Source organism: Thalassotalea sp. Y01, from assembly GCF_012932945.1.
Lineage (GTDB): Bacteria > Pseudomonadota > Gammaproteobacteria > Enterobacterales > Alteromonadaceae > Thalassotalea_A.
Genome location: NZ_JABBXG010000008.1, coordinates 1 through 57,671 on the forward strand (window position 1 = coordinate 1; position 57,671 = coordinate 57,671).

Genomic DNA, 57,671 nt, shown 5'->3' on the forward strand with positions numbered 1-57,671 from the left:
TAACTAAAACTCACGGTGGTGAAGTACGTGATTTCGCTCAAATCGATAACGCTCCAGAAGAGCGTGAGCGTGGTATCACAATCAACACTTCTCACATTGAGTACGATACAGAGACTCGTCACTACGCACACGTAGACTGTCCTGGTCACGCCGATTACGTTAAAAACATGATCACAGGTGCGGCACAAATGGACGGCGCGATTCTAGTAGTTGCAGCGACAGATGGTCCAATGCCACAAACACGTGAGCACATCCTTCTTTCACGTCAGGTTGGTGTACCTTTCATCATCGTATTCATGAACAAATGTGACATGGTTGATGACGAAGAGCTACTTGAGCTAGTAGAGATGGAAGTTCGTGAACTTCTTTCAGAATATGACTTCCCAGGTGATGACCTACCAGTTATCCAAGGTTCAGCACTAGGTGCATTGAACGGCGAAGCTAATTGGGAAGCGAAAATACTAGAACTTGCAGAAGCACTAGATACTTACATTCCAGAGCCAGAGCGTGCGATTGACGGTGACTTCATTCTTCCAATCGAAGATGTATTCTCAATCCAAGGTCGTGGTACAGTTGTTACTGGTCGTGTTGAGCGCGGTATCATCAAAGTTGGTGAAGACGTAGAAATCGTTGGTATTAAAGAAACGACGACGACAACTTGTACTGGTGTAGAGATGTTCCGTAAGCTTCTAGACGAAGGTCGTGCTGGTGAGAACTGTGGTGTTCTTCTACGTGGTACTAAGCGTGATGAAGTTCAACGTGGTCAAGTACTTGCTAAGCCAGGTTCAATCACTCCTCACACTAAGTTCGAATCAGAAGTATACGTACTAACCAAAGATGAAGGTGGTCGTCACACGCCATTCTTTAAAGGTTACCGTCCACAGTTTTACTTCCGTACGACAGACATCACTGGTGCAGTAGAGCTTCCAGAAGGTGTAGAAATGGTAATGCCAGGCGACAACTTGAAGTTTGTTGTTGAGCTTATCAACCCAATCGCGATGGACGAAGGTTTACGCTTCGCTATCCGTGAAGGTGGCCGTACAGTAGGTGCTGGTGTTGTATCTAAAATCATCGACTAACAATTAATTGCTCCTGCATTAATTGTGTTTCCACCATCCGTGGTGGTCATCGATTGATTTGGTTACAAACCAAACCTTAAAAAAGAGCGCTTAGGCGCTCTTTTTTGTTTTTACGTGTTTAATACATATTTGACGTTAACTAATTGAAAAGGTTAATGTCTGGTGTGAGCGATAACCAGCCTATTCACAAAAAGGAATTTTATGAAGCTATCTTATCTAATCCTACTATTCTCAAGTTTTTCAATCATAGGTTGTTCTTCAGCACCAACGATACATTTAAATAAGTTATATTTAGATGAAAAATCAGCTAAATCTATCCAATCTAAATTGGAAAAAGAAGGTTTTAATGTTGAAGTTAATCGACATGAATACCCAGCAGATATTAATTCTACAAGTATTGTTTATTCGCCTTTTGTAAATGATAGTGAAATAGTAGATAAAGTCCAAAATGCACTAAGTGAACTTGATATTGAAGTAAACAATGTAAACTCTTTAGTATCTTCTAACCATTGGTACACTAAAAATACACTTGGTTTATTTGTTGTTCCTAAAGGGATTACTGCAAATAGCGGTACAAATACTATTGATTTAGCAAAAGTGTATAGATCATCTGAATGTGAAACCGATATAGAGATAAATTTAAAACCAAATGGCACATTTAGTTATGTAGAAGACGGAAACGAAAAACTTAAAGGTGTTTGGTCGATTACTGGTTATCCTTATATTCTCTTAGAAAAGAAATTCCCATTTTTAAATTACTATTTTGAAGTAAAAAAAAGTGAAACTAGTGACCAAATAGGAAAGATAAACATCACATTATTAAAGCCTGTTAGCGATAACAAATTAATTGAAAAGTGTAGTGTTATATATGGGGTGCGAGTTTAAGGTCAAAGGACGCAAATGGCACTAAGTTGAGTTATCTCATTGAAAAGGATAAGGTCTGTTAAGAGCGAATTGCTGCCTGATCAAGGTTTAGAAAAAAAGCGCCGTCACCTTAGGAAAACAATCATCCTGAATCCATCGGCATTTGTACTTCCTTGTACGTCATCCCACCATGTTTTTAGGTGGGATCTCCTTCAGCATTCAGTGATTAAGAAAATTGATTTACAGTATTTCCCGATATAAATCTTTCCATTCAGGGTTTACTTTCTTAATAAGTCTTTCTTTCCATGAACGTTGCCATTTCTTCAATCTTTTTTCTCGATAAATAGCACTGTCCATATCATCATACAGTTCAAAATAAACCAATTTACTTAAATTGTATCGTTTGCTAAAACCCTCAGTAAGCTTCTGTTTGTGTTGAAATACTCGTTTAAGTAGATTGCTCGTAACACCTACATAGATAACAGTATTTGAATCATTTGAAATAATGTATATGGCAGGTTGTTTCATGTTTGAAGTCCTTTTCAAATATATGAACAACTATAGTCGATAAATAAACGGTGAAGTAAAACAGACACTTCGAAACTGGTAGAGATCCCACCCAAAAACATGGTGGGATGACGGTATACTTTTTCTGACAATGTGCGTGCTTCTTTGGTGCTCTTTTTCTAATTATGTGAATGACTATTACTGGCACAAAACGGCCCCTCAAAGCCACCTCGAAACGAAGGGAGATCCCATCCAAAGGCATGATAGGATGACGGTGAATTCTTTCTATATATGAACGACTCCAAATGGCACAAAGGAGCCAGTTAAAGTGAATTTGAAACGGCTTGAGAACCGATTGCAAAGCATGATGATACAAGAGTGCTTGTATCAGCACGAGATAATGAGTGAGATATAGTGAAAAACCTATCCCTTATATTTTTTTGATTTTAGTTTTGCTTAATGCGTGTGCACATCAAGACTCTAATGTTCTAGTTTATCGCTCCCTAAATAACACCGGTATCACGGTGCAGCAGCTTGATGATAAGAGTCTTAGTTACCAAGAAGTAGCGTGTGACAAAATATTGAATGACCAAGCCCTGTCTTTAAGTTTTAAGGAAAGCTTTAATTGGCAAGATCACATTAACTCTGGGTGGGCTGAAAAGGCTCAGATTGAAAATCGGTATTATATTAAATCGTCTTGTCGTTCAGGTTTTGATATCGATAATGCTAAATTGAACGAGGCTTGGCTTGATGAGTGCGCCAAAGCTGCAGCGCATATGGCGATTCAGTCTGTCATTGTAGATGCAAAAATGAATGATCAGAAGCTTACCGTTGATACTCATGTTAAGTATTGCACTCTTGAGGTTTCTGATAATCGAAAAACAATACTGGAACTATTTATGGTGTCACCGGAGGACAAACATAGCGACATATAAACGCCTTACTTTACATCTTTTTGAGCTAACTCTAAGATAGCTAATGCCTATTTACTTTCAAGGAACGAAATGTCTAAACCTCTACTGTCGATATTTGCGACACTTATCATTGTCGTATTGGCCACTGTTTTGTATCTGGCCAATCAAAACCCAGAGTCGCAACAATTGTCGCAAGATATTGAACAATCAACAACTGAAACGCCAAGCATCACGCCGGCACTATCAAATGAGTTGCCACAATCGGCAAAACCATTACTTATTGATGAGATTCAAAGCGATAAATACTGCCCCGATTATAAGAACTTTGACCGAGTCGTTAGTCGTAATAAAAGTCGGTTTTTAGAGTTGCATGCGACGCGTTTGTTTCTTGAAGGTGAACAAGTCGATGCGTTATTTTCCGTGCTGTTTAATCGTTATGATAGTGATGTAGCCTATCGCTGGCTTAATCGCGTGATGAATATCGACATGACGCTAGAAGATAACATTGATGTGCTCTCTAAAATTGCTACTCTGCAATACACCTTATCGACAGAACCACAGAACAATAGCAGTGTATATTTCAAACAATCCTATTCTAATGTTTCCCCAGAGCAAGAAGATTTTGCTGAGCAATATATCGCTGACATTGAAAGGCGAGCGCAATTAAACCCGCAAATGGAAGCGATGGATTGGTTTGGCGCATTCTTTTTAAGTGTGGTGTTAAATAATGATGAGTTTGGTGCACTTGCCTTAGATAAATTTAATGGCAGCAGTTATGAATATCGTAAAATGGTTGTCTATGCCTCGTTTCATAAAATTCGAGAATTTCTTGGCATACTTAATCAACAGCAGCTGCAAACAATGCTTGATGCAATTGGTGAGTTCTTGCCTTTTGAAAGTGACGACGCTGTTTTTGTTCATAGCTTGAACCAAACCTATGCGAAAATCGCTAAGATATACAAGCTATCAACGAGCAGAGAGCTAGCGGTGGTTACGGCCCCAGAATTTTCGATGGATACCACTGTTGAACAACTCTTTGTTGAGTTGGAACAAGAAAATCCGGATCTTGCAAAGCAACCCAGTGTAGAAGAGCTGTGTGTCTTAGCTGATCAACCGGTGAGCGATGTCGCAATTAAAAAGGTCAATGCATCGCAAATTGGTGAAGGATTGTGGCAACAAGCTTACCAACAAGAATGTCGCGTCTTTGCTGATGAAACCAATATGTTGTTTGCCGCATCTTATTTAGACATTAGTATTACCGATATCAGTCGTCGAGAGACATTATTATCTGCGTCAGAAATTGCCAGTTATAAAGCGAAAATAGAGTCGGCGCCAGATGATATTAAGCCTTATGCCTATTTGGCGTTGTATGAGTTAGCAAACCATTCGGTGAAGAAGGAATTTGTACTACAAATGGAGCAAGAAAAGTTATTTGCTAAAGACCCAAATTTTTCGATGTTCTTAGCGGTAGCGTCTCACAAAGCTGATGAGCAACGGCAAATACTTGAACGTCACGCGCAAGACCTTGCACCTTATGGAGCCGATGGCAGAACTCTGATCTATAACTTAATTAAAAGTAATTGGACAAATCAAAACGAACTTATTATCGATTTGATTAATCAAGGACTGCCATTAAAAAGAGACAGTCAAAGCCCTGATCCATTATTGGCTTATTTACAAAAAATAAAGGCTAGGATACAGACATCAGAAGATTCAGATTACCAAGCTGAGGAATCAAGCCTGCAGCTGCTCGACATGTTGGTTGATCGGTCACAAGTCGATGATGCGCATATTAATTTAATGGCGTCGTTGAAATACAAAAATAAGCAGGCCTTTGACTATTTGTATGAGCGCCATCCTGATTTGTACCCCCATGAGCCAGAATTCATGGTCGACTTTGAATGCGAAGACAGTATTTTAAACATGCATTAATGCTCTTAAGGCTATTATATAGTGATAAAAGGCAGTTAATTATGCTTTACAAAAAAATCACGCTTTCGCTGTACAGAACGCCAATTAAATCTTGAGTAATTGCGACAAGGCAGTATAATAGCCCTTCACTTCTCATGTAATTCTTAATTTTCCCTTCGAAACGACAGAAATCACATGATTAGTGTATCGGTATCACGGTGATACTTTGATATATAGGGGTGTAGTTCCAATTGGTAGAACGGCGGTCTCCAAAACCGACGGTTGGGAGTTCGAGTCTCTCCACCCCTGCCAAATTTTCCAACCTCGCTATTAAGCGGGGTGCGTTTGTCTTGATATTGACAGGAACAGGTCAGAAGTTATGAATGCAAGTACAGAAACCCCACAAGGTGGTTCTCTTGATACAGTAAAGTGGATTGTCGTATTTCTACTTTTAGGTGGTGCCGTTTACGGTAACTATTACTTTGGTGAAGAATCAGCGCTTTTCCGTGCGCTTGGTGTTGTTGGTGCCGTTATCGTCGCCGGCGTTATTGCTTTGCAAACAGATAAAGGTCGAAACTTTTTCACGTTTGCTAAAGAGTCTCGCACCGAAGTACGCAAAGTTGTATGGCCTACGAAACAAGAATCTATGCAAACTACTGGTATCGTAATTGTTGCGACATTGGTTATGTCTTTGATTCTTTGGGGTCTAGATAGTCTATTATATGAAATTGTAAGCTTCATTACTTCGCTACAGGTGTAATCAATGTCTGAAGAAATTAAATTAAGATGGTACGTTGTTCAGGCCTTTTCTGGCTATGAAGCTCGCGTACAAAAAACGCTTTTAGAGCACATCAAAATTCACAGCATGGAAGACAAGTTTGGTCAGGTTTTAGTACCTACCGAAGAAGTAGTTGAAATGCGCGCTGGTCAAAAGCGTAAAAGTGCTCGTAAATTCTTCCCAGGTTATGTTCTAGTAGAAATGGCTATGGATGAAGAAGCATGGCACTTAGTGAAAAGCGTGCCACGTGTATTAGGTTTCATTGGCGGTACATCGGATCGCCCTGCACCTATCACGCAAACTGAAGCGGATCGTATTTTACAACGTCTTGATGAATCTACAGATGCTCCGCGTCCTAAAACATTGTTCGAACCAGGTGAAGTGGTTCGCGTTGTTGACGGTCCATTTGCTGACTTTAACGGTGTTGTTGAAGAGCTGGATTATGAAAAGAGCCGCATTAAGGTATCTGTTTCAATCTTCGGTCGTTCAACGCCAGTAGAATTAGAATTCGTTCAAGTCGAAAAAACCTAATTCATATATATTTTAAAAGCCGCGCTAGTCGCGGCTTTTTTGTGTCCATTTACCGCTAATAGCAATTGCACCTGTCCGCTAGTTTTAATACTATCGAGGGATAGATGTAAGCCAAAATGTCGTTATTTATTGCTGATGATTTCCCGTATTACAGATAATCGCAATCTCTCACTCGTACTAGCCGCCATGGTGTTTATCGCCATTTGGGCAACCCTGTTGCTGATGCAATCTGACACACTGGCATTAATCGGTGAATATTTTGGTTTCTTCTTTTTAGGCATCGGTGGTGCCATCGCAGCAAACTCTACCGGAGCTGGTGGCGGTGTGGTGTTTGTTCCTTCCTTTGATGCCCTAGGCATGCAAATCAATGAAGTCATCGGTACCAGTTTCGCTATCCAATGTTTTGGCATGACCATGGGCAGCTTGTCATGGCTGGTGTTCTTTCATGGTAAAAGCGAGCAAAAAATAGAACGGGTTAACCTGTTATATCAAGCATTGTCAGCCAGTTTACCGTTTTCGATCATCGGTATTTATTTGGTGCAGTACTTGCCTATTCAGCCTGTTGCCTCAATACACCTCATCTTCAGTGTATTTTCCTTGGTGTTTGGCGTTATTGTCTTATATCACTGTGTCTATCTTGGTAAACGCTCGACCCATCGTGGCGTTAAAACATTGACCAAAGGCGAAATTGCGTTAATTGCTATGAGTAGTTTGGTCGGTGGTATCATCACCGCCTGGATTTCTGTGGGCGTTGGCGAAATTTTAGCGGTTATTTTATTGCTGCGCGGTTTTTCGGTAATGTTCTCTGTCGCCGCTGGCGTTATTGTTTCTGCATTATCGGTTATCAGTGGCATTGCCTATTTTATAAACCTACAACTGATTAATACCGAGGTGCTGATATTCGCCGCACCCGGTGCTATTGTCGGTGCGTTTGTTGCGCGCTATTTAGCCTTATGGCTAGGTGCGCAAAAGTTAAAAATGTTTTTAGGTAGCTGGATCTTACTGGTCGGAATTCTGGGTATCCTTTAAAGCAATTTTTTCATCTTAAAATCCTTGCTTTGGGTTGAAATGACGATTCTTTGATATCGCTTTGCAGCTTTATATTGATTAGCAAATTAACGCATTTCAGGGTGTTAGCCTTTAAATGCCCCTTTTTCAAACAATCTAACGGTTAAGTGCTTGCTAAATGACCGCTGATTAATATATAATCCGCTGCCGATTTTATTTGGGGAACCTATAAAGTCGTTTTTATTTAACCGGGGAGCTGAATTGTTTCAGCGTTATCTACCCAAACTAAAGGTGTTAAACAATGGCTAAGAAAGTCCAAGCTTTAATCAAGCTACAGGTTGCTGCTGGTGCAGCTAACCCGTCACCACCAGTTGGTCCTGCACTAGGTCAACACGGTGTAAACATCATGGAATTCTGTAAAGCGTTCAACGCAAAAACAGATTCTCTTGATAAAGGCGCTCCAGTTCCAGTAGTAATTACTGTATACAACGATCGCTCATTCACGTTTGAAACGAAAACTCCACCTGCTTCTTACTTGCTTAAGAAAGCTGCTGGTATCAAGAGTGGTTCAGGACGTCCTAACACTGAGAAAGTCGGTACAGTTACAACTGCACAACTTGAAGAGATCGTTAAGATGAAAGAACCAGACCTAACTGGCGGTTCATTAGAAGCATCAGTGCGTACCATTGCGGGTTCTGCTCGTTCAATGGGTTTAGTGGTAGAGGACTAATCAATGGCTAAATTATCAAAACGCGCTCGTCTTGCACGTGAAAAAGTAGACGTATTAAAAGAGTATGAAATCAACGAAGCCGTTGCTCTTCTTAAAGAGTTAGCTACTGCTAAATTCCGTGAGAGTGTTGACGTTGCTATCAAACTTGGTATCGATGCTCGTAAATCAGATCAAAACGTTCGTGGCGCAACTGTACTTCCACATGGTACAGGTCGTGACGTACGCGTTGCAGTATTCACTCAAGGTGCAAACGTTGAGAAAGCTCAAGAAGCTGGTGCTGACATCATTGGTATGGAAGACTTAGCTGAACAAGTTAAGGCTGGCGAAATGAACTTTGACGTTGTTATCGCTACTCCAGACGCAATGCGTGTTGTAGGTCAACTAGGTCAAGTATTAGGTCCACGTGGTCTAATGCCTAACCCGAAAGTTGGTACCGTGACTCCAGACGTAGCGACTGCTGTTAAAAACGCAAAAGCTGGTCAAATCCGTTACCGTAACGACAAGAATGGTATCATCCATTCTACAATCGGTAAGGTTGACTTTGAAAGCGATCAAATCGAAGCGAACCTTGTTGCATTGCTAGCTGCACTTAAGAAAGTGAAGCCAGCACAAGCGAAAGGCGCTTACATTAAGAAAATCAGTTTATCGACTACTATGGGTGCCGGTATTGCCGTTGCTCAAGGTTCTTTAACTGAAGCTTAATTGACCGTTTACAAGGGGTGGAAATTAGCATATAATTTCGCCCCTAAAAATTTGGTAGGTGCTTGTCACTATGATTCTAACCTTAGGGTAAATTGTAGATTTTCAAGCTCCCGTCCAAGACCGTAGGTGTTGTTAAACCCTTAAGCACTTTATGAGTGTGGCGCTAACCACTTAATTCCCTACGTAGATGGTGTTACCCAGATATTTTTCCTAAGAATTCTGGATCTCGCCGTAAAGGCTTAAGCTAATGATTAGCTTAAGAGATTTAAATACCGGTTAGCCGGTAAACCAGGAGTTAAAGCCGATGGCTATCAATCTTGATGATAAAAAAGCAATTGTTGCTGAAGTTCAAGAAGCAGCTGCTGGCGCTCAATCAGTTGTAATCGCAGATTCACGCGGTGTTACAGTTGATGCAATTACAGTTTTACGTAAGCAAGCTCGTGAAAACGGTGTATGGATGAAAGTCGTTCGTAACACGTTAGCACGTCGTGCTTTAGAAGGTACTGATTTTGAATCTGTTAAAGATTCTTTAGTTGGTCCATCTTTGATTGCATTCTCTAACGAACACCCAGGTGCAGCAGCTCGTTTGTTCTCAGATTTCGCTAAAGAAAACGAAAACTTAGAACTTAAAGCAGCAGCATTTGAAGGTAACGCGGTAGAAGTTTCGGTATTAGCGAAACTACCAACTTACGACGAAGCAATTGCACGTTTAATGAGCGCAATGAAAGAAGCATCTGCAGGCAAACTTGCCCGCACACTTGCTGCAGTTCGCGATCAGAAAGAGCAAGAAGCAGCTTAATAGCGCTGTTAACTTGTATTTATATAGTTATACCTAACAGCCCTAATTTGAATGTGCTGTTAATTAAAAATAGGAAAGATAATCATGTCTATCTCTAAAGAAGATATCTTAAATGCTATTGCTGAAATGTCAGTAATGGATGTTGTTGAATTAGTTGAAGCTATGGAAGAGAAGTTCGGCGTATCTGCTGCTGCTGCTGTTGCTGTAGCTGGTGGCGACGCTGGTGCGGCTGCTGCTGAGCAAACTGAATTTGACGTAGTTCTTGAAAGCTTCGGTGACAAGAAAGTTGCTGTAATCAAAGCTGTACGTGGCGCAACTGGCCTAGGTCTTAAAGAAGCTAAAGAGCTAGTTGAAGCTGCTCCTAAAGCTCTTAAAGAAGGCATTGATAAAGCAGAAGCTGAAGCTCTTAAAGCTGACCTTGAAGCTGCAGGCGCAACTGTTGCTATCAAGTAATCTGTATCTATACAGATTAGCTGCCTAATAATATAGGCAATGGCTGGTGACAAATGTCACCGGCCTTTTTGCGCTAAAAGAGATTGTGTTTTAAATATTAACTTGTTAGTGTTGTAAGTTACTGTCTTTTTTAGCGTAAACACTAGTTCTAATATATAAATAATTGTCAACTTGCGGAAATTTTCGCCGGTTGAGGTTTTTTTTTATATAAAGAACTGAGTGTAAGTTTTAAGCAAATAAGCTAAGAGATATTTGCTTAAAATTTAAAAAGATTTACTCCTGACCGTGCCACCTGGCAGTCAGGTTGGCCATAACGAGCAAGATGAGGAACCCATGGTTTACTCTTATTCTGAGAAGAAGCGTATTCGAAAGGATTTTGGTAAGAGCGTTCAGGTAATGGATTATCCATTCCTGTTGTCTATCCAACTCGAATCTTTCCGCAAGTTTATTGATATCGATGAAACGGGTACAGTTGGTTTAGAAGCTGCATTCCGTAGTGTATTCCCAATCAAAAGTTATTCTGGTAATTCAGAATTACAATACGTTAGCTACCGTTTAGGCGAGCCTTTATTTGACGTTAAAGAATGTCAAATCCGTGGCGTAACCTATTCTGCGGCTCTACGCGTTAAATTACGTATGGTAATTTACGATAAAGAAGCTGCCCCTGGTACAGTTAAAGATATTAAAGAACAAGAAGTTTACATGGGCGAAATCCCATTGATGACAGAGAACGGTACGTTCGTTATCAATGGTACTGAACGTGTAATCGTATCTCAGTTACACCGTTCACCTGGTGTATTCTTTGATCATGACAAAGGTAAAACTCACTCATCGGGTAAAGTGCTTTATAATGCACGTGTAATCCCTTACCGTGGTTCTTGGTTAGATTTCGAATTCGATCCGAAAGATAACCTATTCGTACGTATTGACCGTCGTCGTAAATTACCGGCGTCAATCATCTTACGTGCATTAGAATATTCAACAGAAGAAATTCTGGCAATGTTCTACGAAACCACGCGTTTTGATATCAAGAAAAGCAAGATGGTTATGGAATTGATTCCAGAGCGTCTTCGTGGTGAAACCGCGACATTCGATATCAAGATGCCAAGTGGTGATGTATTAGTGGAGCAAGGTCGTCGTATCACTGCTCGCCACATTCGTGCATTAGCTAAAGAAAAAGTAAGTACTCTTGAAGTACCTGCGGATTACATCGTTGGCCGTGTATTATCGAAAGACTATGTAAACAAGAGCACCGGTGAAGTTATCGCACAAGCGAATGACGAGCTAACTCTTGAATCAGTAGCTGAGCTAGTTGAAGCGGGTCATAAGTCGCTAGACACTCTTTACATGAATGAATTCGATTGTGGTTCATACATGTCAGACACCATTCGCATCGACTCAACAAGTAACCGTTTAGAAGCGCTTGTTGAAATTTATCGAATGATGCGCCCAGGTGAGCCACCAACGAAAGAAGCTGCAGAAGCGTTATTTGACAACTTATTCTTCTCTGAAGAGCGTTATGATTTATCAAACGTTGGTCGTATGAAGTTTAACCGTCGTGTTGGTCGCAGCGAATCTACTGGCGAAGGTGTTTTATCTAACGACGATATTACCTCGGTAATGAAAACCTTAATCGCTATTCGCGATGGTAAAGGTGAAGTCGATGATATCGATCACTTAGGTAACCGTCGTATTCGTTCTGTAGGTGAAATGGCAGAGAACCAGTTCCGCGTAGGTCTTGTACGTGTTGAACGTGCGGTTCGTGAGCGTTTGTCTCTTGGTGATCTTGATGCAGTAATGCCACAAGATTTAATTAACGCTAAGCCGATATCTGCTGCCGTTAAAGAGTTCTTTGGTTCATCGCAATTGTCTCAATTCATGGATCAAAACAACCCGCTTTCAGAAGTAACTCATAAGCGTCGTATCTCAGCGTTAGGCCCAGGTGGTTTGACACGTGAACGTGCTGGTTTTGAGGTTCGAGATGTTCACCCGACCCACTATGGTCGTGTATGTCCAATCGAAACGCCTGAAGGTCCAAACATCGGTTTGATCAACTCATTGTCTTCTTATGCTCGTACTAACGATTACGGTTTCCTAGAAACACCATATCGTAAAGTTATCGATGGCTTAGTTACAGATGAAATCGATTACTTGTCTGCAATTGAAGAAGGTAACTTCGTTATTGCACAGGCAAACGCGGAAGTAGACGAAGAAGGCACACTTGTTGACGGGCTTGTACCATGTCGTCACAAGAACGAATTTACGTTAATGTCTTCGGATCAAGTCCAATATATGGATGTATCTCCACAGCAAATCATTTCTGTGGCGGCATCACTTATTCCATTCCTTGAACACGATGATGCGAACCGTGCATTGATGGGTGCGAACATGCAACGTCAAGCCGTTCCTACATTGAAAGCTGACAAGCCACTTGTTGGTACAGGTATGGAAAAAACCATCGCAGTTGACTCTGGTGTAACAGCCGTAGCCAAGCGTGGTGGTGTAGTAGATTACGTTGATGCGTCTCGTATTGTTGTACGTGTTAACGAAAGCGAAATGGTTCCAGGTGAAGCTGGTATCGATATCTACAACTTGACCAAATACACACGTTCAAACCAAAACACCTGTATCAACCAACGTCCAACGTGTAACGTTGGCGAGCCGGTACAACGTGGTGACGTGTTAGCTGATGGTCCTTCTACCGATTTAGGTGAGTTGGCTCTAGGTCAAAATATGCGTATCGCATTCATGCCTTGGAATGGTTACAACTTCGAGGATTCGATGTTGATTTCTGAGCGTGTGACGAAAGAAGATCGCTTCACAACGATCCACATTCAGGAACTAAGCTGTATCGCTCGTGATACTAAGCTAGGTTCAGAAGAAATTACTTCTGATATTCCGAATGTTGGTGAGTCAGCACTAAGCAAGCTAGATGAGTCTGGTGTTGTTTACATTGGTGCTGAAGTGAAAGGTGGCGACATCTTAGTAGGTAAGGTTACACCTAAAGGTGAAACTCAACTTACACCAGAAGAAAAACTTCTACGCGCTATCTTCGGTGAGAAAGCTGCTGACGTTAAAGACAGCTCGCTACGTGTACCTAACTCTGTTCAAGGTACTATCATCGATGTTCAAGTATTCACCCGTGATGGTGTTGAAAAAGATAAGCGTGCATTAGAAATTGAAGAAATGCAGTTACAAGAGGTTAAGAAAGACCTTGGTGACGAATTCTCAATTCTAGAAGATGGTATCTACGCTCGTGCGAAGAAATTGCTTATGTCTGCTGGCATGAATGAGAGCGACCTTAACGGTATGTCTCGTGATCAGTGGTTAACGCAAAGCTTGTCTGACGAAGGTCAACAAACTGAGCTTGAGCAAATTGCTGAGCAATATGATGCAATCAAAGCAGACTTCGATAAGAAATATGAAACCAAGCGTCGCAAGATCACTCAAGGTGATGATTTGGCACCTGGCGTTCTTAAGATTGTTAAAGTTTACCTTGCTGTTAAACGTCACTTACAACCTGGTGACAAAATGGCAGGTCGTCACGGTAACAAAGGTGTTATCTCTAACGTAGTTCCGGTAGAAGATATGCCATACGATGAAAACGGTGAGCCGGTTGATATCGTACTTAACCCATTGGGTGTACCGTCACGTATGAACATCGGTCAGATTCTTGAAACTCACTTAGGTATGGCTGCACGCGGTATCGGTGAGAAGATTGACCGCATGATCAAAGAACAACAAGAGCTAGCTAAGCTGCGTACATTCTTGAAAGATGTATATGCGGTTGGTGAATCTCGCCAAGTTGTGGACATTGACAACTTCTCTGATGACGAAGTAATGCGTCTTGCTGATAACCTTCGTGCTGGTTTGCCTATCGCAACCCCTGCATTCGATGGTGCAGCTGAGAAAGAAATCAAAGAACTATTCCGTCTAGCGGACATGCCAGAAAGCGGTCAATTCACGCTTTATGATGGTCGTACCGGTCGTGCGTTTGAGCGTCCTGTAACTGTAGGTTACATGTACATGCTGAAACTTAACCACTTGGTTGATGACAAAATGCATGCGCGTTCAACAGGTTCTTACTCTCTTGTTACACAGCAACCTCTGGGTGGTAAAGCTCAGTTCGGTGGCCAGCGTTTCGGTGAGATGGAGGTATGGGCACTTGAAGCTTATGGTGCTGCTTATACTCTACAAGAAATGCTTACTGTTAAGTCTGATGACGTTAACGGTCGTACCAAGATGTATAAAAACCTTGTTGATGGTGACCATCGCATGGAACCTGGTATGCCTGAATCGTTTAACGTATTGTTGAAAGAGATTCGTTCACTTGGTATCAACATTGAGTTGGATCAAGAGTAAGGCTTAGGTTCTAAGCAAAAGAATGTAACGGGAGGGCGCAAGCCCTCCCAGATGTTAACTCCGACAGGAGACAGAGTGTGAAAGATTTACTTAAGTTTCTTAAGCAACAAAATCAAACTGAAGAATTCGATGGTATTCGCATCGGCCTAGCTTCACCTGACATGATTCGTTCATGGTCATTCGGTGAAGTGAAGAAGCCTGAAACCATCAACTACCGTACGTTCAAACCTGAACGTGACGGTCTTTTCTGTGCGCGAATTTTCGGCCCTGTAAAAGATTATGAGTGTTTGTGTGGTAAGTACAAACGCTTGAAGCACCGTGGTGTTATTTGTGAGAAGTGTGGCGTAGAAGTTACCTTAACTAAAGTTCGTCGTGATCGTATGGGTCACATTGAACTAGCTAGCCCAGTAGCTCACATTTGGTTCCTTAAATCTCTTCCATCTCGTATCGGTCTACTTTTAGACATGACCTTACGTGATATTGAGCGTGTATTGTATTTTGAATCATACGTGGTAACTGAAGCCGGTATGACGACTCTTGAAGTTGGTCAAATTTTGACTGAAGAAGAGTACCTAGATGCACTAGAAGAGCACGGTGATGAATTTGAAGCGAAGATGGGTGCAGAAGCAATCCTTGCGCTTCTTAAAGAAATTGACCTTAACGCTGAAATCGAGCAAATGCGTGAAGAGCTTCCAGAAATTGGTAGTGAAACTAAGCGTAAGAAGATCACTAAGCGTCTTAAGCTTATGGAAGCCTTCGCTCAATCTGGTAACAAGCCAGAGTGGATGATTATGTCGGTTCTACCGATTCTTCCACCAGATTTGCGTCCTCTAGTACCACTAGATGGTGGCCGTTTTGCAACGTCTGATTTGAATGACCTTTACCGTCGTGTAATCAACCGTAACAACCGTTTGAAGCGTCTTCTAGACCTAGTTGCACCAGATATTATCGTACGTAACGAAAAACGTATGCTACAAGAGTCTGTTGATGCACTTCTAGATAACGGTCGTCGTGGTCGTGCAATCACGGGTTCTAACAAGCGTCCTCTGAAATCTCTTGCTGACATGATCAAAGGTAAGCAAGGTCGTTTCCGTCAAAACCTTCTAGGTAAGCGTGTTGACTATTCAGGTCGTTCTGTAATTACCGTTGGTCCAACGCTTCGTTTGCACCAGTGTGGTCTTCCGAAGAAGATGGCTCTTGAGCTATTCAAACCATTTATATACGGCAAGCTAGAAGCACGTGGTTTAGCGACTACGATTAAAGCGGCTAAGAAGCTAGTAGAACGTGAAGTTGGTGAAGTTTGGGATGTACTTGATGAAGTAATCCGTGAACACCCGGTTATGCTTAACCGTGCACCAACACTTCACAGACTTGGTATCCAAGCATTTGAACCAGTACTTATCGAAGGTAAAGCGATTCAGCTTCACCCATTAGTTTGTGCGGCGTATAACGCTGACTTCGATGGTGACCAAATGGCTGTACACGTACCTCTAACGATTGAAGCTCAGTTAGAAGCACGTGCGCTAATGATGTCTACCAACAACGTACTATCTCCTGCGAACGGTGACCCAATCATCGTACCATCTCAGGATGTTGTTTTAGGTTTATATTACCTAACGCGTGACTGTGTTAACGGTAAAGGTGAAGGCATGGTATTCGGCTCTCCTGAAGAAGCTGAAAAAGCCTACCGCACTGAAATGGCCGAATTACACTCTCGTGTTAAAGTGCGTATCACTCAGTTGATTGATGGTGAAGAAGTTACTTCACTTATCGATACAACAGTTGGTCGTTCATTACTTTGGATGGTATGTCCGAAAGGTCTTCCATTTGAAATCATCAACAAAACTTTAGGTAAGAAGCAAATCTCTAACCTAATTAACCATGCGTACCGTAACTTAGGTCTTAAAGATACTGTTATCTTTGCCGACCACATTATGTACACAGGTTTCCACTACGCGATGATCGCTGGTGCGTCTGTTGGTATTGACGATATGGTTATTCCTGATGAGAAATACACCATCATCGATGCAGCTGAAGAAGAAGTTAAAGAGATTCAACAACAGTTCGAATCTGGTCTTGTAACAGCTGGTGAGAAATACAACAAAGTAATCGATATCTGGTCATCTGCTAACGAAAAAGTTTCGAAAGCGATGATGGACAACTTATCGAAAGAGCAAATCTTAAACCGTGACGGCGAAATGGAAGAGCAAGACTCTTTCAACTCAATCTTTATGATGGCCGACTCTGGTGCTCGTGGTAGTGCCGCTCAGATTCGTCAGTTGGCGGGTATGCGTGGTCTAATGGCAAAACCAGATGGTTCAATCATCGAAACACCAATCACGGCGAACTTCCGTGAAGGTCTGAACGTACTTCAGTACTTCATCTCGACTCACGGTGCTCGTAAAGGTTTGGCCGATACGGCATTGAAAACAGCTAACTCGGGTTACTTAACTCGTCGTCTAGTTGACGTTGCACAAGATTTGGTTGTAACTGAAGCTGATTGTGGCACTGAAGATGGTCTATTGATGACACCACTTATCGAAGGTGGTGATGTTGTTGAACCATTACGCGAACGTGTTCTAGGTCGTGTTGTTGCTCAAGACGTGTTGATTCCAGGTACTGAAGATGTATTGTTCGCACGTAACTCATTATTAGATGAAGCAGATTGTGACACATTAGAAGAACATTCTGTTGATCAAGTATGGGTTCGTTCAATCATTACTTGTGAAACTGACTTTGGTATTTGTAAGCATTGTTACGGTCGTGATTTAGCACGTGGTCATATGATCAACGAAGGTGAAGCAATTGGTGTTGTGGCAGCACAATCAATCGGTGAGCCGGGTACACAGTTAACGATGCGTACGTTCCATATCGGTGGTGCGGCATCACGAGCTTCAGCTGAAAACTCAGTTCAAGTTAAAAACACTGGTACTTTGAAGTTACAAAACGCTAAGTTCGTAACAAACTCAGAAGACAAGCTAGTTATTACTTCACGTTCATCAGAACTTACTGTTATTGATGAGCTAGGTCGTGAGAAAGAGCGTTATAAAGTTCCTTACGGTGCAATTCTTGGCAAGAAAGATGGCGAAGCTATCAACGGTGGCGAGACTATTGCAAACTGGGATCCGCATACGCATCCAATCATCACTGAGGTTGCTGGTAAGATCAAATTTGTTGACCTTATCGACCAGGTAACTGTGACGCGTCAAACTGATGAACTAACAGGTTTATCATCTATCGTTATCACTGACCCTGCACAACGTAGCTCAGCAGGTAAAGAAATGCGTCCAATGGTTAAGCTAGTTGATGCCAAAGGTAAAGACGTAATGATCGCTGGTACTGAAATTCCAGCACAATACTTCTTACCAGGTAACGCTATCGTAAACCTTGAAGATGGTGCTGAAGTAGGTATCGGTGATGCGCTAGCACGTATCCCTCAAGAGTCTTCGAAAACTCGTGATATTACCGGTGGTCTACCACGTGTTGCTGACTTGTTTGAAGCACGTAAGCCGAAAGAGCCTGCGATTCTTGCTGAGAAGACAGGTATCATTGGTTTCGGTAAAGAAACCAAAGGTAAGCGTCGTCTACAAATCACTCAACCAAGTGGTGAAGTATACGAAGAGATGATTCCTAAGTGGCGTCAACTTAACGTGTTTGAGGGTGAATCTGTACTACAGGGTGAAGTTATCGCCGATGGTCCAGAGTCTCCACACGATATCTTGCGTCTACGTGGTATCTCTGATGTTGCTAACTATATCGTTAACGAAGTGCAAGACGTTTACCGTCTGCAAGGTGTTAAGATTAATGATAAGCACATCGAAGTTATCGTACGTCAGATGATCCGTAAGTGTGAAATCCTTGATGGTGGTGACAGTGAATTCTTAGCAGGTGAGCAAGTTGAAGTTGCTCGCGTTAACATTGCTAACCGTGAACTGGAAGCAGCAGGCAAGAAGCCAGCTGAATTCAACATCATGCTAATGGGTATTACCAAGGCATCGCTAGCAACTGAGTCATTTATCTCAGCGGCATCGTTCCAGGAAACTACTCGTGTTCTTACTGAAGCAGCTGTTGCTGGTAAGAAAGATGACTTACGTGGTCTGAAAGAAAACGTTATCGTTGGTCGTTTGATTCCTGCTGGTACTGGTTATGCGTATCACAAGAACCGTGCAGTGCAAGCTGTTGAAGGTGAAGAAGAATCAACTGTTTCTGCTGAAGATGCAGAGCAGGCATTAACCGACGCACTGAACGCAGAAATGCTAAGCAGTTTTGGTGAACTTTCACAAGAAAGTAACAAGCCATCTGACAATGACTAATTGTTAGCCAACGTTTAAAGCACTTTAAAAGGGGATCGCAATGATCCCCTTTTTTGTACACTTATCGATCAAAAAAGATCAATGATCTTTGACTCTTTGCTTGACAGTTACCCCCATCACTAATAAAATTCCGCGACCTACTGTTATGGTAGGGATTTTTCACGTTTATGAGGGTGTGAATAAAGGCGGTCCAAATACCCCTTAATCACATCAGTTTTAACTAATCAGGAGCTATAATGGCAACTATTAACCAATTAGTACGTAAGCCACGTGTTAAGCAGGTACAAAAAAGTAACGTTCCAGCGTTGCAAGCTTGTCCTCAACGTCGCGGTGTATGTACTCGTGTGTACACAACTACACCTAAAAAACCTAACTCAGCACTACGTAAAGTAGCTCGTGTTCGTCTAACTAACGGCTTCGAAGTTACATCTTACATCGGTGGTGAAGGTCACAACTTGCAAGAGCATAGCGTTATTCTAATCCGTGGTGGTCGTGTTAAAGACTTACCAGGTGTTCGCTATCACACCGTTCGTGGCGCACTAGATTGTTCTGGTGTTAACGATCGTAGACAAGGCCGTTCTAAGTACGGTGCTAAGCGCCCTAAATCTTAACGGTTCTCCGTCAAGTAAGGCCAAACTAACATTTAATATTTAATTGTTTTGGGATAACCCTGAAGCTAAATCGGAGAATTTAAAATGCCAAGAAGACGTGTTGTAGGTCAGCGTAAAATATTACCTGATCCGAAGTTTAAAAACGAACTTTTAGCAAAATTCATCAACATCCTTATGGTTGATGGCAAAAAATCTGTAGCAGAAAAAATTGTATACGGTGCACTAGACATTCTATCGGAAAAGAACCCTGAGAAAGATCACTTAGAATCTTTTGAAGTTGCTCTTGAGAACATCCGTCCACACGTAGAGGTTAAATCTCGTCGTGTTGGTGGTTCAACTTACCAAGTTCCAGTAGAAGTACGTCCAGTACGTCGTAATGCTCTAGCCATGCGCTGGTTAGTTGACGCTGCTCGTAAACGTGGTGAAAAATCAATGGCTCAACGCCTAGCTAACGAAATGTTAGATGCTTCTGAAAACAAAGGTTCAGCTGTGAAGAAACGTGAAGACGTTCACAGAATGGCTGAAGCTAACAAAGCATTCGCTCATTACCGTTGGTAATAATGACAAGCGCAGCGGCATTTGCCGCTGCGCTTTTCTTACTTAAAACAAGAAAACACATTAGCTAATAATTAAAATAACTAAGCTTATTTTCAAAAGTAAATCGCTGATACTTTTGAAAGTTAGTTTCAGGAACATCCGTAATTTAGAGGAATCCAGTAGTGGCTCGTAAGACCCCTATAGATCGTTACCGTAACATTGGTATAGCTGCACACGTAGATGCAGGTAAGACGACTACAACAGAACGTGTTTTGTTCTACACCGGTTTATCTCATAAAATTGGTGAAGTTCATGACGGCGCTGCGACGATGGACTGGATGGAACAAGAACAAGAGCGTGGTATTACCATTACCTCGGCTGCGACAACCTGTTTCTGGAAAGGCATGCAGGGTCAGTTTGATGACCACCGTATTAATATTATTGATACTCCAGGCCACGTAGATTTCACCATTGAAGTAGAACGTTCATTGCGCGTATTAGACGGCGCGGTGCTTGTGCTTTGTGGTTCATCTGGCGTTCAACCGCAAACCGAAACGGTTTGGCGTCAAATGGAAAAATATAAAGTCCCGCGTATGGTTTTCGTCAATAAGATGGACCGTATGGGCGCTGACTACTTAAATGTTGTCAAGCAATGTAAAGATCGTTTAGGTGCCAACGCGGTACCAATTCAGCTAGCTATCGGCGCTGAAGAAGAATTCACTGGTGTTGTAGACCTAGTTAAAATGAAAGCGATCAACTGGAACGAAGCGGACCAAGGCACCACCTTCGAATACGAAGATATCCCAGTGGATATGGTTGACCTCGCACAAGAATGGCATGAAAACTTAGTTGAAGCCGCCGCAGAAGCCAGTGAAGAGCTGATGGACAAATACCTTGAAGAAGGTGAACTGTCTGAGCAAGAAATTAAAACTGCATTACGTACCCTTACTCTGAAAAACGAGATTGTACTAACTACATGCGGTAGTGCATTTAAGAACAAAGGTGTTCAAGCTGTGTTGGATGCTGTTGTTGAATACTTGCCGTCGCCAACAGAAGTTGAAGCGATTAAAGGTATTAAAGACGATAAAAATGAGAGCGAAGACACTCGTGAAGCAGACGATAGCGCGCCATTTGCCGCGTTAGCGTTTAAAATCGCGACTGACCCATTTGTGGGTACACTAACTTTCGTTCGTGTCTATTCTGGTGTGTTAAGCACTGGTGATATGGTCTACAACCCGGTTAAAGGTAAAAAAGAACGCATTGGCCGTATTGTGCAAATGCATTCAAATAACCGAGAAGAAATTAAAGAAGTTCGCGCAGGTGACATTGCAGCCCTAATCGGCATGAAAGATGTGACCACAGGTGACACGTTGTGTAATCAGCAAAACGTTATCACCCTAGAGCGTATGGAATTCCCAGAGCCAGTTATCTCTGTTGCTGTTGAGCCGAGAACCAAGGTTGATCAGGAAAGAATGGGTATGGCGCTTGGTAAGCTTGCGGCTGAAGACCCGTCTTTTAGAGTCGAGACCGACGAAGAGACAGGACAAACGATCATTTCTGGTATGGGTGAATTGCACCTAGATATCATCGTTGATCGTATGAAGCGTGAATTTAAAGTTGATGCAAACGTTGGTAAGCCACAAGTTTCTTATCGTGAAACTATCCGCAAAGCTGTAGAAGTTGAAGGTAAGTTTGTGCGTCAATCTGGCGGTCGTGGTCAATTTGGTCATGTATGGCTTAAAATGGAGCCGCTTGAAGAAGGCGCAGGCTTCCAGTTTGAATCAGAAATCGTTGGTGGTGCAGTACCACGCGAATATTGGGCAGCCGTAGAAAAAGGCTGTAGCGAACAGATGGATAACGGTGTTCTCGCCGGTTTCCCAATGCTAGACATTAAAGTTACATTATTTGATGGTTCATTCCATGATGTTGACTCGAATGAAATGGCATTCAAAATCGCCGCATCTATGGGCTTTAAGCAAGGCGCTTTGGATGCAAGTCCAGTTTTGCTTGAACCTGTGATGAAGGTTGAAGTAACCACCCCTGAATTAAACATGGGTGATGTTGTTGGTGACCTCAACCGTCGCCGTGGCATGATTGAAGGTATGGATGAAGGTCCTGCCGGCATGAAATTGGTTAATGCCGTTGTACCACTTGGTGAAATGTTTGGTTATGCAACCGACCTTCGCAGTGCAACGCAGGGCCGCGCATCATATTCGATGGAGTTTAAGCAGTATGCTGAAGCACCAAAAAATGTAACTGATGCAATTATTGAAGGTGGTCAGTATTAATACTGCCCCTGAAATTTAAAAATAACAAATTCAATTACTCGTCTGTAATAACAGGCAACTTTAACTTTAAGGTACATTTAAGATGGCTAAAGAAAAATTTGAACGTTCGAAGCCGCACGTTAACGTTGGTACTATCGGCCACGTTGACCACGGCAAGACAACTCTAACAGCTGCAATCTCTGCAGTTTTAACTAAAACTCACGGTGGTGAAGTACGTGATTTCGCTCAAATCGATAACGCTCCAGAAGAGCGTGAGCGTGGTATCACAATCAACACTTCTCACATTGAGTACGATACAGAGACTCGTCACTACGCACACGTAGACTGTCCTGGTCACGCCGATTACGTTAAAAACATGATCACAGGTGCGGCACAAATGGACGGCGCGATTCTAGTAGTTGCAGCGACAGATGGTCCAATGCCACAAACACGTGAGCACATCCTTCTTTCACGTCAGGTTGGTGTACCTTTCATCATCGTATTCATGAACAAATGTGACATGGTTGATGACGAAGAGCTACTTGAGCTAGTAGAGATGGAAGTTCGTGAACTTCTTTCAGAATATGACTTCCCAGGTGATGACCTACCAGTTATCCAAGGTTCAGCACTAGGTGCATTGAACGGCGAAGCTAATTGGGAAGCGAAAATACTAGAACTTGCAGAAGCACTAGATACTTACATTCCAGAGCCAGAGCGTGCGATTGACGGTGACTTCATTCTTCCAATCGAAGATGTATTCTCAATCCAAGGTCGTGGTACAGTTGTTACTGGTCGTGTTGAGCGCGGTATCATCAAAGTTGGTGAAGACGTAGAAATCGTTGGTATTAAAGAAACGACGACGACAACTTGTACTGGTGTAGAGATGTTCCGTAAGCTTCTAGACGAAGGTCGTGCTGGTGAGAACTGTGGTGTTCTTCTACGTGGTACTAAGCGTGATGAAGTTCAACGTGGTCAAGTACTTGCTAAGCCAGGTTCAATCACTCCTCACACTAAGTTCGAATCAGAAGTATACGTACTAACCAAAGATGAAGGTGGTCGTCACACGCCATTCTTTAAAGGTTACCGTCCACAGTTTTACTTCCGTACGACAGACATCACTGGTGCAGTAGAGCTTCCAGAAGGTGTAGAAATGGTAATGCCAGGCGACAACTTGAAGTTTGTTGTTGAGCTTATCAACCCAATCGCGATGGACGAAGGTTTACGCTTCGCTATCCGTGAAGGTGGCCGTACAGTAGGTGCTGGTGTTGTATCTAAAATCATCGACTAACAATTAATTGCTCCTGCATTAATTGTGTTTCCACCATCCGTGGTGGTCATTGATTGATTTGGTTACAAACCAAACCTTAAAAAAGAGCGCTTAGGCGCTCTTTTTTGTTTTAAGATATGGGCAACTTCACGGTATTCCGTGATGACCGAGCGCGTTAAGAGAACAGTCTGCTTGGACTATTTTTAGCGAGTGAGGACGAGGGCCTCTGGCCCGACGATAGAGCCTTACAATACAGCCCCAAAAGAGCGCATAGGCGCTCTTTTTGTTTTTACGCGTTTAATACATATTTGATGTTAACTAATTGAAAAGGTTAATGTCTGGTGTGAGCGAGTTGCGGTCTCTTGTAACCCTTGTTAATAGGCACCGTCTTCCCCGCATGTTGTAGGCGCTGGTCAATATATCATTATGATTGAGATCTTGATTGGCTTGTTGTGTTTACTATCCACGAAAGAGATGACAAAACGATGCAAATAACCGCAGACAGAGTGTTACTTGCCTTTGTTAATTATTGCAAGTATTAGAACGACTTCATGGATGAAGTGTTCTGTTTGTCGCCATGTGGTTTGTTAGCGGCGATAAATTGCAGTGTCTGCTCATAGCCATAGATAAATTTAACTATTACCCAAATCTGTTCTATCGAGCCTGTTCATTACATTAGCCGTAAAATTTTTCAATAATGTCCGAAGTCATTCCCCTAATTGAAAAAATCAGCTATTTTTATAGTAAGCAAAAGATAGGGGAAAACAATGGATTACGATAAAATTACCGCCGATATAATTGAGATGATCATACTTTATGGTCCAAAACTGGTTGGTGCCATATTGGTATGGATTGTCGGTTCTTGGGTGATAAAGGGCATCATGTTGGCGCTCAACAAAGCGCTAGAGAAGGGCGATGTTGATCAATCGCTGAAGCCGTTTATTAGAGGCTTGTGTCAAGCCTTGTTAAAAGTACTGCTGGTTATTACCGTATTGAGCATGCTTGGTATTGAAATGACCTCGTTTATCGCGATATTAGGTGCCGCTGGTTTAGCCATTGGTATGGCGTTATCGGGTACTTTGCAAAATTTTGCAGGTGGGGTGATGATCTTAATATTTAAGCCATACGAAATAGGCGATGTCATTGATGCGCAAGGCTATATAGGTAAAGTATCTGAAATTCAAATTTTTAATACCATCATGAAAACACCAGATAATAAAACCATTATTATTCCAAATGGTCCGTTGGCGACAGGGTCGATGATCAATTACTCAACTGAAGAAACACGCCGTGTCGATTGGACGTTTGGTATCGGTTACGGTGATGATGTCGATCAGGCAAAACAAGTTATGCGCAAATTATGTGATGCCGACGAGCGCATTTTAAAAGATCCAGAGGTATTTATTGCCGTTTCAGAGTTAGCCGACAGTTCAGTTAACTTTGCGGTTCGGGCATGGGTAGATGCTGCGGATTATTGGGATGTGTATTTCGCAATGAATGAGCAAATTTACAAAGTGTTCAATCAAGAAGGTCTTAATATTCCATATCCGCAAATGGATGTGCATGTGCATAAGTCAGAATAACCTAAATCTGGCCCTACTTGGCTTTACAAGTGGGGCAAATTCAGGAACTATTAGCGTTAATAAGGCTCTGATGATCAGAGATAATAAACAATAAAACAGTGATGGCTTATGACGATATTAAATAAGGCGCTTTTTAGCGCGCTAGTAACGGGCTTGAGTGTAACAACACTTGTTGCTTGTGCCGGCTCCGAGCAAGAAACCGCACAAGTTCAAGCAAGTGTTGAGCAGCAGGCAACCAAGAAAGCACCATTAAGAAAACCTAAACAGGACGTTGTTATGCCAAACCAAACACCACCCGTGGATGAATTGAGTAAGGGCGACATTAACGCTACTTGGTTTACTGGCACATTAACGTATTACAGTTTTGAAGGTGGGTTTTACGGCTTTCATGGTGATAATGGCGAACGTTTTCTACCCTTCGGTTTAGACAAATCGATGCAGCAAGATGGTGCGAAAGTTAAAATTTACGGTCATGTCATGAAAGATGTGATGACCACGCAGCAATGGGGTGAACCGTTTAAGGTGTATAAAGCAGAACTATTAGAACCTGGCACTAAACCGGTCGATAAAAGTCTGTATTAATTATTTGCTACTGATCACAGGAAAAGCCTTGTTGCAGTATTTGTAATGAGGCTTTTCCTTTTTTTACGTCTACTTTATATAAGCGATCGTAAATCGTTTCCGCAAATGGCTGTAGATCTTCATCGACCAAAAGACCTGCCAATACCGGTGTGGTGTTGCTATGACCAACGACTAAGGTATTGCCTTTAATCGTTAATAGCTTGTCGGCAAACAGCTCAAGTTCTAATGGTGAATAGACAGTGACATCAAGTTCTAGCTCTGCAGCTAAAGGCGCGGCAGTTTGCTGAGTGCGATTATAAGGGGTCGAAAAGATGTTACGAATAGCTAGCTCATTTAGCAATTGGGCAATATGTTGAGCTCGCTTTTGGCCGCATTCTGTTAGGTTAGGGTCATCTTTGTCTGCGGTTTTTTCAGCGTGACGCACCAGATAGATGTGAAACTCATCACTCTGCTCTTGCTGAGCCAAGTTATTGGCATAAGCGACGCTTATACCAATAACAAACGTGAGCAGTGCGATAAACGCAGCGCGACTAAGCATATTGAGCTCGCAACAAGTTCCATTGTCGTTTGCGAGCAATCAATTCTAATTTCATATCTTGATAACTGCGCATCAACGCTGACTTTTCTACATCTTGTGTTAATTGGTCGCGCTTGTGATTAAGCAGTTTCATTTTTGCTTCGTAATACAAAGCGATTTGCTCAACCAGTAAGTCATACTCGGTTTGCAGTTTTTGTACTAATTCTTCGGCATTTGATTGTTGTAGCACCTTTTGCTTACTCAACTTCAACTGCATTGCAATTTTGGCTTTGGCAATTTTATCTGCTGGCGTCTTACGCAGCTTGTCGGCTAGACCAACCATATTTAACGATTTGATTAGCCATTTAGTTGGATCAAATTGGAACCAGCGAATACCGTTGCGGTAATCATTTTCAAAGATATGATGAAAATTATGGTATCCCTCACCAAAGGTAAAAAAGGCCAGCACCCCGTTGTCTCGGGCAGTATTCTTATCGGTATAGGTTTGCTTGCCCCAAATATGCGCTAACGAATTAATGAAAAATGTGGTGTGGTGGCTTAATACCAAACGTAATACGCCAGCCAATAACAGCGCAGAGACAACATCGCCATTGATTAAACCAAGTGCAATCGGAATACCGAAGTTCGTCGCTATGGCTAGCGGAACATAATATTTGTGTTGCCAGATAACGATTTTTTCTTTTTGTAGATCACGAGCGTTATCGTAATTATCGTATGTTGTTGGCTTGTAATCTCTGATCATCCAACCAATGTGTGAAAACCAAAAACCGCGCTTGGCTGAGTATGGGTCAACGTCGTTATTGTCGACGTGTTTGTGATGTACACGATGATCTGAACTCCAATGCAATATACTGTTTTGTAACGCAAAAGCGCCACCTATGGCATAAAAAAAGCGCACAACAGCGTGAGCCTTATAAGTTCGATGCGACCATAGGCGGTGGTAACCAGCAGTTATCGACATTCCGCAATAGATAAAACATAACAGCGCGGAAATAATTTCGAACATGTCAAAGCCGTGGGTGAAAGCACGATAAGGCACCCAAATAGCGGCAATTAAAAATGTGATGAGGAAAATGGCTATATTGAGCCAAAGCAAACGAGGCTTATTCATTACGATACTTTATTGTCTTTTAAGATTTCAGTGTACAAGTGTACGCTATTTTAAATGGTGGCTGAATTTGGTCAAGTATAATTACAAATTTTTATGCTAACATAGTCGCGTTATCGGTTATTTATAAGAATTTTATGTCTGGGATCAGAGCACAACAAAAGGAAAAGACTCGACGCTTGCTCATTGAAGCGGCCCTGAATCAGTTAAGTGCTGAGCGCAGTTTTTCCAGTTTAAGTTTACGAGAAGTTGCCAAAGAAGCCGGCTTGGCTGCGACTTCTTTTTATCGTCACTTCACCGATATGGATGAATTGGGGCTGACCTTGGTTGATGAAGCGGGTTTGACCTTGCGCCAATTAATGCGTCAGGCTCGTCAACGCATTGAAAAGGGTGGTTCAGTGATACAGATATCGGTAAAGACCTTTATGGAGTTTATCGAATCAAATGGTAATGAGTTCCGTTTATTGCTGCGAGAGCGCTCTGGCACATCACCTGAGTTTCGCGCGGCGGTGAATCGTGAAATACGCTATTTCACCATGGAATTATGCGACTACCTGCAAAAAGCCAATAAATTGGATGCTGAAACAAGTTACTTACAAGCTAATGCTGCGGTAACCATCGTCTTTAGTACCGGTGCTGAAGCACTTGATGCCGACGATGAAGAGCGTGAAGAGTTGGCTGAGCGAATGATAAAGCAGCTGCGGTTTATTGCTCGCGGGGCGATGGACTTAGCCCAGCGTAAAGATCTAAGAGAGCAGGTCTCAACAGAATCATAAACAAAACGGGGCTCAATGAGCCCCGTTTTTCAATTCAAATCATCAATTGCAATCAACATTTGATACGTTTATTTTCTTACCAACACCATGCCGCACTCTATGTGGTGGGTATATGGAAACTGATCAAATAGCGCAAACTTTTCAATGCTGTGCGTTTTCGTCAATATCTGCAAATTATCATGTAATGTTTCCGGGTTACATGAGATGTAGATGATTTTGTTAAATCTCGCTGCCAGTTCACATGAGTCTTTGTCCATGCCGGCTCTTGGTGGGTCGACGAGCACAGTGTCATAGTTGTACTGTGTTAAGTCAAAGCCTTCAAGGCGTCTGAATTGACGTTCACCGTTCATCGCTTCACTGAACTCTTCAGCAGACATACGAATAATATCTAAGTTTTCGATGTAGTTGGCGGCGATGTTGAGTTGTGCCGAATTAACCGAGCTTTTTGATATTTCGGTGGCGAGAACTTTTTTATAGTAGGGTGCTAAAGCCACAGAAAAATTGCCATTACCACAATACAGTTCAACTAAATCTGCCTCTGGGGTATCGCTGGCATCGATGGCCCATTCCAACATTTTTTCATTTACTTTACCGTTTGGTTGAGTAAAGCTGTTTTCAACTTGCTGATAATGTAGTTGCTTACCTTTTACGGTGAGAACTTCTGTAACGTAGTCCTTATCAACGAGGATTTTTTGCTTTCGAGCGCGACCTATAATGTTTACAGGCCCTAACTTGCTTAACTGTTGTTTTAACAGCTTGCTGTTTTCAAGCCACTCATCGTCCAATTGACGGTGATACAAAAGACTGACCAACAATTCACCGCTTAAGGTCGAAAGAAAATCAACTTGAAATAATCGATGGCGTAATGACGGCTTATCGCGTACATAGTCCATCAACTCTTGCATAGCCGCATTTATCAGTTTTGACGCGACAGGAAATTGATCAACGCGGAATTTTTCACGAGTTTGTTGATTAAACATGATGTAATACAGATCTTCACCCTGATGCCAAACGCGAAACTCTGCGCGCAAACGGTAATGCAATGGTTCTGATTGGAATACTTCAGCGTCAGGTACTGAAAAGCCATTAAACAGCGTTTGCATTGCCGAGGTTTTTTCAGCAAGTTGTGATTGGTAATTGTCCGGATGAATATGACTTAGCATAAATTATCAACGTCTTTTCAAATTTGCCGCGGATTGTAGCGACTTGTACTGGCTTTTGACAGTAATTTTAAGAAACAAATAGAAAACGTGCGAATTTTCGATTTTGTGCCATATTTTTTAAACACTATTCGATATATAGCGCACCCATGCAAAATCCTATTAATAGCCGTAATTTACTGGTTTTTATACTGCCTTCTTTGCTTGGGGTTTTGTTATTTATGTTTCCCATTGAGTACAACGAGCAAACCAGTATTCCGGTTGCGGTACTTGCGAAATGGTTTCAAGGTGTTATCGCCTCCGCTGTGATAGAGTTGGTCTGTTTAGTCACCATAATTAGCGCTTTTCTTAGTATTGTTTTCTCGGTTTTTTCAGCACAAAGAGTCAATGCAAAATCGTTTCTTGGCAGTCTTTTTGTGATTAGCCCTGTGTGGCTGATTGTTCGCTGCCTTGGTGCTGCGTTCGCCGTTATGGTCTATTTTAAGATCGGTCCTGCGCAAATATGGGATAAAAACACCGGAGGCTTATTGCTCCACGATTTAATGCCAATTTTATTCTCGGTGTTTATTTTTGCCGGTATGTTTTTGCCGCTATTACTTAACTTTGGTTTGTTGGAATTAATCGGCACCTTGTTCAGTAAAATCATGCGGCCGTTATTTAAATTGCCTGGCAGAGCTGCGATCGATTGTACTACGTCCTGGCTTGGCGACGGCACCGTTGGCGTGTTGCTAACCAGTAAGCAATATGAACAAAAAGTTTATACCCAACGCGAAGCTGCTGTTGTCGGCACAACCTTCTCAGCGGTATCCATTACTTTTAGTTTGATTGTCATCGCCGAAGTTGGCTTGATTCATATGTTTGTGCCATTTTACAGCGCGGTATGTTTGGCAGGGTTTGTCGCTGCGATTATAGTGCCACGCTTACCACCACTAAGCTTAAAGAAAAACACCTTTATCGATGGCACTTTGCCCGATCCTGATGCTGGCAAAATACCTGACAATGAAAATGTGTTTAGTCATGGCTTAAAACTGGCCATGAACCGTTCAGCACAAGTTACCAGGCTATCTGATGTGCTTACCGATGGATTAAAGAATGCCACTGAAATGATTTTTGTGGTGATCCCGGTGGTTATGGGGGTTGGTACGATTGCTTTAGTATGTGCTGAATATACGCCTATTTTTGATTGGCTTGGTATGCCTTTTGTGCCTTATTTAGAGCTGCTAGGTGTACCTGAAGCCGTAGCCGCATCAAAAAGTGTGGTGATTGGTTTTGCCGATATGTTTTTGCCGGCGATTTTAATTGCATCGGTTGAAAATGAAATGACCCGATTTGTTGTTGCCGCCTTGTCGATTACCCAATTGATCTACCTTTCAGAAGTTGGTGCTATGTTGCTTGGTACAAAAATACCGGTCAATATTATCGACCTGTTTTTTGTTTTCTTGTTGCGCACCATTGTTACTTTGCCGGTCATCGTCTTGGTAGCAAACATAGTCTATTAACCAATACCTCATCAGAAAAATTCAAACAGATGTTTACATTTCAGTAATTATCTGGATTAATAGCTGTCAATAAGTGGTATGACCTCAGGTGACATTATGACGACAATAAGCCAAAACAACTCAACCGACAATCCGTATCCAACTTTATTAAGTCCGCTTGATCTTGGATTTACACAATTATCTAATCGAGTATTGATGGGCTCGATGCATACGGGGCTTGAAGAAGAACGAAATGGCTTCGCTAAGCTCGCGGCATTTTACGAAGAACGTGCCAAAGGCGGTGTTGGTCTAATAGTCACCGGCGGTATCAGTCCTAACTTTCGCGGCCGCGTAGCGCCATTTGGTGGTGAGTTAAGTAAATGGTGGCATGTTAAAAAACACCGTCAAGTTACCGAAGCTGTGCACAAATATCCGAGTAAAATTTGTTTGCAGTTATTGCATACCGGTCGTTATGGGTTTCATCCTTTTTCTGTATCTGCTAGCAATATCAAAGCACCAATTAACCCGTTTAAGCCAAAGGCGTTGTCTGAACGCCAAATATGGAAAACCATAAACGACTTTGCTAAGTCATCACATCTTGCCCATAAAGCCGGTTATGATGGCGTTGAAGTGATGGGTTCAGAAGGTTATCTGATTAATCAATTTAGCTGTCTTCGCACCAACCAACGCGCCGATAAGTGGGGCGGTAGCATCGAAAACCGTATGCGCTTAGCCATTGAAATTATCAAAGCGATTCGTCAACGTGTTGGTGAAAAGTTTATCATCATCTTCCGTCTGTCGATGCTTGATTTAGTTGAGGGTGGTAATACGTGGGAAGAAGTCATTACCATGGCAAAAGCGGTTGAGGCCGCTGGTGCGACGATCATCAATACCGGCATTGGCTGGCATGAGGCGCGAGTACCAACAATCGCAACCAGTGTGCCGCGAGCCGCATTTGCTTGGGTTACTGAGCGCATGATGGGTGAAGTTAACATTCCATTAGTCTCGACCAACCGTATTAATACCCCGGAAGTTGCTGAAGAAATCTTATCATCAGGCCAGTCTGACATGGTATCGATGGCAAGACCATTTTTGGCAGACGCCGAATTTGTTAACAAAGCGGCAGCCAATAAAGCTGATGAAATTAATACCTGTATTGGTTGTAACCAAGCGTGTTTGGATCACGTGTTTAAACAACAACGTGCCAGCTGTTTAGTTAACCCGCAAGCCTGTTATGAAACCGAGTTAACCTTTGCCGAGGCCAGCAATAAAAAACATATTGCTGTCGTTGGTGCGGGTATGGCAGGTTTGGCGTTTAGTGTTTATGCCGCTCAACGAGGTCATAAAATTGACCTGTTTGAAGCTGGAGACGATATTGGCGGCCAGTTTAATATGGCTAAAAAGATACCTGGAAAAGAAGAATTCTACGAAACAATACGCTATTTCAACAAGCAAATTGAATTGACCGGTGTGAACTTACACCTAAACTCGGCACAAACCGCTGAGTCATTAACGGATCAAGGATATGACGACATTGTTGTCGCTACTGGTATTAAACCAAGAATGCCGCCAATTGAAGGCATTGAAAACGACATCGTCCTTAATTATGTTGATGTGCTTAAAAATAACGCCAAAGTAGGGCAGAAAGTGGCGATTATCGGTGCCGGCGGTATTGGCTTTGATGTGGCTGAATTCCTAGCAGAAGAAGAGTCACTGACAACTCAACCTGAACAGTGGTTAAAAGAGTGGGGCATAGATAAAGATTATCAACAAGGCGGAGCCTTGATGCCAAACCATGAACACACCAAAGCCGAGCGCGAAATCTATCTAATGCAACGAAAAATTACAAAGGTAGGCGCAGGGCTTGGCAAGACAACCGGTTGGATTCATCGAAGCACTCTTAAAAATCAAGGTGTTAAGATGATGCCAGGGGTCGAATATCGTAAAATTACTGATAATGGTTTGTATATAATTGTTAATGGAGAGGAAATATTCATTAATTGCAATAATGTTGTCATCTGCGCAGGCCAAGATTCTGATCGTTCGCTTTTTGAACAATTAGTTGATCTAAATCAAAACGCGCATTTAATTGGTGGTGCCGACGTTGCCGCTGAACTTGATGCAAAACGAGCCATCCGTCAAGGTGCTGAATTAGCCGCAAAAATCTAGTCCCCAGACGCCGTTTTTCAATGCAAGGAGTTGCCTAACTCCTTGCATTTTAAACTAAAAAATCATTTCTTTTATTCTGCATAATCTCAAACGTAAAGTCTTTCTCTATCTATAATTCTAAGACGTTATTTTATTTCTTATATTGAATTCCGTATTTTTAATTTATTTTGGTTATAAGGATTAAAACAATCCTAGGGTTACATCGCATAACCGATTTGAACATTTTACTTGCCTTGTGATTGTTATATTACTCGAGTTAAAAAAATGACGTAGAGTTCGCAGGAGAAAGTGATGCGTTTAAAAGTATTAGGTTTTTCAACATTGATAGCATTTGTAATGGCTGGTTGCGGTGAGCAACAACAAGCCGCTACTCAAGCTGCACCCGCCCCAGAAGTTGGTGTGCAAGTGATCAAACCAGAAAATTTAACCTTTACCGAGCGTTACGCCGGTAAAACAGCGACTTTGGAAAAAGTAAGTGTGGTTGCTGAAGTGTCTGGTGTGATTACAAAAGTGCACGTGAAAGAAGGTCAGCATGTCGAGCGTGACCAATTACTGTTTGAAATTGATGCTTCACCTTTTGAAGCCGAAGTACTTCGTCAAAAAGCACTACTGAAGCAAGCTGAGGCCAATCTAGCGTTAGCGCAAGTTAAGTATGACATGTCTAAGTCATTACAAGACTCTAATGCCATGAGTAAGATTGATGCTGAACAAGTTAAGGTCAATCGTGAAGTTGCCGCGGCCGCTTTGGCTAGTGCAAATGCGTCATTAGTTTCTGCAGAACTTGCACTCAAAAAAGCTAAAGTACTAGCGCCGATTGCCGGTAATACAGGCATCATGACCTACAGTGTTGGCGACTTAGTTGGTCCTGCACAAGGTCCCGTAGTGGATATCGTCGGTATCGGCGAAATTGAAGTCTATAGCCAAATTGGTGAAAAAGAGCATTTCGAACATGTTTCTGAATTGCTGAGAGATAAACAACGCGTTCCTGATACCTTAGAGCTTGAACTAGCTGACGGCACTATGTACGAACATACCGGTGTGATTAACTTTAAAGGTCGTGAAGTAAAAGACGGCACTGTGACTTATCGTGTTGTTTTCCCAAATCCTGACGGTCTGATCTTAGGTGGTCAAAACGTCACTATCGTTGCAACGGCAGGTAAGCAATCGACGGTGCATTATGTACCGCAAAAAGCGGTTATGGAAGATCAGTTAGGGCGTTTCGTTTATGTTGTCGGTCAAGATAATGTCGTTGAAAAACGCGTGGTTGATATGGGCAATCGTTACGGCATGAATTGGGTCGTTAAAGATGGCTTACAGGATGGCGAAAAGGTTATCGTATCCGGTATTTTAAAAGCCAAAGTTGGTCAAGCTGTTAGCCCAGTAGAAGAATAAGGAGCTTGATCATGATTGAGTTCTTTATTAATCGACCTAAATTCGCGATGGTGTTGTCCATCGTGATGACCTTGGCAGGTTTTTTGACCTTAGCGAAAATGCCAGTGTCTTTGTATCCGTCGGTTTCACCACCGACTATTTTGATTACCGCCAATTTCCCAGGCGCTGATCACAACACCATTCGCGATACCGTTGCCTCTGTATTAGAGCAAGAAATCAATGGTGTTGAAGACATGATTTATATGGATACCAAGTCAGCCAATGACGGTACTTATATCGGTCGTGTTACGTTTGACATAGGTACTGACCCAGATCGTGCACAAAGCTTAGTCCAAAACCGAGTTAATAAGGCTATGCCGAAGTTGCCAGGTATCGTCAGTCAGCTTGGTGTTACAGTGCAAAAGTCGTCACCGTCTATGCTGGTATCTGTGAGTCTATACTCGCCAAACGATACCTACGACGACGTATTCTTATCAAACTACATGACCTTGAATATCATGGACCAGCTATTGCGAGTGCAAGGTGTAGGTGAATTGAAGCTTCTTGGTCAAAAAGATTACTCAATGCGAGTATGGATTGATAATGAAAAAATGGCTGGCTTTGGTATCGATCATACCGAGGTGAGCAACGCGGTAGCGGCACAAAATGCAACCATTTCGGCCGGTAAAATTGGTGAATCTCCGAACCCTGAAGGCACGACCTTCCAATACACGATAAAAACCAAAGGTCGTCTACAAAACGTTGAAGAGTTTGAAGAAATTGTTGTCCGTGTGATGGATGATGGTAGCGATATTCGTTTAAAAGATATTGCCCGTATTGAAATGGGAAGCAAGGCATATTATGCGCAAGCCTCGTGGAGTGATAAACCATCTCCACTATTAATAGCCTATCAAGGCCCTGGCGCAAACGCGATACAGGTTGCAAATGAAGTCAAAGTGAAAATGGCGGAAATGTCAGAATCTTTCCCTGACGATGTTGAATATGACATTGCATTTGACTCGACCACGTTTATTACTGCATCAATGGATGAGGTATATAAAACCCTATTCGAAGCCCTATTTTTAGTGGCTGTTATTACCTACTTATTTTTACAAAACTGGCGCGCGACCATCATTCCTTTGATCGCTATACCGGTTTCTTTAGTGGCAACATTTTTAGTATTCCAAGCCATGGGTATTGATATCAATACCATCTCTATGTTCGGTTTGATACTCGCCATTGGTATTGTCGTCGATGCGGCGATCGTGGTTATTGAAAACGTTGAACGCTTAATGCATGAAGAGCATTTGCCGTCGAAAGAGGCGACATCCAAAGCGATGAAAGAAGTTACGGCGCCGTTAATTGCTTCGGCACTGGTATTGATGGCGGTATTTGTACCGGTATCTCTGGCACCGGGCATGGTGGGTATTTTATACGCTCAATTTGGTGTGGCGATTGTTGCCTCTACGGTACTTTCTACTGTCGTCGCGTTAACATTGACGCCGGCACTCTGTGCCATATTGATGGAAGTGAAACCACTGGCAACCAAAGGTCCATTAGGTTGGTTTAACAAGTTTGTTGATGGTCTGCGCAATCAATACGGCTCACTGGTGAACTTCTTAGGTCGACGTCTTTGGTTAACAATGACGGTGTTTTCGGTGCTCATCGCGTATATCGGTTACCTAGGTAAGACCATGCCAACAGGATTTATTCCAGAGGAAGATAAAGGTAACTTTATTGTCGATGTTTCCCTACCGGAAGCATCAACACTGGAGCGTACCATTGAACAAGTGAACGAAATGACACGCCAAATAGAAGATATTCCAGGTGTTGCTCGCGTTGTATCGGCATCAGGTTTCTCTATGTTAAAAGGTGCTTTGGCGACTAACTCAGCAATGCTTATTGTCTCACTAGATGATTGGTCAGAGCGTAAAGAGCCAGAACTGTCCATTCAATCAATATTGATGCAGACGCGAGGCGTACTTGCTAACAACCGAGAAATTAAAGGTTTGGCGTTAACCACACCAGCGATTCCGGGGATGGGTAATGCCTCTGGTTTATCGATTGTATTGCAAGATACATTGGGTCGGTCAACCGAATCTTTGGCACCGGTTCTACAGAAATTTTCGATGGAATTAATGGCGCGTCCAGAAATCGCTTACGCGTTCTCAACTTATACCGCCAATGTGCCACAGCTGTATTTAGATATCGATTACCAACGGGCAATGAAGTTAGGCATTGAGCCAACGGCGATTAACTCAACGTTATCGACCATGTTTGGTAAGAAGTACGTAAATGACTTCACCAAATTTGGTAAAAACTATCAAGTGAATATCATGTCCGATGGTGAATTCCGTGATGATGAAACCGACTTAAATACACTATATGTGACCAATAAGCGTGGTGAGTTAATTAGGTTTGCAAGTTTTGCTGATTTCAAACCGGCGATTGGTGCTGATGTATCAGCTCGTTATAACTTGTATAACTCAACACAACTTATGGCGGCTGCGGCCCCTGGTTATTCGTCGGGTGATGCTATTAAAGCGGTACAGGAAGTCGCGGATACCTTACCTGACGGTTATAAAATTGACTGGACTGGGCAAACCTATCAAGAAATCAAAACCGGTGGTGGTATTATCTTTCTGTTTGGCTTAGCGGTATTGTTTACCTATTTGTTCTTGGTGGCGCAATATGAATCATGGTTAACCCCATTTGCTATCATGCTGTGTGTACCGACGGCGTTGTTTGGCGCGTTATTCTTAGTGGATATGATGGGTGGTACTCTTAATATCTATACCCAAATCGGTTTGGTATTGATGATTGGTATGGCGGCACGTAACGCAATATTGATTGTTGAATTTGCCAAAGTACTGCGTGAGGAGCGCGGTTTCACCATCTTAAACTCAGCGATTGAAGCCGCTAAGCTGCGTATGCGTGCGGTATTGATGACAGCATTTGCCTTTATCTTAGGTGTTATTCCTCTGATGATTGCGTCAGGTGCCGGTTCTGCGTCTCGTAACGTTATGGGACAAACCGTATTTGGCGGTATGTTATCAGCGACCATCATCGGTTGTATCTTCGTACCTGTGTTCTATTTGATGTTCCAGCGTCTGCGAGAGCGCTTTGGTGCGACTACTGAGCAAGCTGAAAAAGCGGATGCTGAACGTTTGGCGAAGGGCGAAACTAACGTCTAAATCAAATGATTGGCAATAAAAAAGCGAGTCACTAGACTCGCTTTTTTTATATCGCCGATTTATTCACTGTTGGTGATTAACTGTGCCAATAGCGTCGTTTTTATGCCATAATTTATGATTGTCGTTTTTGTTGTTTGGTTTCTCTCGACAACGTCTCTCAGGATTAGGCATGAAGCAAATTGAAGTTCGTGGTGCGCGTACCCATAACTTAAAAAATATTGATTTAGATATCCCACGCGATAAGTTAATTGTCATAACCGGCTTATCTGGCTCGGGTAAATCGTCGCTGGCGTTTGATACCTTATATGCGGAAGGCCAACGTCGTTATGTTGAGTCACTGTCGGCTTATGCACGCCAGTTCTTGTCGCTGATGGAAAAACCGGATGTCGATCACATTGAAGGTTTATCACCGGCTATTTCTATTGAACAAAAATCAACTTCCCATAACCCTCGTTCGACTGTTGGTACCATTACCGAGATTTACGATTACTTGCGTCTGTTGTTTGCCCGTGTTGGTGAGCCGCGTTGCCCAACCCATGCTGAGCCATTAACCGCGCAAACCATTAGTCAAATGGTTGATAAAGTGCTCGAGCTAGAAGAGGGCAGTAAAGTGATGTTGCTCGCTCCTGTGGTTGTCGATCGTAAAGGTGAGCACGTCAAGCTATTAGATAACTTAGCTGCGCAAGGTTATATACGAGCACGTATTGATGGTGAAGTATGTGACCTGTCGGATCCACCAACCCTTGACCTACATAAAAAGCACACCATTGAAGTGGTCGTCGATCGGTTAAAAGTGCGAGATGATATCCAAACTCGTTTAGCGGAGTCTTTTGAAACGGCGCTATCCCTTACCGATGGTATTGCAGCTATTGGTTTTATGGACGAACCCGAAAGAGGCGAATTGTTGTTTTCAGCAAATTTTGCCTGCCCACAATGTGGCTACTCAATGGCAAAACCTGAACCGAAATTATTCTCCTTTAATAATCCAGCAGGCGCGTGTCAAAGTTGTGATGGCTTAGGCCATAAACAGTTCTTCGATCCGGCACGGGTGATCAGTAATGATGAATTAAGCTTGGCTGGTGGTGCGATTCGCGGCTGGGATAAGCGTAACTTTTATTATTTCCAAATGCTTACCTCATTGGCGGACCATTTTGGCTTTGATTTGAATACGCCATTTGCCGCACTTGATGATGATGTTCAAAACATCATTTTACGTGGCAGTGGTCGCACTGAAATAGAATTTAAATATATGAATGACCGTGGTGATATTGTCGTTCGTAAACATCCATTTGAAGGGATTTTAGTCAACATGGATAGGCGTTACCGTGAAACCGAGTCAAATGCCGTTCGTGAAGAGTTATCCAAATACTTAAATAACCAAGACTGTCCAAGTTGTCATGGCTCAAGGCTGCGCCTAGAAGCTCGTAACGTGTTTGTTGATAACAAACCTTTGCATGACATCGTTGAATATTCGATTGCCGAATCAGCCAACTTTTTTCAAGGTCTTAATTTGGCTGGTCAGCGCGGTAAGATTGCCGAAAAGATCTTAAAAGAGATCAATGACCGTTTAGGATTTTTGGTCAACGTTGGCCTTAATTATCTGACATTATCGCGCAGCGCCGACACCTTATCCGGTGGTGAGGCGCAACGTATTCGTTTGGCATCACAAATTGGTGCCGGTTTGGTCGGTGTTATGTACGTATTGGATGAGCCGTCTATTGGCTTACACCAGAGAGATAATGAGCGCTTGCTAAACACCTTGGTACATTTGCGTGATTTAGGCAATACGGTAATCGTCGTTGAGCATGATGAAGATGCGATAAAAGAGGCCGATCACGTCATTGATATAGGCCCTGGGGCCGGAGTACATGGCGGCGAAGTTGTTGCCGAAGGGTCGATTGAGGAGATACTAGCCAGTGAACACTCACTTACCGGTAAGTATTTAAGCGGTGTCGAAAAAATAGAAATACCGAAAAAACGCAGCAAATTTAACAAAGATACGGTAGTTAAGTTAACTGGAGCGACGGGTAATAACCTGAAGAATGTCGACTTGACCATACCGGTTGGATTGATGACCTGTGTCACTGGTGTATCGGGCTCAGGTAAGTCAACCTTGATCAACGACACCTTATATAAGATATCTCACCTTGAACTAAACAAGGCAACTTTAGATGAACCTTCACCTTATAAATCAATTGAAGGTCTTGAGCACCTAGATAAGGTGATTGATATCGACCAAAGTCCGATTGGGCGTACACCAAGGTCAAACCCAGCCACCTATACTGGGATTTTCACCAATATTCGTGACATCTTTTCGGCAACGCAAGAAGCACGTTCTCGCGGTTATAAACCAGGACGCTTTAGCTTTAATGTCAAAGGTGGCCGTTGTGAAGCATGTCAGGGCGACGGTGTTATTAAAGTTGAAATGCACTTTTTACCGGATGTGTATGTACCTTGTGATGTTTGTAAAGGTAAGCGCTATAACCGTGAAACATTAGAGATACGTTATAAAGGCAAGAATATCCATGAAGTATTGGATATGACCATTGAAGATGCATTTGATTTCTTTCATGCCATCCCGGCAGTGAAACGTAAGTTGCAAACTCTAATGGATGTTGGCTTGTCTTATATTAAGTTAGGGCAGTCGGCAACAACCTTATCCGGTGGTGAGGCACAACGAGTTAAGCTATCTAAGGAATTATCAAAACGTGATACTGGTAAAACCTTATATATATTAGATGAGCCGACGACAGGTTTACACTTTCACGACATTAAGCAATTACTCGCGGTATTACACCGTCTGCGTGACCATGGTAATACCGTTGTGATCATTGAGCATAACTTAGATGTGGTTAAAACCGCGGACTGGATTGTCGATTTAGGCCCAGAAGGCGGTTCCGGTGGTGGCGAAATTCTCGTTACCGGCACGCCGGAAGATGTCGCCAAAGATACCGTGTCGCATACCGCGAGGTTCTTGAAACCACTTCTGTAACCGAAAACGCCAGCTGACGCTGGCGTTTGTTTTCTTTACATTCACTATTTTCGAACTTGCTCTCCGTCATTCCATCAAGCTTTTGGATGGGACCTTGTGTCGTATAAGTGTGCATATAATGGATTCACTTCGAAACCCATTACTTACTTTAATAATATACACCGTCATCCCATCAAGCTTTTGGATGGGAGCTCGTGTCGTAATAGTGTGCATATAATGGAGCCACTTCGACACTGCAGAAGATCACGGCCTTCGCCGAGATTACGTACACGGAAGTACGAATGCAGATAGGTTCATGGTTGAACGTTTCCTATCTGTGACGGAGAGCAGGGTTAGTGTTAATCCCATTAACAAAATGCATACAATTTAATTGGCAATAGGTTATAAATTCACCTTGCAATAAACCTTGATTTCAGTATAATACGCCGACCTTAGCCAAATTGGTTAAGGGGTTTTGCCTCGCAAGCCAGTATTTATACGGGTTTTAGTAAGGCCAACAGCGACTCCGATTTGGAGTCGAATGAAAAATAAGCGGTACGCTCCCCATCTCAATAAGATGGAGATGAGTCGTACTTTGTTCGTTCTTTTTTTAATATTGGGGATTTGATTACATGTCAAATCAAAGAATTCGCATTCGTTTGAAAGCGTTCGATCATCGATTGATTGATCAATCAACCGCTGAAATCGTAGATACTGCTAAGCGCACTGGTGCTCAGGTTCGTGGTCCTATTCCACTTCCTACTCGCAAAGAGCGTTTCACAGTTTTGATTTCTCCACACGTAAACAAAGACGCTCGTGATCAGTACGAAATCCGTACTCACAAGCGTATGATTGATATCGTTGAACCAACTGAGAAGACTGTAGATGCTCTTATGCGTCTTGATCTTGCAGCTGGCGTAGACGTTCAAATCAGCTTGGGTTAATAAGGGGATTACAACTATGACTATTGGTTTAGTCGGACGTAAAGTTGGTATGACTCGTGTCTTCACTGAAGATGGCGTTTCAATTCCAGTTACAGTCGTAGAAGTTGAAGCGAACCGCGTTGCTCAAGTTAAAACTCTTGAAAACGATGGTTATCGCGCTATTCAAGTTACCACTGGTGCTAAGAAAGCTAACCGTGTAAACAAGCCTATGGCGGGTCACTTCGCTAAAGCCGGCGTTGAAGCTGGTCGTGGTTTGTGGGAATTCCGTCTAGTTGACGGTCAAGATTTCGAAGCAGGCAGTGAGTTAACTGTTGAAGTATTAAACGAAACAAAACTTGTTGACGTTACTGGTACTTCAAAAGGTAAAGGTTTCCAAGGTGGTATCAAGCGCTGGAATTTCCGCATGCAAGATGCTACTCACGGTAACTCTATCTCTCACCGTTCAAATGGTTCAATCGGTCAGTGTCAAACACCTGGTCGAGTATTTAAAGGCAAAAAAATGTCTGGCCACATGGGTGCTGAGAAAGTTACTACTCAGAACCTTGAACTAGTTCGCGTTGACGCTGAACGTAACTTGCTACTTATTAAGGGTGCCCTTCCAGGTGCTGTTAATGGCAACGTTATCGTTAAACCAGCTGTTAAAGCATAACGTCCAGGAGATTAGTGATGGAATTAGCATTAAAAGACGCGTCTGGCGCTCTTGAAGTGTCTGAAGCTACCTTCGGACGTGAGTTTAACGAAGCTCTTGTACACCAAGTAGTTGTTGCTTATGCAGCAGGTGCTCGTCAAGGTACAGTTAAGCAAAAGACTCGTTCTGAAGTTAGTGGCGGTGGCAAAAAGCCATGGCGTCAAAAAGGTACTGGCCGTGCACGTGCTGGTACAAGTCGTGGTCCAATCTGGCGCGCTGGTGGTGTAACATTCGCCGCTCGTCCACAAGATCACAGCCAAAAAGTTAACCGTAAAATGTATCGTGGTGCGATTCAAAGCATCCTTTCTGAACTAGTACGTCAAGAACGTCTAGTTGTAGTTAAAGATTTTTCGGTAGAAACGCCAAAGACTAAAGAATTGGTAGCTAAGTTAAAAGAACTTGAGCTTAAAGATGTGTTGATCGTAACTGAAGAAGTTAACGAAAACCTATTCTTGTCAGCTCGCAACTTGTACAAAGTTGACGTTCGTGACGTAGCTGCAATTGATCCGGTAAGCCTAGTAGGTTTCGAGAAAGTTTTGGTTACTGAAGCTGCAGTTAAGCAAATTGAGGAGATGTTAGCATGATAAACGAAGAACGTTTGTTGAAGGTGTTATTGGCACCAAACATTTCTGAAAAAGCAACTGTCGCTGCTGAAGCAAACAACACTGTTGTTTTCAAAGTAGCTACTGATGCAACTAAAGCAGAAATCAAAGCTGCCGTTGAGCAACTTTTCGAAGTTGAAGTATCTGGTGTTCGCACTCTAAATGTTAAGGGTAAAACCAAGCGCACTGGTATGCGTGTTGGTCGTCGTAGCGATTGGAAAAAAGCTTACGTTACTCTTAAAGAAGGCAGCGACATCGACTTCGTTGGCGCTGAGCAATAGGAGAATTAGTAATGGCTATTGTTAAATGTAAACCTACTTCTCCGGGTCGTCGCCACGTTGTTAAAGTGGTTAACCCTGAGTTGTACAAAGGTAAGCCTTACGCACCTCTATTAGAGAAAAACTCTAAGTCTGGTGGTCGTAACAATACCGGTCGCATTACTGTTCGTCACGTTGGTGGTGGTCACAAGCAACACTATCGTGTAATCGACTTTAAGCGTACTAAAGATGGCATCCCTGCAAAAGTAGAGCGTTTGGAATATGATCCAAACCGTAGTGCTAACATTGCACTAGTGCTATACGCAGACGGTGAGCGTCGTTACATCTTGGCTCCTAAGGGCCTTAAAGCTGGTGATGCAGTTCAATCTGGTGCTGATGCGCCGATCAAAACTGGTAACACTTTGCCACTACGTAACGTGCCACTAGGTTCTGTTATTCACGGTATCGAGCTTAAGCCTGGTAAAGGCGCACAAATCGCTCGTGCTGCGGGTACTTACGCACAGTTAGTAGCAAAAGATGGCGCTTACGTCACTTTACGTCTTCGCTCTGGCGAAATGCGTAAAATTGAAGCTGAGTGTCGTGCGACTCTAGGTGAAATTGGTAACGCAGAACACATGTTGCGTTCACTAGGTAAAGCGGGTGCTTCTCGCTGGCGTGGTGTTCGTCCAACTGTTCGTGGTGTTGCTATGAACCCGGTAGATCACCCACACGGTGGTGGTGAAGGTCGTACTTCTGGTGGTCGTCACCCTGTATCTCCATGGGGCGTACCTACTAAAGGCTACAAGACTCGTAAGAACAAGCGTACTGACAAGTTCATCGTACGTCGTCGTACTAAGTAGTACTAATTTTTAATTAAAGAGGAATTACCATGCCACGTTCTCTCAAGAAAGGTCCTTTTATTGACCTGCACTTGTTAACGAAGGTAGAGAAAGCTCTGGAAAGCGGGAACAAGAAACCTATTAAAACTTGGTCTCGTCGCTCAATGATCATACCTAATATGATCGGATTGACCATTGCTGTCCATAATGGCCGTCAACACGTTCCAGTTTTCGTTACCGATGAAATGATTGGTCACAAACTGGGTGAATTTGCACCTACTCGTACTTATCGCGGCCACGCTGCTGATAAGAAAGCGAAGAAAAGATAAGGGGAAATTAAATGGAAGCTATCGCTAAACATAAATTTGCCCGTGGTTCAGCTCAAAAAGCTCGTTTGGTCGTTGACCAAATCCGCGGTTTACACGTTGAAAAAGCACTTGAAATCCTAGAATACAGCAACAAGTCTGCTGCAGATCTAGTGAAGAAAGTACTTAACAGTGCAATCGCTAACGCTGAACACAATGAAGGTGCAGACATTGATGAACTAATCGTTAAAACCATCATGGTTGACGATGGTCCAACAATGAAGCGTATTAAACCTCGTGCGAAAGGTCGCGCGGATCGTATCCTTAAGCGTACTAGCCACATTACTGTGGTTGTATCTGATAGCTAGGAGATATTCGAATGGGTCAGAAAGTACATCCTACCGGTATTCGCTTAGGTATCACGAAACCTTTCGCGTCTACTTGGTATGCAAATACTAAAGAGTATGCCGCTAACATCAAAGGTGATCACGAAGTTCGTGCTTACCTTACTGAAGAGTTAAAGCGTGCATCATTATCGAAAATTGTTATTGAGCGTCCAGCTAAGTCTATTCGCGTTACTATCCACACTGCACGTCCTGGTGTTGTGATTGGTAAGAAAGGCGAAGACGTAGAAAAACTTCGTAAGAAAGTTTCTCTAATCGCTGGTGTTCCTGCGCAAATTAACATCGCTGAAGTTCGCAAGCCAGAAATGGATGCGCAACTAGTAGCTGACAGCATCGCGAGCCAATTAGAGCGTCGTGTTATGTTCCGTCGTGCTATGAAGCGTGCCGTACAGAACGCTATGCGTCTAGGTGCCAAGGGTATCAAAGTACAGGTTAGTGGTCGTCTTGGTGGTGCGGATATCGCACGTGCTGAGTGGTATCGTGAAGGTCGTGTACCATTACACACTTTGCGTGCTGATATCGATTACGCAACCGCTCGTGCTGACACTACCTATGGTGTTATTGGTGTTAAAGTCTGGATCTTCAAAGGTGAAGTTATCGGTGGTATGCCTCTACAGGCAGAAGCACCAGCTAAGCCGAAGAGAAAAGGCAAAGGCAAGAGCAGTAAGTAAGGAAATAACTCATGTTACAACCAAAACGTACTAAATTCCGCAAGCAGATGAAACTGCGTAACCGTGGTCTTGCTCACACTGGTAGCACTGTAAACTTCGGTTCGTTCGGTTTGAAATCTGTTGAGCGTGGTCGTATGACTGCTCGTCAAATCGAAGCAGCTCGTCGTGCGATGACTCGTCACGTTAAACGTCAAGGTAAAATTTGGATTCGAGTTTTCCCTGATAAGCCAATTACCAAGAAACCTCTTGAGGTTCGTATGGGTAAAGGTAAAGGTGGCGTTGAGTATTGGGTTTGTCAAATCCAACCTGGTCGCGTTCTTTATGAAATGGAAGGTGTAAGCGAAGAGCTAGCACGTGAAGCATTTGCATTAGCAGCTGCTAAACTTCCTTTCAAAACAACTTTCGTAACTCGTAAGGTAATGTAATGAAAGCTAGTGAACTAAAAGATAAAAGCATTGAAGAGCTTAATACTGAATTGCTAAGTCTATTGCGTGAACAGTTTAACTACCGCATGCAAGCAAGCACTGGTCAGCTAGCTCAAACGCATTTACTACGTAACGTACGTCGCGATATCGCACGTGTTAAGACAATCCTAAATCAGAAGGCGGCTTCATAATGAGCGAAAGTATTCGTACTCTACAAGGCACCGTTGTCAGTAACAAAATGGACAAGTCTATCACTGTACTGATCGAGCGTCGTGTTAAGCACCCTATCTACGGTAAATTCATGATCCGTTCAACTAAGTTGAAAGCACATGATGAAACCAACGTATGTAGCGAAGGTGATGTAGTAACAATCCGTGAATGTGCTCCTATTTCAAAATCAAAGTCTTGGACTTTGGTTGATGTAGTAAGCAAAGCATAATCTCACACGATTGTACTTAAAGAATAAAAAAGGGCTCCCTAGTGGAGCCCTTTTTATTTCATACATCCGTGTATTCACCCCGCATGATGCAGGGTAGCTGCGCAAAGAAAAATCTCTCTATGATATTTTTTATTTCATACATCCGTGTATTCACCCCGCATGATGCAGGGTAGCTGCGCAAAGAAAAATCTCTCCATGAGATTTTTTATTTCATACATCCGTGTATTCACCCCGCATGATGCAGGGTAGCTGCGCAAAGAAAAATCTCTCCATGAGATTTTTTATTTCATACATCCGTGTATTCACCCCGCATGATGCAGGGTAGCTGCGAAAAGAAAAATCTCTCCATGAGATTTTTTATTTCATACATCCGTGTATTCACCTCGAACATACATCCACCTACACATCTAACTTCTATGTATTCATCTAGCATGATGTTGAGTCGCTAAATTTAATCACAACGCTATCAACACAGACGCACACATTTATTAACTTTAATCTGCGGTTTTGCGCTGCAACAGAAATAGGTTACTCTAGAGCAGTTAGTATGTACTGGTATCGAACGGACTCATATGAAATTGTCGAAACAACTATCTATTTACATCTCTTTGCTTGTACTGATGGTCTTAACTGTGCCTGTCAGGGCAGACATTGTTATACCGCAAAGGGATATCATTATGGATATCGATACGCGCTACGAGATTTATAATGTTGATTATCAAATTGGTGATGATTATCGGATAACTAAAAACGACGAATATTTTATAAAGGCGTTAACCGAGTCAGGTGTAAACAAATTACGTTCCTATACCCTAGAATATCTCAATGATGTGCAACAGTTTGCGGTGATTGATGCCCGTATTATTAAGAAAACGGGTGAGCAGATAAATCTGCGTGATGAACAAGTGCTGTTTTCACCGGTGCAAAGTCCGTTATCAAACAAGCCAATCCTTACCACAAAGATGCAAGTGAACTTTGATTTTGAGCAGCTTGAAGTTGGCGATGGCATCTACTTAAGGACGAGCCAAGCCGATAAAGTTGCCCTATTTGATCAGCACTTTTCACTAGAGCAAAAGTTTCACGCTAATGCAGGCTATAAAGATGTTCATATGACGGTTACCTTGCCTCGTGATATGAATTACTACACCCAGCTTAACGATGTTAATGCCACTACTGAACAAATCAATGGCGCGCATCGAATTAATATTCACTACAGCAATTACTCTCCTTTTGAAAGCGAGCGCAATGATTTCTCGATTGCCAATAGTAATACTGAAGTCGGTATTATGATCAGCAGCTTCATTAACTATGAAAAGTACGTTGCGGCGTTTTCTCAGCAATTACAAAAACCAACCTCTCTAGATAAGCAGGTTGTTGACCTTGCACAACGCATAACAGCGCAGACGAGCGATAAAAAATTGCAAGCCAAGTTACTGTATAACTGGGTGTCAGACAATATAGATTATGTTGCCGACAACTGCTTGACACTCGGTGGATTTACTCCGCGCCCGACGACGGAAATAATTGATTCAGGTTATGGTGATTGTAAAGACCATGCGAGTCTGTATGAGGATTTGCTGCAGGCGAAAAATATAACCAGTCATATGGTGCTGGTTCACGATGGCAACTTTTATTCGTTACCACACACACCGGTGGCGTCGGCCTTTAATCATGTCATTACCTATTTACCAGAGTGGCAAATATTTGTTGATAGCACCAATGATATCATGCCTTTTGAATTGTTGGCGAAAAACTTAACCAGTAAACCGGTATTGGTGAGCAACTATAAACAGGATTTTAAATATACGCCGTTGCCTCATCATCGTGATAATGGCCAAAGATTGCGTTTTACTGGGCGTATTTCAGAGCAGGGCGATTTATCAGGCACGTTTTATTTTGAACATCATGGTTATAACGCCATCGATGCCCGTCAAATACATAGGCAATTAACAACTGAGCAGCAAGTCCAACGTTTTGCCGATTTACTTTCCTGGGGGGATAGTAAAGGGGAGGTGTCAAAATTGACCAATGATCCGAGCCCGCGCGAAGCAACTTACGTCTATAAGTTTGAATATAAAAAGCAAGGCTTTGTCGATTTGAATCAAAATGGCTACATTGACTATGCGCCGCTTTGGGAGCGTCTAAGTAATCTAGAAGATTTACTGTATTTCCCAGACCAAGAAGTTGTCACCAACTATCTATCTTGTATAAATGGCATGCTAGACGATACATTGATTCTGATTTTGCCTGAGAACATTGAGGTTGAGGAATTTCCGACTCAGGTGATCATCAATGAACATAATATCTTTTACGGCACACTGTATACTCATCGAGCCCGTTTCATTGAAGTAAACCGCCGCTTTAAGAATACAGGCCCTGCCAATAACTGCGCTGCGAAGATGGTTAATATGCAACGCGAGTTTGTTCCAATCATTGAACAAAACCGTGCAATTCCACTAAATTATCAGGTCACCTCCGGTAGTGAAAAATAATTGCATATGATTCAGTAGTTTACCTGTAAGTGCTTTAATGGACGAGGTTCAACGCTAGATCACATAAAGCCTGTTATGCTACGCTGTTTTGACAATAATCAGAATAATAGCCGCAAACAATGCTTTCAAAAGTAAACCCTTCGGTCGATATCGATATCGACAATATTGAAGATTTTGGTAAATCATACCGTAAAGAAAAAGCTCTCCAAGTTTTTATCGTTTCTGAGGTGGCGTTATTTCTCGCCATCATCATCCAGCTATTTAATAGCAGTTTTGAATTAGCAGGTATTCTTAGCGCCGTATTGTTGATACTCGCAGGTGCCTATTGGAAGCTTAAAGATAATCACATTAACGCCGCGACAACGGTATTGATTCTTTGTCATACTATCTTGGCGACATATTTAATGTGGCGCTATGGTGGTATTCGCGATGAAGTGATGTTTGCCTTTCCAATGATCTTGATATTTGCCACCGTCTTGGCATCGACCAAACTTGTCACGGGTATATTTTTGTTTATTGTCGGCCTGATATTCGCCAATGCCTACGTTAATGTAAATGAGATTTACCTCAACTACGATTCATCTATTAATTTAGAATCTGCAACAATCATAAATTTGCTGTTACTGGTCATCTTTATCTCGACTTTCATAGGTGCTCAGGGCATTAAAAAATTGATTTCTGATTTAGTCGATCAAAACGAAGAGTTAAATAAATCAAAACGTGAAGTGCAAAAATTAGTGTATCAGGATGCTTTGACTGGTTTACCTAACCGAGTAATGGCGCGCAGAATATTCGACCAATATGTAGAAACAGGCAATAAAAATGGCAGTAAAACCGCTTTGCTGTTTATTGATTTAGATGATTTTAAATCAATCAATGATTCTTTAGGGCACCAAATAGGCGATGAGTTTTTGATCCTTATTGCTCGTCGCATTGCTGGCATGATTGGCGGATATGGCAGTGTATATCGTCTTGGTGGAGACGAGTTTTTGGTGTTGCTTAATGATTTTTCCAATACCGACGATGTCATTAATCAAAGTGAGCGCCTTGGTGAATTGTTAAATCAAGCGCTAAAAATTAAAAACTATGAACTATCAGTAAGCTGCTCTATCGGTATTGCTATCGCCCCAGATCATGCCGCTGATTTTGATACCGCACTTAAGTATGCCGATATTGCCCTGTATCAGGCGAAGAAATTGGGCCGTAATCGAATCAGTTTGATAGATGATGAAATGATCGTTGATGCTCAAGAAGACTTCTCACTGTTGGAAGACTTGCGCAAAGCTATTAAGGCCGATGCGTTAGAGTTGTACTATCAACCAAAAATCGATATCCAACAAAATCAAATTATCGGCGCCGAAGCGTTATTGCGTTGGCAACACCAAGAGAAGGGCTTTATCAGCCCAGAAGTATTTATACCTTTGGCAGAGAAATCGGGTTTGATTAATCGTTTAGGCCACTTTGTCTTAGAGACGTCGATTAAACATTGCGCCAAATGGCATGAAATGGGTTTTATCGATTACAGTGTCTCGGTCAACGTGTCACCGATTCAATTCTATTCCCCAGATTTTTCCAACCAAGTTATGTTGCTATTAAATCGATACAGGTTATTACCGGAGTTCCTTGAACTTGAAATTACCGAAAACGTATTGATTGAACAAAGTGAAGCGCTTACCCGTAATATTCAGTCATTAAAGCGTTCTGGTGTGAAGTTATCAATTGATGACTTTGGTAAAGGTTACTCAAACTTGGCATACATTAAACGTTTGAACGTTCATGCCATTAAAATTGACCGCGAATACATTATGGACCTAGACAAGAGCGAAGATGATTTAGCCATTGTTAAAGCCATCACGGATATTGCCAAACGTTTAAATATTAAGTTGGTAGCAGAAGGGGTCGAAAGCCAAAGCGTATTAGACACCCTAGTATTGTTAAATTGTGATTATGCTCAAGGTTATCATTGGTCACCAGCGATAAAGCATGATGACTTTGTACGCCACATAATGGCAAAGAGACAAGAGAGTATTGTCGCTGCCAGCGAAAAATAATAAATTTTTAATTATTTTTATTGATAAAAAAGGCTCTAAATGAGCCTTTTTTGTGTTTTCAAAGGCCTGTTTAACCCGGATATCGCCCGTCATTAACATCTAAGCTAACTGGATTAACAATATGTTAACGATTTGGCGGTGATAAAAGCCTTATTTTGGTAACAGTTTGTAATCGTTTTTTTGAGTTAAAATCGACCAAAATCAAGCGGTTAACCTACATTACCATTAACATCTTATTAACTTAAACAGTACCCATAAACTTTTTGTTTAAATAAAGTACCACTTTTTCTGTCGTAGTGTTATAATCTCGCGCCCATTCACTCTAAGTGTATGGATTTTAAGGCAGTGAAGGGCTAGATTTTTTAGCCTTGAATTTTAACATAAGCGGAGCACATAAAATGATCCAAATGCAATCACAGCTAGACGTTGCTGATAACAGCGGCGCTCGACGCGTGCAGTGTATAAAGGTTCTAGGTGGCTCGCACCGTCGCTATGCTGGCATTGGTGACATCATTAAGGTTTCTGTAAAAGAAGCTATTCCTCGCGGTAAAGTGAAGAAAGGTGATGTACTAAACGCTGTAGTGGTGCGCACTAGAAAAGGCGTTCGTCGTCCAGATGGTTCAGCCATCCGTTTCGATGGTAACGCGGCTGTAATGTTGAATACCAACTTACAACCAATTGGTACTCGTATTTTCGGGCCGGTGACACGTGAACTTCGAACTGAACAGTTCATGAAGATCGTATCACTTGCACCAGAAGTACTTTAAGGAGTCTGAAAATGGCCTCTAAAATTCGTCAAAATGACGAGGTAGTAATCCTAGCTGGTAAAGATAAGGGCAAAAGTGGCAAAGTCACCAAAGTTCTAACAGCTGAAGGAAAAGTTTTCGTTGAAGGCATCAACTTAATCAAGAAACACCAAAAGCCTGTACCTCAGTTACAGCAAGCCGGTGGTATCGTTGAGAAAGAAGCTGCTATCGACGTTTCAAACGTTGCGATCAAAAACCCTGCCACTGGTAAGGCTGATCGTGTTGGTTTTAGAGTTGAAGACGGCAAAAAAGTTCGTTTCTTCAAGTCTAATAACGAATTAGTTTAATTTGGAGTAAACGATGGCGAAACTGCATGATTTTTACAAAGATACCGTTGTTACTGAACTGACCAAAGAGTTCGGATACAAAAGTGTCATGCAAGTCCCTCGAATTGAGAAGATCACATTAAACATGGGTGTTGGTGAAGCTATTTCTGATAAGAAAGTGCTAGACAACGCTACTGCTGATCTTGCTGCAATCTCGGGTCAAAAGCCTCTAGTGACTAAAGCACGCAAATCTGTTGCTGGCTTTAAGATCCGTGAAGGCTACCCAATTGGTGCAAAAGTAACTCTACGCGGCGAGCGCATGTGGGACTTCTTTGAGCGCTTAATCTCAATTTCAGTTCCTCGTATCCGTGACTTCCGTGGCTTGAACCCTAAATCGTTCGACGGCCGTGGTAATTACAGCATGGGTGTGCGTGAGCAAATCATATTTCCTGAAATCGACTACGATAAAGTAGATAAAATTCGCGGTATGGATATCACTATCACTACCACTGCGGGTTCCGATGCGGAAGGTCGTGCTTTGCTGACTGCCTTTAACTTCCCGTTTAAGAAATAAGGTGTAGAGTAATGGCTAAATCATCAATGAAAGCACGTGAAGCTAAACGTGCAAAATTAGTTGCCCAGTACGCTGAAAAGCGTCGTGCACTAAAAGATATCATCTCTAGCCCTGAGTCTACTGACGAAGAGCGTTGGGATGCAGTATTGAAACTTCAGTCTCTACCACGTGACTCGAGCAGCAGCCGTCAACGTAACCGTTGTACAGTTACTGGTCGTCCACACGGTTACTTACGTAAGTTCGGCTTAAGCCGTATCAAGTTACGTGAAGCAACCATGCGTGGTGAAGTACCTGGTCTTAAGAAAGCAAGTTGGTAAGGAGTAAGCGATTATGATGACTGATCCTATCGCGGATATGTTCACACGCATCCGTAACGGTCAATCTGCAACTAAGGTTGCGGTAACTATGCCATCTTCAAAGCTGAAAGTTGCTATTGCAAACTTGCTTAAAGAAGAAGGTTACATTAACGACTTTAACGTAATGGACGGCAAAAAGCCGGAATTATCTGTTACTTTGAAGTACTTCGAAGGTAAAGAAGTTATCGAAACGATCAAGCGTGTTTCACGTCCTGGTCTTCGTGTATACAAAGGCAGCAATGATCTTCCACAAGTTCTAGCTGGTCTTGGTATTGCGATTGTTTCAACTTCTAAAGGTCTTATGACTGACCGCGCTGCACGTAATGCAGGTTTAGGCGGTGAGATCATCGGTATCGTAGCGTAAGGAGCAAGAATATGTCTCGTGTTGCAAAAGCACCTGTGGCTGTACCTGCTGGCGTTACTGTTACGTTATCTGGTCAAGAGATCACAGTTAAAGGTCCTAAAGGCGAACTTTCTCGCTCTATCAATGCTCTTGTTGCAGTTTCTCAAGAAGAAAACTCAATCAAGACTGGTGTAGCTACAGAAAGCAAAGCTGCTTGGATGCAAGCCGGTACTGCTCGTGCACTAATCAACAGTATGGTTGTTGGTGTGAGCGAAGGCTTCGAAAAACGTCTTATTCTTAACGGTGTTGGTTACCGTGCAAAAGCTGCTGGTCAGAACTTAAACCTATCTTTAGGTTTCTCTCACCCAGTAGAGCACACTATCCCAGCAGGTGTTAAGTGTGAAACTCCTAGTCAAACTGAAATCGTACTTACGGGTGCTGATAAGCAGGTGATTGGTCAAGTTGCTGCGAACATTCGCGCTTACCGTAAGCCAGAGCCTTATAAAGGTAAAGGTATTCGTTATAGCGATGAAGTTGTTCGTCGTAAAGAAGCTAAGAAGAAGTAGGGTAATACAATGGATAAGAAAACATCTCGTTTACGTCGTGCAAAACGCACGCGCGCAAAAATCAGCGAGTTGGGTGCGAATCGCTTAGTTGTACACCGTACTCCTCGTCACATTTATGCTCAGCTAATCAGTGCTACATCTGAAGTACTTGCTTCTGCATCTACTTTAGATAAAGAAGTACGTGAGCAAGTTAAAGCTACTGGCAATAAAGACGCCGCTGCTGCTGTAGGTAAAACTATCGCAGAACGCGCTGCTGCCAAAGGCATTGAATCAGTTGCTTTCGATCGTTCGGGTTTCTTATACCACGGTCGAGTTGAAGCTCTAGCTGAAGCAGCTCGTGAAGCTGGCCTTAAATTCTAGGAGTAGATAATGGCTAATGTAGAAAACACACAACAAAGTGAATTCGCTGAAAAGCTAATCGCTGTTAACCGCGTATCAAAAGTGGTTAAAGGTGGTCGTATCTTCAGCTTCACTGCACTAACTGTCGTTGGTGACGGTAACGGCCGTGTTGGTTTTGGTTACGGTAAGGCGCGTGAAGTTCCTGCTGCAATCCAAAAAGCAATGGAAAAGGCTCGCCGTAATATCGTAAACGTAGACCTTAAAGGTACTACCTTGCAGCATGCTGTTAAAGGTAAGCACTCAGGTTCTAAAGTTTACATGCAACCTGCCGCTGAAGGTACAGGTATCATCGCCGGTGGTGCGATGCGTGCAGTACTAGAAGTTGCGGGCGTACAGAACGTATTGTCAAAAGCATACGGTTCTACTAACCCAATTAACGTTGTTCGCGCTACTATCGGCGCTCTGGCAAACATGAAATCGCCAGAGTCTGTTGCAGCTAAGCGTGGTCTAAACGTTACTGAAATACTGGGGTAATGAACAATGGCTAAGACTGTTAAAGTAACTCAAGTTAAAAGCTCAATTGGTCGTCTTCCGACGCACCGTGCGACTTTGAAAGGTTTAGGTTTACGTCGTATCAATCATACTGTAGAGTTAGAAGATACTCCATCAGTACGTGGTATGATCAACAAAGTTCATTACATGATTAAGGTGGAGGACTAAACAATGCATTTAAACACATTATCCCCTGCACCTGGTTCTAAATCAGCTAAGAAACGTGTTGGTCGTGGTATTGGTTCTGGCCTAGGTAAAACCGGTGGTCGTGGTCACAAAGGTCAGAAGTCTCGTTCTGGCGGTGGCATACGCGTAGGTTTTGAAGGTGGTCAGATGCCACTTAAGCAACGTTTGCCTAAGTTTGGTTTCACTTCTCGTAAGTCTTTAGTTCGCGCTGAAGTACGTTTACACGAATTGAATACTATGACTGCAGATGTTGTTGACATTCACGCGCTAAAAGAAGCAGGCATCATCTCTCGCAACATGGAAACTGCAAAGATCATGTTGTCTGGTGAGATTAACCGTAAGATTACGGTTCGTGGCCTAGCAGTAACTAAAGGTGCACGTGCAGCGATTGAAGCTGCCGGTGGTACAGTAGAGGAATAGTACTAAAATGGCTACACCAGGAATGGAAAATAAAGGCGCAGGCGGTTTGTCTGAGCTGAAGCAAAGATTGTTGTTCGTACTCGGCGCACTTATCGTGTTCCGTTTAGGTTCATTTGTACCAATCCCTGGTATTGACGCCGCTGTACTAGCTCAGTTGTTTGATCAACAAAAGGGCACCATTGTAGAAATGTTTAACATGTTCTCTGGTGGTGCACTTGAGCGAGCCTCTGTATTGGCTCTTGGTATTATGCCGTACATCTCAGCCTCGATTATCATGCAAATTTCGACTCACGTCGTACCGAGCATGATGGAATTGAAAAAAGAGGGTGAAGCTGGACGTCGTAAGATCAGTCAATACACTCGCTACGGCACACTGCTTCTGGCAACAGTTCAGTCAATTGCGATTGCGAAAAGTTTACCTGGTATGATGCCTGGTCTTGTGGTTAACACAGGATTTGGTTTCTACTTTACTGCGGTAGTATCTCTAGTAACCGGTACCATGTTCTTAATGTGGTTAGGTGAACAGATTACTGAGCGCGGAATTGGTAACGGTATCTCAATCTTAATTTTCGCTGGTATTGTTGCAGGCATGCCATCTGCAGTTGGTCAAACTGCTGAAATGGCGCGTCAAGGTGAACTGCACCCACTAGCATTATTGTTTATTGGTGGTATCGTTGCTGTTGTAACCTGGTTTGTGGTATTTGTAGAGCGCGGCCAACGCCGCATTGTGGTAAACTACGCCAAACGCCAACAAGGTCGTAAGGTGTTTGCCGCACAAAGCACGCATTTACCATTGAAAGTAAATATGGCGGGTGTAATCCCACCTATCTTTGCTTCAAGTATTATCTTGTTCCCTGGAACCATCGCAAGTTGGTTCGGACAAGGTACAGGCCCGGTTGCTGACTTCTTGCAAGAGATTTCTCTAGCGATGTCTCCAGGTCAACCTTTGTATGTAATGCTATATGCTGCAGCAATAATCTTTTTCTGCTTTTTCTACACGGCTCTTGTTTTCAACCCGCGTGAAACAGCAGATAATTTGAAGAAATCTGGTGCGTTTATCCCAGGCATTCGCCCTGGTGAGCAAACCTCTAGGTATATTGATAAAGTAATGACCCGCCTTACTCTGGCAGGTGCACTATACATTACTTTAATTTGTTTGGTTCCTGAGTTTATGATGATATTCATGGACGTACAATTCTACTTCGGTGGAACGTCTCTACTAATTATAGTAGTTGTTATCATGGACTTTATGGCGCAAGTACAAACTCATTTGATGTCTCATCAATATGACAGCGTACTGAAGAAAGCCAATCTTAAAGGCTATGGTCGATAAGACCAACGGAGTATAAAATGAAAGTTCGTGCATCCGTTAAAAAGATTTGCCGTAACTGTAAAGTTGTTAAACGTGCTGGTGTCGTTCGTGTAATTTGCAAGACCGACCCTAAACACAAACAACGTCAAGGTTAATTCTCGGTTAATCTTTTATTCAAGTGTCACAGGTTGTAATATAATGCAATTTGTGACACTTTATATTGCAAAAATGTTGCTGGTTGAGTATCCTTACGGGCTTTTCAACCGGTTTTCTTTTAACCCTAATTTATAGGAGATGTGTTAGTGGCCCGTATAGCTGGCATTAACATCCCTGATCGTAAGCACGCAGTAATCGCCATTACTGCAATCTACGGCATCGGCGCAACACGAGCAAAGGCAATTTGTTCAGGCGCAGGTATTGCTGAAGATACTAAGATCAGTGAACTAGACGAAGCTCAAATCGATTTGCTTCGCGCAGAAGTGGCTAAATTTACCGTAGAAGGTGATTTACGTCGTGAAATTTCAATGAACATCAAGCGTCTGATGGACCTTGGCTGTTATCGTGGTTTACGCCATCGTCGCAGTCTTCCTCTACGTGGGCAACGCACTAAAACTAATGCGCGCACTCGTAAAGGTCCTCGTAAGCCGATTAAAAAGTAGATCGAGGTAATTAGACATGGCTAAAACACCAACTCGCGCTCGTAAGCGCGTGAAAAAACAAGTTGCTGATGGCATGGCTCATATCCATGCTTCTTTCAACAACACAATCGTAACTCTTACAGATCGTCAAGGTAATGCGTTATCTTGGGCAACTGCAGGTGGTTCAGGTTTCCGTGGTTCACGTAAATCTACTCCATTCGCTGCACAGGTTGCTGCTGATCGTGCTGGTAAAGTAGCACAAGAGTTTGGTTTGAAGAATATTGAAGTGTTCGTTAAGGGTCCGGGTCCAGGTCGTGAATCTGCAATCCGTGCTTTAAATGCTGCTGGTTTTAAAATCACCAACATTACTGACGTGACACCTATTCCTCATAATGGTTGTCGTCCTCCTAAGAAACGTCGCGTTTAATTAGGATAGTTGGAGAAAGAAAATGGCAAGATATTTAGGTCCTAAGCTTAAGCTTAGCCGTCGTGAAGGTACTGACTTATTCCTTAAGTCTGGTGTTCGCGCGATCGATACTAAATGTAAAATCGAAACTATTCCTGGTCAGCACGGCGCGCGTCGCGGTCGTTTATCTGACTATGGTGTTCAGCTTCGTGAGAAGCAAAAAGTTC

The 57,671-nt window shown here is 42.5% G+C and carries 57 protein-coding genes and 1 tRNA gene (1 of these 58 running past the window's edge); 54 read left to right on the forward strand and 4 right to left on the reverse strand.

The features are described 5' to 3' along the window. Both tuf (HII16_RS12125) and HII16_RS12130 read left to right on the forward strand, forming a co-directional pair. A partial coding sequence (gene tuf / locus HII16_RS12125) for an elongation factor Tu (RefSeq protein WP_169130479.1) occupies positions 1–1,079 on the forward strand: 1,079 nt, incomplete at its 5' end. 201 nt (positions 1,080–1,280) lie between these two features. After that, positions 1,281–1,964, forward strand: coding sequence for a hypothetical protein (locus HII16_RS12130; protein WP_169130481.1), 684 nt, complete (start codon positions 1,281–1,283; stop codon positions 1,962–1,964). Between the two features lie 219 nt (positions 1,965–2,183). Here HII16_RS12130 and HII16_RS12135 read toward each other — a convergent pair whose 3' ends face one another. Beyond that, positions 2,184–2,471 (reverse strand): GIY-YIG nuclease family protein, encoded by a 288-nt coding sequence (locus HII16_RS12135; RefSeq protein ID WP_169130483.1) that lies wholly within the window; start codon positions 2,469–2,471, stop codon positions 2,184–2,186. A gap of 383 nt (positions 2,472–2,854) precedes the next feature. On the opposite strand from HII16_RS12135, the gene HII16_RS12140 reads away from it, so the two are divergent. The 18 genes from HII16_RS12140 to HII16_RS12225 all read left to right on the forward strand — a co-directional run bounded on the left by HII16_RS12140 (position 2,855) and on the right by HII16_RS12225 (position 25,798). Continuing rightward, entirely contained in the window at positions 2,855–3,385 is a 531-nt protein-coding gene (locus HII16_RS12140) for a hypothetical protein (RefSeq protein ID WP_169130485.1), read from the forward strand. A 69-nt stretch (positions 3,386–3,454) separates the two neighbouring features. Continuing rightward, the gene (locus tag HII16_RS12145) at positions 3,455–5,296 is read left to right on the forward strand and encodes a hypothetical protein (RefSeq protein WP_169130487.1); all 1,842 of its coding nucleotides are present in this window, start codon (positions 3,455–3,457) and stop codon (positions 5,294–5,296) included. Positions 5,297–5,510: 214 nt separating this feature from the next. Beyond that, positions 5,511–5,587: transfer RNA gene (locus tag HII16_RS12150), tRNA-Trp, on the forward strand. 67 nt (positions 5,588–5,654) lie between these two features. Continuing rightward, on the forward strand, positions 5,655–6,035 hold the full coding sequence (gene secE / locus HII16_RS12155) for a preprotein translocase subunit SecE (RefSeq protein ID WP_135438256.1): 381 nt from the start codon (positions 5,655–5,657) through the stop codon (positions 6,033–6,035). Between the two features lie 3 nt (positions 6,036–6,038). Next, positions 6,039–6,584 (forward strand): transcription termination/antitermination protein NusG, encoded by a 546-nt coding sequence (gene nusG / locus HII16_RS12160; RefSeq protein WP_169130489.1) that lies wholly within the window; start codon positions 6,039–6,041, stop codon positions 6,582–6,584. 135 nt (positions 6,585–6,719) lie between these two features. Continuing rightward, the gene (locus HII16_RS12165; RefSeq protein ID WP_169130491.1) at positions 6,720–7,613 is read left to right on the forward strand and encodes a sulfite exporter TauE/SafE family protein; all 894 of its coding nucleotides are present in this window, start codon (positions 6,720–6,722) and stop codon (positions 7,611–7,613) included. A 280-nt stretch (positions 7,614–7,893) separates the two neighbouring features. Next, entirely contained in the window at positions 7,894–8,322 is a 429-nt protein-coding gene (rplK, locus tag HII16_RS12170; protein ID WP_135438253.1) for a 50S ribosomal protein L11, read from the forward strand. 3 nt (positions 8,323–8,325) lie between these two features. Continuing rightward, entirely contained in the window at positions 8,326–9,024 is a 699-nt protein-coding gene (rplA, locus tag HII16_RS12175) for a 50S ribosomal protein L1 (RefSeq protein ID WP_169130493.1), read from the forward strand. Between the two features lie 304 nt (positions 9,025–9,328). Next, positions 9,329–9,823, forward strand: coding sequence for a 50S ribosomal protein L10 (rplJ, locus tag HII16_RS12180; protein WP_135438251.1), 495 nt, complete (start codon positions 9,329–9,331; stop codon positions 9,821–9,823). An 84-nt stretch (positions 9,824–9,907) separates the two neighbouring features. Then, positions 9,908–10,276, forward strand: coding sequence for a 50S ribosomal protein L7/L12 (gene rplL / locus HII16_RS12185; protein ID WP_169130495.1), 369 nt, complete (start codon positions 9,908–9,910; stop codon positions 10,274–10,276). Between the two features lie 333 nt (positions 10,277–10,609). Further along, positions 10,610–14,638: a DNA-directed RNA polymerase subunit beta gene (gene rpoB / locus HII16_RS12190; protein WP_169130709.1), complete on the forward strand. Its 4,029-nt coding sequence runs from the start codon at positions 10,610–10,612 to the stop codon at positions 14,636–14,638. A gap of 77 nt (positions 14,639–14,715) precedes the next feature. After that, on the forward strand, positions 14,716–18,951 hold the full coding sequence (gene rpoC, locus HII16_RS12195) for a DNA-directed RNA polymerase subunit beta' (RefSeq protein ID WP_169130497.1): 4,236 nt from the start codon (positions 14,716–14,718) through the stop codon (positions 18,949–18,951). Positions 18,952–19,187: 236 nt separating this feature from the next. Continuing rightward, entirely contained in the window at positions 19,188–19,562 is a 375-nt protein-coding gene (rpsL, locus tag HII16_RS12200) for a 30S ribosomal protein S12 (protein ID WP_135438248.1), read from the forward strand. Positions 19,563–19,646: 84 nt separating this feature from the next. Beyond that, positions 19,647–20,120, forward strand: a complete 474-nt coding sequence (gene rpsG, locus HII16_RS12205; protein WP_135438247.1) for a 30S ribosomal protein S7 — start codon at positions 19,647–19,649, stop codon at positions 20,118–20,120. A 161-nt stretch (positions 20,121–20,281) separates the two neighbouring features. Then, positions 20,282–22,387 (forward strand): elongation factor G, encoded by a 2,106-nt coding sequence (gene fusA / locus HII16_RS12210; RefSeq protein WP_169130499.1) that lies wholly within the window; start codon positions 20,282–20,284, stop codon positions 22,385–22,387. A gap of 82 nt (positions 22,388–22,469) precedes the next feature. Continuing rightward, positions 22,470–23,654 (forward strand): elongation factor Tu, encoded by a 1,185-nt coding sequence (tuf, locus tag HII16_RS12215; RefSeq protein ID WP_169128582.1) that lies wholly within the window; start codon positions 22,470–22,472, stop codon positions 23,652–23,654. A gap of 746 nt (positions 23,655–24,400) precedes the next feature. Next, the gene (locus HII16_RS12220) at positions 24,401–25,216 is read left to right on the forward strand and encodes a mechanosensitive ion channel domain-containing protein (protein WP_135438225.1); all 816 of its coding nucleotides are present in this window, start codon (positions 24,401–24,403) and stop codon (positions 25,214–25,216) included. Positions 25,217–25,369: 153 nt separating this feature from the next. Next, the gene (locus HII16_RS12225; protein ID WP_169130501.1) at positions 25,370–25,798 is read left to right on the forward strand and encodes a hypothetical protein; all 429 of its coding nucleotides are present in this window, start codon (positions 25,370–25,372) and stop codon (positions 25,796–25,798) included. A 7-nt stretch (positions 25,799–25,805) separates the two neighbouring features. Here the strand turns inward: HII16_RS12225 and HII16_RS12230 are convergent, their stop codons facing one another. Both HII16_RS12230 and HII16_RS12235 read right to left on the reverse strand, forming a co-directional pair. Beyond that, complete coding sequence (locus HII16_RS12230) at positions 25,806–26,336, reverse strand: phosphoglycerate mutase family protein (RefSeq protein WP_169130503.1); 531 nt, start codon at positions 26,334–26,336, stop codon at positions 25,806–25,808. Continuing rightward, the gene (locus tag HII16_RS12235) at positions 26,329–27,447 is read right to left on the reverse strand and encodes a fatty acid desaturase (RefSeq protein WP_169130505.1); all 1,119 of its coding nucleotides are present in this window, start codon (positions 27,445–27,447) and stop codon (positions 26,329–26,331) included. Before HII16_RS12235 ends, HII16_RS12230 begins: the two co-directional genes overlap by 8 nt. 134 nt (positions 27,448–27,581) lie before the next feature. Here HII16_RS12235 and fabR point away from each other — a divergent pair, with 134 nt between their 5' ends. Next, positions 27,582–28,220, forward strand: a complete 639-nt coding sequence (gene fabR / locus HII16_RS12240; RefSeq protein WP_135438221.1) for an HTH-type transcriptional repressor FabR — start codon at positions 27,582–27,584, stop codon at positions 28,218–28,220. 68 nt (positions 28,221–28,288) lie between these two features. On the opposite strand, the gene trmA is transcribed toward fabR, so the two are convergent. Further along, positions 28,289–29,383, reverse strand: coding sequence for a tRNA (uridine(54)-C5)-methyltransferase TrmA (gene trmA, locus HII16_RS12245; RefSeq protein ID WP_169130507.1), 1,095 nt, complete (start codon positions 29,381–29,383; stop codon positions 28,289–28,291). 218 nt (positions 29,384–29,601) lie between these two features. Here trmA and HII16_RS12250 point away from each other — a divergent pair, with 218 nt between their 5' ends. The 33 genes from HII16_RS12250 to rpsD all read left to right on the forward strand — a co-directional run. Beyond that, on the forward strand, positions 29,602–30,879 hold the full coding sequence (locus HII16_RS12250; protein WP_248289619.1) for a YjiH family protein: 1,278 nt from the start codon (positions 29,602–29,604) through the stop codon (positions 30,877–30,879). 96 nt (positions 30,880–30,975) lie between these two features. After that, positions 30,976–33,027 carry an NADPH-dependent 2,4-dienoyl-CoA reductase gene (locus HII16_RS12255; RefSeq protein WP_169130511.1) on the forward strand — a complete coding sequence of 684 codons (2,052 nt, stop codon included), beginning with the start codon at positions 30,976–30,978 and terminating at the stop codon, positions 33,025–33,027. A 291-nt stretch (positions 33,028–33,318) separates the two neighbouring features. Next, positions 33,319–34,419, forward strand: coding sequence for an efflux RND transporter periplasmic adaptor subunit (locus HII16_RS12260; protein WP_169130513.1), 1,101 nt, complete (start codon positions 33,319–33,321; stop codon positions 34,417–34,419). 11 nt (positions 34,420–34,430) lie between these two features. Beyond that, positions 34,431–37,592, forward strand: coding sequence for a multidrug efflux RND transporter permease subunit (locus HII16_RS12265; RefSeq protein ID WP_169130515.1), 3,162 nt, complete (start codon positions 34,431–34,433; stop codon positions 37,590–37,592). A gap of 169 nt (positions 37,593–37,761) precedes the next feature. After that, positions 37,762–40,584, forward strand: coding sequence for an excinuclease ABC subunit UvrA (gene uvrA / locus HII16_RS12270; protein WP_169130517.1), 2,823 nt, complete (start codon positions 37,762–37,764; stop codon positions 40,582–40,584). A gap of 611 nt (positions 40,585–41,195) precedes the next feature. Next, entirely contained in the window at positions 41,196–41,507 is a 312-nt protein-coding gene (gene rpsJ / locus HII16_RS12275; protein WP_044833274.1) for a 30S ribosomal protein S10, read from the forward strand. Between the two features lie 16 nt (positions 41,508–41,523). Further along, positions 41,524–42,156 (forward strand): 50S ribosomal protein L3, encoded by a 633-nt coding sequence (gene rplC, locus HII16_RS12280; protein ID WP_135438214.1) that lies wholly within the window; start codon positions 41,524–41,526, stop codon positions 42,154–42,156. A 17-nt stretch (positions 42,157–42,173) separates the two neighbouring features. Further along, complete coding sequence (gene rplD, locus HII16_RS12285) at positions 42,174–42,779, forward strand: 50S ribosomal protein L4 (protein WP_135438213.1); 606 nt, start codon at positions 42,174–42,176, stop codon at positions 42,777–42,779. Next, positions 42,776–43,078, forward strand: coding sequence for a 50S ribosomal protein L23 (gene rplW / locus HII16_RS12290; protein WP_135438212.1), 303 nt, complete (start codon positions 42,776–42,778; stop codon positions 43,076–43,078). Before rplD ends, rplW begins: the two co-directional genes overlap by 4 nt. Positions 43,079–43,089: 11 nt before the next feature. Further along, positions 43,090–43,914, forward strand: a complete 825-nt coding sequence (rplB, locus tag HII16_RS12295) for a 50S ribosomal protein L2 (RefSeq protein ID WP_135438211.1) — start codon at positions 43,090–43,092, stop codon at positions 43,912–43,914. Between the two features lie 29 nt (positions 43,915–43,943). Then, complete coding sequence (gene rpsS / locus HII16_RS12300) at positions 43,944–44,222, forward strand: 30S ribosomal protein S19 (protein WP_135438210.1); 279 nt, start codon at positions 43,944–43,946, stop codon at positions 44,220–44,222. An 11-nt stretch (positions 44,223–44,233) separates the two neighbouring features. Then, positions 44,234–44,566 (forward strand): 50S ribosomal protein L22, encoded by a 333-nt coding sequence (gene rplV, locus HII16_RS12305; protein ID WP_135438209.1) that lies wholly within the window; start codon positions 44,234–44,236, stop codon positions 44,564–44,566. An 11-nt stretch (positions 44,567–44,577) separates the two neighbouring features. Continuing rightward, positions 44,578–45,273, forward strand: coding sequence for a 30S ribosomal protein S3 (rpsC, locus tag HII16_RS12310; RefSeq protein WP_135438208.1), 696 nt, complete (start codon positions 44,578–44,580; stop codon positions 45,271–45,273). 11 nt (positions 45,274–45,284) lie between these two features. Next, entirely contained in the window at positions 45,285–45,698 is a 414-nt protein-coding gene (gene rplP, locus HII16_RS12315; RefSeq protein WP_135438207.1) for a 50S ribosomal protein L16, read from the forward strand. After that, a complete protein-coding gene (gene rpmC / locus HII16_RS12320) occupies positions 45,698–45,889 on the forward strand; it encodes a 50S ribosomal protein L29 (RefSeq protein WP_135438206.1) in 192 nt (63 codons plus the stop codon). Before rplP ends, rpmC begins: the two co-directional genes overlap by 1 nt. After that, positions 45,889–46,137, forward strand: coding sequence for a 30S ribosomal protein S17 (gene rpsQ / locus HII16_RS12325; RefSeq protein WP_135438205.1), 249 nt, complete (start codon positions 45,889–45,891; stop codon positions 46,135–46,137). The genes rpmC and rpsQ overlap by 1 nt, the downstream gene beginning before the upstream one ends. A gap of 677 nt (positions 46,138–46,814) precedes the next feature. Further along, positions 46,815–48,629 carry a DUF3857 domain-containing protein gene (locus HII16_RS12330; RefSeq protein WP_169130519.1) on the forward strand — a complete coding sequence of 605 codons (1,815 nt, stop codon included), beginning with the start codon at positions 46,815–46,817 and terminating at the stop codon, positions 48,627–48,629. Positions 48,630–48,748: 119 nt separating this feature from the next. Next, positions 48,749–50,680 (forward strand): bifunctional diguanylate cyclase/phosphodiesterase, encoded by a 1,932-nt coding sequence (locus tag HII16_RS12335; RefSeq protein WP_169130521.1) that lies wholly within the window; start codon positions 48,749–48,751, stop codon positions 50,678–50,680. 398 nt (positions 50,681–51,078) lie between these two features. After that, complete coding sequence (rplN, locus tag HII16_RS12340; protein WP_135438202.1) at positions 51,079–51,447, forward strand: 50S ribosomal protein L14; 369 nt, start codon at positions 51,079–51,081, stop codon at positions 51,445–51,447. Between the two features lie 11 nt (positions 51,448–51,458). Then, a complete protein-coding gene (gene rplX / locus HII16_RS12345) occupies positions 51,459–51,773 on the forward strand; it encodes a 50S ribosomal protein L24 (protein ID WP_135438201.1) in 315 nt (104 codons plus the stop codon). 13 nt (positions 51,774–51,786) lie between these two features. Further along, positions 51,787–52,326, forward strand: coding sequence for a 50S ribosomal protein L5 (gene rplE, locus HII16_RS12350; RefSeq protein WP_169130523.1), 540 nt, complete (start codon positions 51,787–51,789; stop codon positions 52,324–52,326). Between the two features lie 11 nt (positions 52,327–52,337). Then, a complete protein-coding gene (gene rpsN / locus HII16_RS12355) occupies positions 52,338–52,643 on the forward strand; it encodes a 30S ribosomal protein S14 (protein WP_135438199.1) in 306 nt (101 codons plus the stop codon). 10 nt (positions 52,644–52,653) lie between these two features. Continuing rightward, entirely contained in the window at positions 52,654–53,046 is a 393-nt protein-coding gene (rpsH, locus tag HII16_RS12360) for a 30S ribosomal protein S8 (RefSeq protein ID WP_135438198.1), read from the forward strand. 11 nt (positions 53,047–53,057) lie between these two features. After that, positions 53,058–53,591, forward strand: coding sequence for a 50S ribosomal protein L6 (rplF, locus tag HII16_RS12365; RefSeq protein WP_169130525.1), 534 nt, complete (start codon positions 53,058–53,060; stop codon positions 53,589–53,591). A 9-nt stretch (positions 53,592–53,600) separates the two neighbouring features. Next, positions 53,601–53,951, forward strand: coding sequence for a 50S ribosomal protein L18 (gene rplR, locus HII16_RS12370; RefSeq protein ID WP_135438196.1), 351 nt, complete (start codon positions 53,601–53,603; stop codon positions 53,949–53,951). A gap of 9 nt (positions 53,952–53,960) precedes the next feature. Then, positions 53,961–54,464, forward strand: a complete 504-nt coding sequence (rpsE, locus tag HII16_RS12375) for a 30S ribosomal protein S5 (protein WP_135438195.1) — start codon at positions 53,961–53,963, stop codon at positions 54,462–54,464. Positions 54,465–54,470: 6 nt separating this feature from the next. Continuing rightward, positions 54,471–54,650, forward strand: a complete 180-nt coding sequence (rpmD, locus tag HII16_RS12380) for a 50S ribosomal protein L30 (protein WP_135438194.1) — start codon at positions 54,471–54,473, stop codon at positions 54,648–54,650. Positions 54,651–54,653: 3 nt separating this feature from the next. Further along, complete coding sequence (gene rplO, locus HII16_RS12385; protein ID WP_135438193.1) at positions 54,654–55,088, forward strand: 50S ribosomal protein L15; 435 nt, start codon at positions 54,654–54,656, stop codon at positions 55,086–55,088. Positions 55,089–55,095: 7 nt separating this feature from the next. After that, complete coding sequence (gene secY / locus HII16_RS12390) at positions 55,096–56,421, forward strand: preprotein translocase subunit SecY (RefSeq protein ID WP_135438192.1); 1,326 nt, start codon at positions 55,096–55,098, stop codon at positions 56,419–56,421. Positions 56,422–56,438: 17 nt separating this feature from the next. After that, a complete protein-coding gene (gene rpmJ / locus HII16_RS12395) occupies positions 56,439–56,555 on the forward strand; it encodes a 50S ribosomal protein L36 (protein ID WP_074496180.1) in 117 nt (38 codons plus the stop codon). A gap of 147 nt (positions 56,556–56,702) precedes the next feature. Then, positions 56,703–57,059 (forward strand): 30S ribosomal protein S13, encoded by a 357-nt coding sequence (rpsM, locus tag HII16_RS12400; RefSeq protein ID WP_135438191.1) that lies wholly within the window; start codon positions 56,703–56,705, stop codon positions 57,057–57,059. A 16-nt stretch (positions 57,060–57,075) separates the two neighbouring features. Continuing rightward, a complete protein-coding gene (gene rpsK / locus HII16_RS12405; protein WP_135438190.1) occupies positions 57,076–57,465 on the forward strand; it encodes a 30S ribosomal protein S11 in 390 nt (129 codons plus the stop codon). 22 nt (positions 57,466–57,487) lie between these two features. Continuing rightward, positions 57,488–57,671: the 5' end (the start) of a 30S ribosomal protein S4 gene (gene rpsD / locus HII16_RS12410; RefSeq protein WP_135438189.1), read on the forward strand. It continues 437 nt past the right edge of the window; 184 of the gene's 621 nt are visible here — the first part of the coding sequence; its start codon is at positions 57,488–57,490; its stop codon lies off the right edge, out of view.

What these genes read in the sequence shown, in the direction of transcription:
- HII16_RS12235 (WP_169130505.1), bottom strand. Translation starts at nt 27,447, where the DNA reads ATGAATAAGCCTCGTTTGCTTTGGCTCAATATAGCCATTTTCCTCATC.
- rpsQ (WP_135438205.1), top strand. Translation starts at nt 45,889, where the DNA reads ATGAGCGAAAGTATTCGTACTCTACAAGGCACCGTTGTCAGTAACAAA.
- rplR (WP_135438196.1), top strand. Translation starts at nt 53,601, where the DNA reads ATGGATAAGAAAACATCTCGTTTACGTCGTGCAAAACGCACGCGCGCA.
- rplO (WP_135438193.1), top strand. Translation starts at nt 54,654, where the DNA reads ATGCATTTAAACACATTATCCCCTGCACCTGGTTCTAAATCAGCTAAG.
- HII16_RS12255 (WP_169130511.1), top strand. Translation starts at nt 30,976, where the DNA reads ATGACGACAATAAGCCAAAACAACTCAACCGACAATCCGTATCCAACT.
- HII16_RS12230 (WP_169130503.1), bottom strand. Translation starts at nt 26,336, where the DNA reads ATGCTTAGTCGCGCTGCGTTTATCGCACTGCTCACGTTTGTTATTGGT.
- secY (WP_135438192.1), top strand. Translation starts at nt 55,096, where the DNA reads ATGGCTACACCAGGAATGGAAAATAAAGGCGCAGGCGGTTTGTCTGAG.
- rpsE (WP_135438195.1), top strand. Translation starts at nt 53,961, where the DNA reads ATGGCTAATGTAGAAAACACACAACAAAGTGAATTCGCTGAAAAGCTA.
- HII16_RS12250 (WP_248289619.1), top strand. Translation starts at nt 29,602, where the DNA reads ATGTTTCCCATTGAGTACAACGAGCAAACCAGTATTCCGGTTGCGGTA.
- rplX (WP_135438201.1), top strand. Translation starts at nt 51,459, where the DNA reads ATGGCCTCTAAAATTCGTCAAAATGACGAGGTAGTAATCCTAGCTGGT.
- uvrA (WP_169130517.1), top strand. Translation starts at nt 37,762, where the DNA reads ATGAAGCAAATTGAAGTTCGTGGTGCGCGTACCCATAACTTAAAAAAT.
- rpsN (WP_135438199.1), top strand. Translation starts at nt 52,338, where the DNA reads ATGGCTAAATCATCAATGAAAGCACGTGAAGCTAAACGTGCAAAATTA.
- nusG (WP_169130489.1), top strand. Translation starts at nt 6,039, where the DNA reads ATGTCTGAAGAAATTAAATTAAGATGGTACGTTGTTCAGGCCTTTTCT.
- trmA (WP_169130507.1), bottom strand. Translation starts at nt 29,383, where the DNA reads ATGCTAAGTCATATTCATCCGGACAATTACCAATCACAACTTGCTGAA.
- secE (WP_135438256.1), top strand. Translation starts at nt 5,655, where the DNA reads ATGAATGCAAGTACAGAAACCCCACAAGGTGGTTCTCTTGATACAGTA.
- rplC (WP_135438214.1), top strand. Translation starts at nt 41,524, where the DNA reads ATGACTATTGGTTTAGTCGGACGTAAAGTTGGTATGACTCGTGTCTTC.
- rplA (WP_169130493.1), top strand. Translation starts at nt 8,326, where the DNA reads ATGGCTAAATTATCAAAACGCGCTCGTCTTGCACGTGAAAAAGTAGAC.
- rpmJ (WP_074496180.1), top strand. Translation starts at nt 56,439, where the DNA reads ATGAAAGTTCGTGCATCCGTTAAAAAGATTTGCCGTAACTGTAAAGTT.
- fabR (WP_135438221.1), top strand. Translation starts at nt 27,582, where the DNA reads ATGTCTGGGATCAGAGCACAACAAAAGGAAAAGACTCGACGCTTGCTC.
- HII16_RS12135 (WP_169130483.1), bottom strand. Translation starts at nt 2,471, where the DNA reads ATGAAACAACCTGCCATATACATTATTTCAAATGATTCAAATACTGTT.
- rplV (WP_135438209.1), top strand. Translation starts at nt 44,234, where the DNA reads ATGGAAGCTATCGCTAAACATAAATTTGCCCGTGGTTCAGCTCAAAAA.
- rpoB (WP_169130709.1), top strand. Translation starts at nt 10,610, where the DNA reads ATGGTTTACTCTTATTCTGAGAAGAAGCGTATTCGAAAGGATTTTGGT.
- HII16_RS12165 (WP_169130491.1), top strand. Translation starts at nt 6,720, where the DNA reads ATGATTTCCCGTATTACAGATAATCGCAATCTCTCACTCGTACTAGCC.
- rplD (WP_135438213.1), top strand. Translation starts at nt 42,174, where the DNA reads ATGGAATTAGCATTAAAAGACGCGTCTGGCGCTCTTGAAGTGTCTGAA.
- rplW (WP_135438212.1), top strand. Translation starts at nt 42,776, where the DNA reads ATGATAAACGAAGAACGTTTGTTGAAGGTGTTATTGGCACCAAACATT.
- tuf (WP_169128582.1), top strand. Translation starts at nt 22,470, where the DNA reads ATGGCTAAAGAAAAATTTGAACGTTCGAAGCCGCACGTTAACGTTGGT.
- rplN (WP_135438202.1), top strand. Translation starts at nt 51,079, where the DNA reads ATGATCCAAATGCAATCACAGCTAGACGTTGCTGATAACAGCGGCGCT.
- rplL (WP_169130495.1), top strand. Translation starts at nt 9,908, where the DNA reads ATGTCTATCTCTAAAGAAGATATCTTAAATGCTATTGCTGAAATGTCA.
- HII16_RS12260 (WP_169130513.1), top strand. Translation starts at nt 33,319, where the DNA reads ATGCGTTTAAAAGTATTAGGTTTTTCAACATTGATAGCATTTGTAATG.
- HII16_RS12145 (WP_169130487.1), top strand. Translation starts at nt 3,455, where the DNA reads ATGTCTAAACCTCTACTGTCGATATTTGCGACACTTATCATTGTCGTA.
- rplP (WP_135438207.1), top strand. Translation starts at nt 45,285, where the DNA reads ATGTTACAACCAAAACGTACTAAATTCCGCAAGCAGATGAAACTGCGT.
- HII16_RS12330 (WP_169130519.1), top strand. Translation starts at nt 46,815, where the DNA reads ATGGATATCGATACGCGCTACGAGATTTATAATGTTGATTATCAAATT.
- HII16_RS12335 (WP_169130521.1), top strand. Translation starts at nt 48,749, where the DNA reads ATGCTTTCAAAAGTAAACCCTTCGGTCGATATCGATATCGACAATATT.
- rpmC (WP_135438206.1), top strand. Translation starts at nt 45,698, where the DNA reads ATGAAAGCTAGTGAACTAAAAGATAAAAGCATTGAAGAGCTTAATACT.
- rplJ (WP_135438251.1), top strand. Translation starts at nt 9,329, where the DNA reads ATGGCTATCAATCTTGATGATAAAAAAGCAATTGTTGCTGAAGTTCAA.
- rpsK (WP_135438190.1), top strand. Translation starts at nt 57,076, where the DNA reads ATGGCTAAAACACCAACTCGCGCTCGTAAGCGCGTGAAAAAACAAGTT.
- rpsC (WP_135438208.1), top strand. Translation starts at nt 44,578, where the DNA reads ATGGGTCAGAAAGTACATCCTACCGGTATTCGCTTAGGTATCACGAAA.
- rplB (WP_135438211.1), top strand. Translation starts at nt 43,090, where the DNA reads ATGGCTATTGTTAAATGTAAACCTACTTCTCCGGGTCGTCGCCACGTT.
- rpsJ (WP_044833274.1), top strand. Translation starts at nt 41,196, where the DNA reads ATGTCAAATCAAAGAATTCGCATTCGTTTGAAAGCGTTCGATCATCGA.
- rpmD (WP_135438194.1), top strand. Translation starts at nt 54,471, where the DNA reads ATGGCTAAGACTGTTAAAGTAACTCAAGTTAAAAGCTCAATTGGTCGT.
- rplE (WP_169130523.1), top strand. Translation starts at nt 51,787, where the DNA reads ATGGCGAAACTGCATGATTTTTACAAAGATACCGTTGTTACTGAACTG.
- rpsG (WP_135438247.1), top strand. Translation starts at nt 19,647, where the DNA reads ATGCCAAGAAGACGTGTTGTAGGTCAGCGTAAAATATTACCTGATCCG.
- rpsL (WP_135438248.1), top strand. Translation starts at nt 19,188, where the DNA reads ATGGCAACTATTAACCAATTAGTACGTAAGCCACGTGTTAAGCAGGTA.
- rplK (WP_135438253.1), top strand. Translation starts at nt 7,894, where the DNA reads ATGGCTAAGAAAGTCCAAGCTTTAATCAAGCTACAGGTTGCTGCTGGT.
- HII16_RS12265 (WP_169130515.1), top strand. Translation starts at nt 34,431, where the DNA reads ATGATTGAGTTCTTTATTAATCGACCTAAATTCGCGATGGTGTTGTCC.
- HII16_RS12130 (WP_169130481.1), top strand. Translation starts at nt 1,281, where the DNA reads ATGAAGCTATCTTATCTAATCCTACTATTCTCAAGTTTTTCAATCATA.
- rpsS (WP_135438210.1), top strand. Translation starts at nt 43,944, where the DNA reads ATGCCACGTTCTCTCAAGAAAGGTCCTTTTATTGACCTGCACTTGTTA.
- rplF (WP_169130525.1), top strand. Translation starts at nt 53,058, where the DNA reads ATGTCTCGTGTTGCAAAAGCACCTGTGGCTGTACCTGCTGGCGTTACT.
- HII16_RS12220 (WP_135438225.1), top strand. Translation starts at nt 24,401, where the DNA reads ATGGATTACGATAAAATTACCGCCGATATAATTGAGATGATCATACTT.